Origin of the sequence: Burkholderia sp. 4M9327F10 (genome assembly GCF_005503145.1) — a bacterium.
Taxonomy (GTDB): domain Bacteria; phylum Pseudomonadota; class Gammaproteobacteria; order Burkholderiales; family Burkholderiaceae; genus Paraburkholderia.
This window is the reverse complement of sequence record NZ_SCNV01000004.1, coordinates 113,659-169,586: the sequence shown is the minus strand read 5'-3', so window position 1 is coordinate 169,586 and position 55,928 is coordinate 113,659. Positions and strand designations below refer to the sequence as shown.

The window sequence follows — 55,928 nt, the reverse complement described above, 5'->3', positions numbered from 1 at the left end:
CGGCGTCAAGCTCTCGGGCGGCGAGCGCCAGCGCGTGGCGATTGCGCGCGCCTTCCTCGCGGACGCGCCGATCCTGATTCTGGACGAGGCCACCTCGAGCCTCGACAGCGAAAGTGAGGTGCTGATCCAGCAGGCGATGGAACGGCTGATGGTGGGACGCACGACGCTCGTCGTCGCGCACCGGCTGTCGACCGTGCGGGCGCTGGACCGGCTGCTGGTGCTCGATAAGGGCAAGATCATCGAGGAAGGCAGTCACGATGCGCTGATCCAGATCGAGAAAGGCTTGTACCGCAGGCTGTTCGAGCGTCAGGCGCTGGAGTTGATCAAGGGTCTGTCCGACCCCGGCGTGCGGCGTGCCGCGCTTGGCGCCGGCGTAAAGCAGATCGACGACTCGGAACTGCTGGTGGACGAGTAAGCGCGTCCGAAAGACGCGGGGGTCGCATGCCCCTCGCGTCCGAAGCCAGCGGCAGCCGGGTAATGGCTGAGCAGCTCAACCGCAGCCACCTCTGCACTAGCAACAACTCAGGCCGGCGTATGCCAATACGCCGGCTTTTTTTATCCCGGCGAACCGCTCCGCAAATAAATTTTCATCTTCCGCTTGACAGTCTATCTATGAGTAGATAAAGTTCAGTCCATGGAAACGGTAACGACAGTTCGCGAACAGATTCTGGACCACGCAGTCACGCTGATCATGCTGCGCGGGTACAACGGTTTTAGCTACCGTGATCTGTCCGGCCTGGTCGGCGTAAAGACCTCGAGCATCCACTACTACTTTCCGTCGAAAGACGATCTGGTGCTGGAAGCAGTCAACGAGTACAGCAAAGAGGTATTGAACGCCCTCCATGGCATTGAGGCTTCGTTGCCGGCCGACGCAAAGCTCAGCAAGTACGCGAAGCTGTTCGGCAGAACCCTCGGGGACGGCAATCAGATCTGCCTGTGTGGCATGCTGGCTGCGGACATCGAGTCACTGCCCGAGAACATCCGGCAAGCGGTGCAGGCGTTTTTCAAGGCCAATGAAAACTGGCTGGCGAAGGTTCTGACGCAAGGCGCTCAGGAGAAAACGCTGGCGGTGAACGGCAAGCCGGAAAACGCGGCGCGCGCGCTCTACGCGGCCTTTCAGGGCAGCGTGTTGGCGAGCAGGTTGTTCCACACCAAGGCCCGGCTCGAAGATGTCGAAGCTTCGGTGAGAATTGCGCGGTAACGCAGTCGAACGAGAGGTGGTACGCCACCTTTTTATTTAGCCCGGTTATCTATCTTTGAGTAGATAGATAACCGGGAGATATGAAGCAGAAGTCCTTGTCGTTGTACCCGTAAATCTATCTGGTAGTAGATAGAAAACTTGAGCAACCCAACCTCTTTAAAGGAGTTTCACCATGTCCCTCGAAAAAGTTCTCTACCGCGCTCATGCCCACGCAACCGGCGGCCGTGATGGCCGCGCTGTGGTGCCCGCAGGCAACCTCGACTTCAAGCTGACCACGCCCAAAGAACTGGGCGGTGCCGGCGGCGAAGGCGCCAACCCGGAACAACTGTTCGCTGCCGGCTACAGCGCGTGTTTCCTCGGCGCGATGAAGTTCGTCGCCGCACGCGAAAAGATCGCCATCCCCGCGGACGTCGCGATTGACGGCAGCGTCGGCATCGGCGTGATCCCTAACGGCTTCGGCATTGAAGTCGAACTGAAGATTTCGCTGCCCGGCATGACGCGTGAAGCGGCGCAAACGCTGGTCGACAAGGCACACGTGGTCTGCCCGTACTCGAACGCGACGCGCGGCAACATCGACGTCACGCTGACGATCGTCTAACCCACCCCACCAATCGCATAGACCGGAAGCCAACATGAAAACCTTCAAGCCCCTGCTGCTCGTCACTGCACTCGCCACTGCGCTCGCCGTCAGCACCACCTTCGCAGCCGCTGCCACGCCGGCAGCGTCCGCTACGCCTGACCAGGTAACAAGCCAGTTTCTCCACGCGCTTAACAGCGGCACGGGACCGGCGATCAACACGTTGCCTCCTGCGCAGGCGCGTCAGGTGTTGGTGGGGGCACAGAACAGCGTCAAGGTGGATCTGTCGGGTATCGATGTGTCGAACAGGACCATCGAGCAGGACGGCATCAGCGTGCCGATCACCATCGTGCGCCCGCAGGGCGTGACGGGTACGCCACCGGTCTTCATGTTCTTCCACGGCGGCGGCTGGATTCTCGGCGATTTCCCGACCCACGAGCGTCTGGTGCGCGACCTCGTCGTGCAATCCGGTGCGGTGGCGGTGTTCGTCAACTACACGCCCTCGCCCGAAGCGCGCTATCCGGTGGCCATCAACCAGGCCTACGCGGCAACGAAGTGGGTCGCGGCGCATGGCAATGAAATTGGTGTAGACGGCAGCCGTCTGGCGGTGGTCGGCAATAGTGTGGGCGGCAACATGGCAGCGGTCGTGTCGTTGATGGCAAAAGACAAGCAAGGCCCGGCGATCCGCCTTCAAGGTCTGATGTGGCCGGTAACGGACAACGACTTCAACGATGGCTCGTACAACGCCTATCCGGAAGGCCACTTCCTGACCCGTCCGATGATGAAGTGGTTCTGGGACGCCTACACGAAGGATCCGAAGCAGCGTAACGAGATTTATGCATCGCCGTTGCGTGCTTCGCTGGATCAGTTGAAGGGCCTGCCGCCGGCGCTGATTCAGGTTGCCCAGTTCGATGTGCTGCGCGACGAAGGCGAGGCCTACGGCCGCAAGCTCGACGCAGCCGGCGATGAAGCGACCACGGTGCGCTACAACGGCACGATCCACGACTTCGGCTTGCTCAATGCGCTCGCAGAGGATGCGCCGACGAAGGCTGCGATCAGGCAACTCGCCAACGAACTGCAGTCTCGCCTGAAGTAAGAGGCTGGAAAGCAAGGGCCCGAAAAAGCCCTTGGCAACAGCCTGGCAAAACCCTGTTAGTCCGGCCGCGGCGCAGTCGTCGAACCACGCTGCGCCGCCGCCCTCGCCCGCTGAAGGTGCGCCGGACCCACAAGACTTTTAACGCACATTGGAGTGAATATCATGAACCGCAATCTCATCGCAGCCCTTTTGATCGCCGCTACCTCGGCAGTGGCAGCACCCGCGTTCGCCAGCAGCGGCTACGGCCCGGCGCCGTCATATAACCCGCTCGCGGGTGCCCCGGCGTCGCAACGTGGCCAGAGCGCACAGACCGTCGCTGCCGAGCAGGCCGTCTACAACGCCAACGCCTACGGTGGTGTCGTGAGTGTGGGTTCCGATTCAGGCAGCCGCACTCAGCGTGTGAGCGGGCAATCGCTGTTCGCTCATCGCTAAGCAGCCCGGATGATCGGGTCACCTACGATGTCCGGGAGTCAGGGCGTACGGGTGCGACGCGTCGTCCCCCTGACCTCGCCCCTTCACTGCGGCGCGTTTGCGCTCAGGACTTCGGCTCCATCGGACCTGCCAGCACGAACGGGCCGCCCTGGAAGCGCTGGGTCGGATCGTCGAGATCCGCATCGGGCGCTGTGAGCGGAAACAGATGCTCGAACTGCTCCGAGCTGTCCTGCGGCCGGAAGCCGAGAAAGGCCGCCTTGGTGTTGTCCACCCACTTGCGGCGGTTATCCGACACGCCATACACAATCGCGTGCCCCACCCGGTTGGTGAACAGCGAGCAGCGCACCAGTTCGATGAAGTCACGATAGCTCAGATACGTCACCAGCATGCGCGGGTTCTTCGGCTGCTCGAACGACGAGCCGATCCGCAGACACACCGTCTCCAGTCCGAAGCGGTCGAAGTAGTAGCGCGACAGCGATTCGCCGAAGCACTTGCTGACGCCGTACAGGCTGTCGGGACGCAACGGCGCGTCGATATCGACCACCGAATTGACCGGATGAAACCCCACCGCATGATTCGAGCTGGCGTAGACGATGCGCTTCACGCCCTGCTTCTGCGCGGCCGAATACAGGTTGTACAGGCCGCGGATATTCGCTTCGAGCAAATCCTCGAACGGCGCTTCGACCGAAATGCCGCCCAGGTGGATCACCGCGTCGACACCTTCGAGCAGGGCATGCACCGCCTGCTGGTCGGCGAGGTCTACCACCGCCGCCTCTTCGTGCCCGGCCAGTTCGCCAAGGGGCGCGATATCGCTCACGCGCACGATCTCGGCCCACGCAGCGAGCGCGCCGCGCAGCTGCTTGCCGAGATTGCCGGCGGCGCCCGTCAGCAACAGACGCCGGAATGGTTTGCGGGTTGCGTCCTGGCCGGATGCAATGTGCGTGTCGGAAGTCGTCTTATCGGTCATGAGGTTTCCAGAGATCAGGCCTGGCGCAACGAGGTATCGAGAGCTCGTGCAGCGACCCGGTCACCTTCCGTGGCGAGCGCCGCACGAAACACTGTCTGACGGTTATGTCCTGCAGCCGCGGGCGAGTCCCATAACAACTCGACCTTGGGGCGCCGATGCAGCCAGCCGGTCTGCGCAGCGGCGCGCGGCATGGCCGAAGCGGAGCTTGAAGTTGCCGCCACAGGTGCCGGCGCCCCGCCGCCCGCGTCGAGCACGTCGGCCGGCGCCGCTACCGGTGCGGCAGACCCGTCGCCCTGACCATCCGGCCAGCGCACCGAGAGTTCGCGCGCATCGTACTGACCGAGCTTGCGGCTTTCCACCCAGACGATCACCGTGCGCGTCGTCGCATCGACGGAAATCGCATAACGGCCAATCGCAAACCGGCGCGCCGCGACATTGGTACGCCACAGCGCGCGTGGACGGCAGATCCACAGCACCGCCGCGTACAAGGCGGGCGCCGCCACCAGCCAGCCGTTGGTGGCGGCCACCGCATGCAGCGCGCGCCTTCCGCCGGCGCTCCAGACGAAGGCGCCCACGGAGAAAACCGCGAACAGGAATCCGAGGAAAGCGAACAGACGCAGCGCCTGGCGCAACCATTGCGGCAGCGGGTGAAAAGGACGCTCGGCCTGGGCGCGCGCACCCGGCAGAAAGATCAGCAGAAACAGAAAGACGAGATTGATACAGGCCCACGGCGACGAAGCCATGGCGGCCAGCGACGAGACGATGTCCATTTGCGACATCGAAAACAGCCACCGAGCCAGAATCACGAGACCGATGGCCCGCAGCGCGAAAATCGTTCCGGCGCCGGGCGCCGCATTCGCACGCGTCTCTTTCGTTCTCGCCAAGGCATCCTCCTGTCGGTGACGACGCCGCAGCCAAATTTGCGGCAGGGCCATTATAGGGATATTACCGAGACGGCTCACGGTTCCCTCCCCCAAAACGCCACTTTCAGCGCATTCCCAGCCAAATGCGCGGCGCGCATGCAACAACGCCCCGCGTGCTTGACACACGCGAGGCGTTGCAGGTGCTCACAGGACCGTCCAGCGGACAGTCCAGGAGCAGTACGACTTTCTGACTATTAGCTTGCGTTGACTTCGCGCAGCACCGTGCGGCGCTTCTGGCGCAGCAGTTCTTCGTACGAAGCGACGTAGTTCTGCGCCATGACCTTCGACGAGAAACGTGCTTCAAAGGCCTTGCGCACCGTTTCACGCGGCAGCGTGTTCAGGCGCTTGACGGCGGCCACTGCGCTGATTTCGTCTTCGACGACGAAGCCCGACACGCCGTGCTCGATCACTTCAGGCACCGAGCCGCGCTTAAAGGCGATGACCGGCGTACCGCAGGCCATGGCTTCGATCATCACCAGACCGAAAGGCTCCGGCCAGTCGATCGGGAACAGCAGCGCGTGGGCGTTGCCGAGGAATTCGGTCTTCTCGGCTTCGCTGATTTCGCCGATATATTCGACGTGCGGCAGCGACATCAGCGGCTTGATGACTTCGTCGTAGTACGCGCGGTCAGCCTTGTCGAGCTTGGCGGCAACCTTGATCTTCATGCCCGACTGCTCGGCGATGCGGATTGCCGTGTCGAGGCGCTTTTCCGGCGAGATGCGGCCGAGGAACGCGAGATAGCTCGGCTTGACGTCGGGAATCGGCTTGAGCAGGTTTTCCGGCAGGCCGTGATAAACCGTGGACAGCCAGTTCGCCTGCTGCAGCGGCAGACGCTGGTTGTCCGAGATGGACACGACCGGCACGTCGCTGAACGCATTGAAAACCGGCTGCAGTTCCGGCAGATCCAGACGACCGTGCATGGTGGTCAGGAACGGCACCGGCTGACGGGCGAACAGCGAGAACGGGTAATAGTCGATGTGGAAGTGCAGCACATCGAATTCGTCCGCGCGGCGGCGCACTTCTTCGAGCAGCAGCATGTGCGGCGCCATCACGTCGCGAATCGTCGGGTCGAGGCGCAGCGCCTGCGGCCAGAACGCTTCGAGTTTCGCCGAGGTCTGCGAATCGCCGCTCGCGAAGAGCGTCACATCGTGTCCCTGTTCGACCAGTGCCTCGGTCAGGTAGGACACTACCCGTTCCGTTCCACCGTACAGCTTGGGGGGAACCGCCTCGTGCAACGGAGCGATTTGAGCGATTCGCATAGAGAGAACTCCTCGTAAAAAATCAGGCAAAAGTACTGCGGTTTGTTAAAAGCGACTCGCTTTGCTCGCCTGGCCAGTCAGGCCGGCTGATGCCGGCTCAGGCCTGTTTCGTTCGAGAAATCCTGCGATGGATCGCTTGGTAAGGATGCCCAGACTGTTCATCATCACCAGGCTGTACATGTGCCGTAAACGCACAAGCGTCAGACTCGTTGACAAACTGCCACGTATTTCATGGGCCGACCGAGCACGCATTATGGGTGCCGGACGTCCCGTGCGGCGCGGGACATTTCAAACACTTTACGTTGTTACAAAGCGGAAACATTTTGCAAACCCTTGTTTTATAAGCCAGTTCTACAGTAAGGGCTGGCTTTGGCGCATGGCCCCCAAGCTGGATTTTGCAAATTCTTCCGTCAATGTTTCCTGTGCGCCGCCCGTCGGCGCGCCGCCGCGCGTTGAATGGCTTTTGTAATTATATCTCGAAATTATTCCGCAATCTGCATGAACCACGGCCGCCACACGGGGTCGAGCAAACAGGTGTTGCGGATGCCTATCGCGAAATCAGTCGCGTCCCGTTGCCGTTCGAACACGGCGGAATGCCTTTTGCGTGTTTACAATGCGAGCATCTGCCTTTTGTGGCGATGCGTCCCGTGGCCCATGCCGTTGCATGACATAACCTGAAACACACCGACCACACGATCAATTGGAACATCTCACCATCGCCCAGCGTAATGCCCACAACGCAAAGCTTTCGAGCTATGCGCACAGGCCGCTTGCGTTTCTTTTTCGCTATATCCGCCGCCACCCGCTCGCCCATGCGATCGTCCTGTGCAGCGTGTTCGCGGCTGTGGGTTGTGCGCTCGCCTCTCAATACGCCATCAAGCATCTGATCGACGTGCTCGGCGAAGGCCGGCACCATCCGGGCCCGCTGTGGGGGGCGTTCGCCATCCTGGTCGGCCTGATCGCCGCTGATAACCTGCTGTGGCGGGTGGCCGGCTGGGTCGCCGCCCATACCTTCGTCGCCGTCACCGGCGATCTGCGCCGCGATCTGTTCCAGTACCTGAGCGGCCACTCTCCGACCTACTACTCCGAAAAGCAGCCCGGCATGCTGGCGAGCCGTATCACCGCCACCTCGAACGCGGTCTACACGGCGGAGAACACCACCTCGTGGAACGTGCTGCCGCCGTGCATCGCCGTGCTCGGTGCGATTGTCATGATCATTGCCGTGAACCCGCTGATGGCGGCCGGCCTGATGGTCTGCTCGGCGATCCTCTCGGTGGTGCTCTACAAGCTCGCCGGACGCGGTTCGGCGCGCCACCATCACTTCGCCACCAAGGCCGCGTCGGTCGACGGCGAACTGGTCGACGTGATCAGCAACATGGGCCTCGTGCGTGCCTTCGGTATGACCTTTCGCGAGCAGTCGCGCTTCGGCGCGACCGTCAAGGCCGAAATGGACGCGCGCCAGCAAAGCCTGCTTTACCTCGAAAAGCTGCGTCTGCTGCACGCCGTCATCACGGCCATGCTGTCGGCCGGGCTGCTCGGCTGGGCGCTGTGGCTGTGGGATCACGGCAAGGCAACCTCCGGCGACATCGTGCTGGTCAGCTCGCTCGGCTTCACGATCCTGCACGGCACCCGCGATCTCGCCGTCGCGCTGGTCGACGTCACGCAGCACGTCGCGCGGCTCGCCGAAGCAGTGCGCACCCTGCTTGAGCCGCACGGCATGCCGGACCGCTCGGACGCCGTGGAACTGGTGCCGCAAGGCGGGCGCATCGACTTCGAAAGCGTGACATTCGCCTACCCGCGCCGCCGGCCGATTCTCGACCACTTCGATCTGCACATTGCGGCCGGCCAGCGAGTCGGGCTGATCGGCAAGTCGGGCGCGGGCAAATCCACCGTGCTGTCGCTGCTGCAGCGTTTCTACGAGACACAGGGCGGCCAGATCAAGATCGACGGACAAGACGTTGCCTCGATCACGCAGGACAGCCTGCGCCACGCGATCGCCGTCGTGCCGCAGGACATCGCACTGTTTCACCGCAGCGTCTACGAGAACATCGCCTACGGACGCCCCGAGGCGAGCCGCGACGAAGTGCTGGCAGCGGCGCGCGAAGCGCGTTGCGCGGACTTTATCGAAGCGATGCCGGAAGGCTACGACACGATCGTCGGCGACCGCGGCGTGAAACTTTCGGGCGGCCAGCGCCAGCGCATCGCAATTGCACGCGCCATCCTGAAGAATGCGCCGATCCTGCTGCTCGACGAAGCCACTTCGGCGCTCGACAGCGCCTCCGAAGAAGCGATCCAGAAAGCGCTCGACCGCTTGATGGTGGGCCGCACGGTGGTGGCGATTGCCCACCGTCTGTCGACGCTGAACAGTTTCGACCGCATCATCGTGATGAGCGCGGGCAAGGTGGTCGACGACGGCTCGCCCGAGGAACTGCGCAACCGGCCGGGGCTGTACCGCGACCTGCTGTCGAAGCAGTACGGCAAAGGCACCACCCTGCACGCCGGGGGCAAGAAGGTCGACGAGCAGCACGTGGTTTGACGCTGAGGGTGGCCCCTCCCTTGAGGCCACCGTGAGCAGTGAGCCGTACAGTGCGCCGCGAGCGCCAGCTTCAATGAAGCGGCTTTTTCGCTTTTGCGGCTACATGCTTTTACGGTTACGTGCCGCGGGTGAACCCAGCCACCTCAGGCTGAAGCGCTTGCGCCCTCAGCCCGCCAGCGGCTCACTGGCCGCGAGCGTCGCGCCGCCACCCTGGGTAAGCGCACCCGCCGCCTGCAGATCGCGCATGAAGTTATCGCGCCACACCGACACATTGTTCTCGCGCAGCCGCGCCATCATGTCCCGGTAGCGTGACTGACGCTCGGCGAGCGGCATCGACAGGCCCTGCGCCAACGCCTCGGCCATGCCGTCGATATCCACCGGGTTGACGATCAGCGCACCGTCCAGCTCCTGTGCCGCGCCCGCGAAGCGCGACAGCACCAGCACGCCCGGATCTTCGGGGTCCTGCGCCGACACGTACTCCTTGGCAACCAGGTTCATGCCGTCGCGCAACGGCGTGACGAAGCCGACGTGCGCCGTGCGAAACAGCGCCGCCAGCACCGGCCGCTCGTATTGACGGTGGATGTAGAGAATCGGCGCCCAGTCGAGTTCGGCAAACCGGCCGTTGATGCGCCCCGACTCGCCTTCGAGCTGCAGACGGATGTCCTGATAGGCATTCAGGTCGGCGCGCGTTGGCGGCGCGATCTGCAGGAACGACACCTTGTTGCGCTGTGCGGGCGCGTGTTCGAGCAGCCGCTCGAAGGCCCGGAACCGTTCCACCAGCCCCTTCGAATAGTCGAGCCGGTCGACGCTCATGATCAGCTTGCGCGAATGCAGCGTGGCCTTCATCGTGCGCACCGGCTTGCCGCGCTCGCCCGCTTTGGCGAGTTCGGCGATCTCATCCGGATAGACGCCGATCGGATATGCCGCCGCCTTCAAGGTACGGCCAAACGCCCGCACCAGCGTCGGCCCTTCAGCGGGCGCCTCGACCGTGCCGTTCGCTTCGTTGACGATGTAGTCGCAAAACGCCCGCAGATCAGGCGCGGTCTGAAAGCCGAGCAGGTCGAACGAGCACAATGCTTCGACCAGTTCGCGATGCGGCGGCACCGCCAGCAGCACCTGCGAGGCCGGAAACGGAATATGCAGAAAGAAGCCGATACGGTTCTTCACCCCGGCCGCGCGCAAGGCTTGCGCGAACGGGATCAGGTGATAGTCGTGCACCCAGATCACGTCGTCATCGCGTAGCAAGGGCACGAGCTGCTGGGCCAGCCAGGTATTGACGCGGCAATAGCCGCCGAAGTCATGCCGGTCGTATTGCAGCAGGTCCGCGCGGTAGTGGAACGCGGGCCACAAGGTGGCGTTCGAAAAGCCGCGGTAGTACTGGTCGTAGTCGCGCCGCATCAGAGGGATGGTCGCGAACGTCACCGGGCCGCGCTCCTCCACGCTGATCTGCGGCTGCCCGGAAGCGAGCACCTCGCCGCTCCAGCCGAACCACATGCCACCGGTTTCCTTCAGCGCATCGTAGACGCCGACTGCCAGACCGCCTGCCGCCGGGCCCCCTTCCGAGATCGGCGCGACCCGGTTCGATACGATAATCAGTCGGCTCATGAAGCGCGGTTTCCGTCCAAAAGAACAATCGGAATAAAGCGGGATGCGGCGCGCATCATGCGCCGCGCGCCGCGCTGACGATGCCGTCGAGCCATGCAAGCAAGGCGCCGACCGATTCGAGCCGCGAGCGCGCAATGGTATCGCCGGGGCCGACCTTGATCGACACGCCACCGCGCTCGTTGACGACCGCGAAGCCCTTCTCGTCGGTCAGGTCGTCGCCGGCGAACACCGGCCGGCGTCCGGTGAACGGCGGTTCGTCCAGAAAGGCCCGCACGGCGCGCCCCTTGTCGACATCTTTCGGTTTGATCTCGTAGACCATCTTGCCGGGCTGCAGCACATACGCGCCGGGATAGTCGGCCACCAGCCGCTCCGTGACGGTCCGTGCCACCGGCTCGCGGTCCGGGGCGTTGCGGTAGTGCAGCGCCAGCGCCGCGCCCTTGATTTCGAGCAGCATGCCTGCGTTTGCGTTGACCACCTGGGCCAGCACCTGCTCCATGCGCAACAGGCGCTCGTCATGAAAGCCGATCCGTTGCGTATCGCCGTTCGCATCGCGCCGCTCCGCGCCGTGCAGTCCGGCGATGGGCAGATCGGGCATGCCGAGGAAGGCGTCGATACTGTCGATGCCGCGGCCCGAAACGATCGCCACCGCCCCATTGGTCAGGCGGCGCAGCTCGGTCAACAGCGTGATGACCTCGGGTTGCACCAGCACGCCGTCTGGTGTGGGAGCCAGCTCGACGAGCGTGCCGTCGAAATCGAAGAAAAATGCCGTCTCACTGGGAGACAGAACAGCCGGAAGTGCTTGCATCGGTTTATCTTGCCTTTCAGCCGCTCGCAGCCGCAAAAGTGTGCGCATCTTACCGCGCATCCCGCTATTTTTCGGGAAAGTAAGCCTGAGTGCAACGCCAGCATGGGAAGCCGCCCGCGCCGCACAAAAATTCCGTTCAAAATCCACACGATAGGGTTTAGGACCGCGCTTACAGCCATGCGTCAAATTGCCCTGTCATGCCGGCCTTCAGGGGTGGCATATGACGGTGCGCGGCAATTTGCGATACAGTCCCAGCCACACTGACGGGTTCGCGCGCGGGCCGGCAAGCGCCATTGCCAGCCAGCATGCGGTGCTCGCGCCGTCGCCCACACGCCCTCTTAAATCGAGTCATGGATGTCTGCTTTGTTCCCCAGAATTTCACGTCAAAGGGTGCAACCGGATAGCACGCCGCCCGGCGCGCGGAGCCCAAAACGCATGGCGCAGCGTCTGCAACAGGCCGCGCTGCCGCGATTATTCGCGCTCTCCACCGCGCTGGCGCTGGGCCTGCTCGCCGGGTGTACGCACAACGAAGAACCGTGGCACCTGACGAACGTGACCGGCCATCTGCCCGATCTCGACTTCTCGCTCACCGGCGATGACGGCAAGCCGCTCACCGGCGAGTCGTTCAAGGGCGACACCGCGCTCGTCTACTTTGGCTACACGCACTGCCCGGATGTCTGCCCCGAGACCATGGCGCGCCTGATGCAGGTGCTCGCCAAGCTCGGCCCGCAGGCGCAAAAGGTGCGCATCCTGTTCATTACGGTCGACCCGGCACGCGACACACCCAAGGCACTGCACGATTACGTAGGCGCGTTCGACGCCGAGCATGCGGTCGGGCTGACCGGCAGCGACCGGCAGATCGAGACGCTCGCGCGCCACTATCGCGTCGCCTATCAGATGGAGAAGCGCGACCCGAACGGCAACTACGAGGTGACACACAGCTCGGCCGTCTACGTATTCGATGCGCAAGGCCACGCGCGCCTGCTCGCCACCGACCACGATTCGCCCGACGTCATTGCCGCCGATCTGCGCCGTATCATGAACGACCAATCCTGACGTTTCGCGCCTTCGGGCTGCGCTTTTTGCCAGTTTTCTTGCCAGTTTCCCCTCTTCCCTGCCCTCCATGACCTTGCATTCATGAACCTCAAAACCAAAACGCTCGCTACGCTGGGCTGCGCGCTCACCCTCTCCTTCGGCCTCGCCGCCACCGCCCAGGCGGCCGGCACAGCGGCCATCAGCGCCCAGAACGCGTGGGTCCGCTGGCTGCCGAACAACCTGCCCGCCGCCGGCTACGTCACGCTCGTCAACGCGAGCGACAAGCCGATCGACCTCACCGACATTTCGAGCGACGACTACCAGGGCGCGATGCTGCACCAGACGGTGTCGAACGGCTCGACGCAGAAGATGGTGATGGTCGACAAGCTGACGGTGCCCGCGCACGGCCAGGTCGCGATCGCGCCGGGCGGCTATCACATCATGCTGGAGCACGCACAGCACAAGGTTGCGCCCGGCGACACCGTGCATCTGAAGCTGCAGTTCTCGGACGGCGAAACGCTGGACACGCCGTTCGCCGTCAAATCGCCCGCGCAGGCCAACTGACGCCGCCCGATGAACCTGCTTGACTGGCTCGACCCTTGGGAGCCCTCGCCGAGCGTCGTGATCGCCATGCTGGTCACGGCGATCCTCTTTGTGCGCGGTGCGCGCAAGGCAAAGGTATCGCTGCGGCGCAAGCTTTCCTTCTGGTTCGGGCTGGGCGCGCTGTATGTCGCATTGCACACGAGGCTCGACTACTTTTTCGAGCATGAGTTTTTCATGCACCGTGCGCAGCATCTGGTGCTGCATCACCTCGGGCCGTTCTTCATCGCGCTGTCGTATCCGGGCGCGGCGCTGCGCGCGGGCCTGCCGTTCGCGTGGCGGCAGCGCTTCGTGCGGCCGGCCTTACAGGCAGCGCCTGTGCGCAAGCTGCTGGACGTGCTGCTGCATCCGGTGGTGGCAGTTGGCCTGTTCGTCGGCCTGATCTATTTCTGGCTGCTCTCGCCGGTTCATTTTGTCGCCATGCTCGACTCGCGGCTGTATCGCGTGATGAACTGGAGCATGGTGCTCGACGGCCTGATGTTCTGGTGGCTCGTGCTCGATTCGCGCCCGGCACCGCCGGCAAGGCTCTCGCCAGGGCGCCGTGTGTTGATCGTGATCGCGGCAATCCCCCCGCAGATCGTACTCGGCGCCTATATCTTCTTTACGCCGCACGAGTTGTATCCGATCTATTCGATCTGCGGACGCGCGTTCACCTGGCTGAGCCCCATGCGCGACCAGCAGATTGGCGGCTTGCTGCTATGGATTCCGGGTTCGATGATGAGCGTGATCGGCGCGCTGATCGCCTTGCGCCACTGGATGCGGCTTTCCGCGCGCGGGCGGTTGCGTGACAAGCGGACTCAGGCCGCGCGCATCCAGACATGCGGAATGCCGTCTTCATCGTGGACGTCCGAAATCGGCAAGAAGCCAAACGCGCCATAGAAGCCTTGCAGATGCGCCTGGGCATGCAGGCGTATCGGTACGCCCGGCCACTGCCCGGCGATATGCGCCACCGCGCGTTCCAGCATCTTGTTGCCGAGTCCCATGCCGCGAAAAGGCGCGGTCGTCAGCACGCGGCCAATGCGGATGTCGGGATCGGCGCCGTCAGGCAGCAGCACGCGCAGGTAACCTGCCAGCTTTGGCTGGCCCTCGCCGGGGCCGAACGCGAACAGATGCCACGCCTCTGTATCGAGGCCGTCGATATCGCCGTACACGCAATTCTGCTCGACCACGAATACCTCGTTGCGTGCGGCGAGCATCGCATAGACCTCGGTGGTGGTCAGGTCATCGAAGAATTTCCAGCGCCAGTCAAAAGACGGCACTTGCGGGTTTGTGGACGGCTGCGGCTGGTTCATGAGAAAACACGTCAATAGAGAAGCGCCCAGGCGGGCGGCGGTTGCTGAATTATGCCGCGAATGCCGCGCGCGAGCATAGCGCGCCGGGCCAGCGATGCGGCTGTTCCGGCGCAGTCGCAGTCGCAGTCGCAGTCGCAATAGACAAGATATCGGCGCTTACGTTTAACCGCGCAGCGAACTCGACAGCCCTCACCACCCAGCTTAAAGAAGCGGCTCCACAGCGTGCTGCAGCCGCTCGATCAGATTGCCTGCGCCATGCAAATGCAGCGCGCCAACCACCACGAGGGTGCGCGTCGGCGTATCGAGCGCTTGCCGAACGCGCGGCGCCCATGCGGCATTGCGCGCATCGAGAATCGCGTTGCGCATCCCCGGCAGACTGAACATCGGCGATTCGGCCGCTACCGTATAGACCGCCTGAAGATCGCGCTGCAGCCAGGCCGACTGCATCCGGTCGAGCGTGCGTTGAGGCTCGCCTAGATCCGCGAGCAGCATTTCCAGCCCGCGGCAGATCGTCGGCAACGGAATCGATTCGAGCGAGGCGACTACCTCCTGTGCAGTCTCCAGAAACCGGTACGGTTTTGCTTGCGCAGCGCACTCTCTCAGCAAGCGTGGCTCGACGCCTTCCACGACCCGCTGGCACAGAGTCGGTGCGGCCATCATGACAGCCCAGGGCCGCAGCTCGGCGAGCGGGGCCAGCGCGCCGGCGGAAGGCCAGGACGCGTCGAGCCGGCGCCACACCTCTGGCGTCAAGGCATGCTCGATCGACTCGCCGCCGTCCCGCTTCAGGAACGGCAAGATGGCCTGGGCATCCGATTCAAACACGAGTGTCTGCGCCCACTCGAACGCTTGCGATATCCAGTCGGGCATGCGCGGACTGGTAGCAGAAAACAGGTGCATCGAACCCAGCACCCGAACCTGGGTGCCAGTGAGCTGAAAGTACATGGGAAGAGGATGGTTGACCTGGTAGATGACTGACAGTATTTCATAGGCGCACGGGAACGGGCGAGGCTTGCCCCGTTTGCCGCCATCCTCACCTGCGCGCCTTCCGAGTCCCGGCGCGCGACCTGTCTAGCCGCTCGCGCATAAGGTGCATTCCGGCAACAGCGGAAAGCATGCAAATTCCTACGGCGCGCGAAACGCGCGCACTATAGCGCCAGTAGCGTAAACGACGGCCGCTCGTCCCGGCTGCGAAAGCGGCTTGCAAGGAAACGGACGTCAAGATGCGTGCCGCATTGCCGATATCCCGTGTATGCGCAGGCGATTTCCGCACTTCTCCCTGCAAAACGCCGATGTTCGCGCAGCGCCGCGAAGCTGTCCCCGGAGACCCGTTTGAGTTCGAATCGACCGCCCATCATCTGGCGCGCGATAGCTTTCGTGACGATCGTCTGTCTGTCGCTACTCGTGCTCGACGGCTGGCGAAGCTGGAACGCCCGCGCGGTCAAGCTTGGCGAGATGGACGTTGCCACCGCGAATCTCTCGCGCGCAATGGCGCAGCAGGCCGACGATACCTTCAAGGAAGCCGATACGGCGCTGCTCGCTCTGGCCGAGCGCGTAGAGGTGGACGGAACGAGTCCCGCCGCCATGAAGCGCTTGCGCGGGATTCTGTTGATGAGTCGCCAGCAGTTGCCGCAGCTCGACGGGCTATTCGTCTACGACGCAAACGGCAACTGGCTCGCCAACACCACCTCCACCCCGCTAAACCGCTTCAACAATGCGGATCGCGAATACTTCATCTTTCATAAGCAGCACCGTGACGCGCGGGTGCATATTGGCGCACCGATCATCAGCCGGTCGAGCGGGAACTGGGTGATCCCGGTTTCGCGACGGATCGATAACGGCGACGGCAGTTTCGGCGGCGTGGTACTGGCTACCGTCAAGATCGACTTTTTCAGGCAGTTCTACGATACGCTGCAGATCGGCAATGCCGGAGCGGTCGCGCTCGTCCTCAATAACGGCACCATGCTGGTTCGGCGGCCGTTCGATACGAAACTGGTCGGCGCCAGCATGCAAGGAACCGAGCTATACCGGCACTATGTCGCACTCGGCCCGGTAGGCACGGCCTTTATCAAATCCGCGCAGGACGGCGTCACCCGCTTGAACAGCTATCGCAATCTGCAGGACTACCCTGTCTTCGTCGCCGCGGCATTGTCGAAGAACGAGATCCTGCACGAGTGGTGGCGCGACACCGTCTGGCATTCGGCGGGCGTGCTGTGCCTGGTCGTCGTCGTGGCGTTGTCCGGCTGGCATCTGGTTCGGCAAATCGAGCTGCGCACCCGGACCGAGGCGGAGTTGATCAAGACACACGATTCGCTCGAGAGGCTCAACCGGACCCTCGAAATGCTGGCAATGCAGGATGGCTTGACGGGCCTGGCAAACCGCCGGCAATTCGACGTCACCTTGCACGACGAATTCAGCCACGCTATGGGTCAGGGAAGCGGTCTGGCGCTGATCATGATCGACGTCGACTGCTTCAAGCAATACAACGATACTTACGGACATGCCGCCGGCGATGAGTGCCTGAGCACGATCAGCCGGCTGATCCGCGACCTGGCCGCACGCCGGCCGCGCGACCTCGTCGCCCGCTACGGCGGCGAAGAGATTGCCGTGCTGCTGCCGGAGACAGGCATCGAGGATGCGGTCGCGGTGGCGGAAACGGTTCGTCACGCCATTCGCGAGTTGGGAATCGAGCATCGGGGCAGCCCGGCTGGCGTCGTCACGATCAGCGCAGGAGTTGAGGCGCGGGTTCCGGCCCGAGGCATGGATGACCCGACCCGGCTGATCCACGCGGCCGACATCGCCTTGTATGAGGCGAAGCGCGAAGGACGGAATCGGGTGGTCGCGGCAAGAAAGGATGCGGTTCACTAGCTTCAGAAGGCGAAACCCCGTGACAGACTTCTCGCTCCAGGATTTCTATCTTTTTGTCCGACTCGCTGAATCGCTGTCTGTCGCCGCGGTAGCGAGAGAGCGCAATGAACACCCTAGCCAGGTATCGCGCGCGTTGTCGAGAATGGAGACGGCATGTGGTCTGCGCCTGTTTCATCGCAGCACCCATGGCCTGTCGCTCACTGACGATGGCTGCATTTTTCTTGAGCATGCCAAAACAATCTCACAGAATGCCGCCGCCCTCTCCGATGATCTGGCATCGCGCAGCAACCGGGTCTCTGGACAGGTGAGGATTAGCGTTGCATGCATCCTTGCCGAATACGTGCTGATCCCGAATTTGCGCGAGCTGGTGGATCGCCACCCTGATCTCGACGTGAGTTTGCATATCTCCGATAGACCGGTTGATATGTCGACAGAAGGCATCGATATTGCCGTTCGGGCAGGCATCCCACCGCGAGACACGCATGTGGCGCGTAAGCTTGGATCACACCGGCGGGCACTGTATGCCTCGCCCGTCTATCTGGCCGCTCGTGGATTTCCCCGCACGCCGGACGATCTGCTGCACCACGACCTGATCGCCAATGCGGCGGTTAACGCCCACAATCAATGGCCATTTGACGGCGGCGACGAACTGTCCACCTTCCCCGTTGCAGGGCGGGTTCTCGCAGACAATACGTCCGCGATCGTATCGCTCATGCAAGCGAATCTGGGGATTGGCCGCATCAATAAGGTTATCGGCGCGGAACTCGTGGCGCGAGGGGCGTTGAAGCAGGTTCTGGAAGACTACGAGGACACGACCGAATTCGACATTTCGGCCGTGACGCTCGCGCCGAGAAATCGTGTCCCCAAGATTCGTGTTTGCCTGGAGTTTCTGTCTGAATGCTTCCGGAAATTCAGAGAAAGCAGCTAAGTTAAATTGCAGACGGCACGGCCGGAACACGCTGCTTCAGTTCGGGCTAACGTCTGCGAGGCGAGTCTTGATCTTGTCGGCGCCGGCTTGCGCGCAAGCCTCATCGTCGAGACTCTTCGGGGCGCCGCTCACGCCGATGGCAGCAATAGCTTGCCCGTTTTGCTTCACCAGCACCGAACCGGGCAGGAAAAGAAGACTCGACGTGCCACTGCTCGCGGTTGCCGGAAGCCCAGGGGAAAAACCGGTAATCTTGTTGATGAGCGCGCTATTCGTGTCTGCACCGATCATTGGCCCCATGCTCATGATGGTGTAGGCCTTGCGAAACGAAAAACCTTGCGAATGAATCGGGCTGCCGTCACCGCGCGCCTGCACCTTGATCACGCCGTCCGGGTCCACGATCGCGACCGCAACTTTAAAGCCCCGCGCCTCGCACACCTGGATCGTTTCCGTGGCGGCATCCATTGCCAGCGAGAGTGGAAGTGCGCCGCCAGCCGACGGAATTTGCCCGCTCGCCGAGATCGACAAAGCCGCACATGTGCCTAGCAATGCCAGTTTCGTCGCTAATGTGACTACTGTGTTCAGGAGACTGCATCTCGTTGCGCTATCGTCGTCAATCTTCATCGGTCGCACTCTCACGTTAACGTCCGCCTGGAAATGCCCGGGTTCGCGTTGATCCTGAAGCGGGTGCCCGGGAGATGGCAGGACTATCGCAGGGTCTGCTTCCTGCAGAAACAGAGTGAGGTGCAATTCGGTATTGCAGAACCAGCACGGGCTGACGTACCGCTTCGCGCACGGAGCGTTTCTTTCCGACGCTATGCCGGTAAGAGGCCAGCCTCGCGATAGCTCTCAATCAACGAGTCATAGAGCGAAATATCCGCGCGGCTCCTCGCAATGAGCTGCGCACCGGCGATGGCGGCAAAGATGGCGCGAGCCCGCTGTTCGCTCTCCCCCGCACTGACCACGGCCGCGGCGGACAGCACCTTGCTCAGCCATGCGACATTCACGTCGGTAAAGATCTGGACTTCTTTCTTCACTTCATCCGGCAAATCGTCGTATTCGGCGGCCATGAAGCTGCAAAGGCACATGCGATTGCCACTCTCGAGCGCCAGCCGAAACGTATCGGGATACTGGCGCAGGCAGCCAGCCAGATCCGGAGATTCGGCCAGCAATGCATCCAGGCCCGCCGCCGTGTCCTCCCAATAGCGCCTTGCTACCGCTGCGCCGAGATCGGCCTTGCTGGTGAAGTGATGGTAAATGCTCGGGGCCCTGATACCGACGTCTTCCGCGAGATCACGAAAATTCAGTCCACCATAGCCATGCGCCTGCGCGATCCTTTTGGCGGCCTCCAGGATTTTCTCCCTGGAGTTTGAACTCACTTCACTCCTCATTGCCCCTGCCCCGGTAAGCGAAAAATGGATGTTGACAAGCCAGATTATAGTCCTTATGTTTACCCTACCAAACGTTAGGTAGGTTTCCGTTCAACGGGTCCCTACATCGCGTGTTCCGGCCGCATCGCCCCACACCAACCCGCATCAACCTGTAAAGAGGCAATCAATGAGTTCCGACCCCATCAGTTTCGACGCAACCAGACTGGCCATGATGAAGATTCACGACTGGCCCACCGGCCCTTATCCGGCGCGCGTCCGCATTGCTTTAGCCGAAAAGAACCTGCAGTCACGCGTCCAGTTTGTGACGGTCAATCTGTGGAAGGGCGAACACAAGAAACCCGAGTTTCTCGCCAAAAACTACTCAGGCACGCTGCCGGTGCTCGAACTCGACGACGGCACTTTTATTGCCGAGTGCACCGCCATTACCGAGTACCTTGATGCGCTCGACGGCACTCCCGTACTCACCGGCAAAACACCGCGCGAAAAGGGTTTGATCCACATGATGAGCAAGCGCGCCGAGCTGGAATTGCTCGATGCCGTCAGCGTTTATTTCCACCACGCCACGCCGGGGCTCGGGCCCGACGTCGAGATTTACCAAAACGCCGAGTGGGGACTGCGCCAGCGCGACAAAGCCGTAAAAGGTATGCGCTATTTCGATGCCGTTCTAAAAGGGCAGCCGTTCGTCGCGGGTGAGAGGTTCTCGATGGCCGACATCACGGTCATAGGCGGTTTGATCTTTGCCGGGCTCGTCAACCTCCCGGTGCCCGCGGAATGCGAAGCGCTTCAAGCCTGGTACGCAAGGATGCAGGAGCGGCCCAGCGTGAAGAATCAGTTGTCGGTGTCGGCACCGGTCGAGGCGTGCGTTTGAAATAGTCATCGACGGGCTGCTGCGCCACAGGCAGTAGCCCGGCGCACGTAAGCAGATCGCGCTAACCTGCACCAGGTGCACGAATGTACTGCATCCGGCCCGCATTGCTTCCGCCACAGAAAGATCTCACAATCGTCGTCGACACTCATTGAAAGTGATGCACATCGAAAGGAGTACGTATGGTTTCCGCAATCCGCCTCAGCCAGGTCGGCGGGCCCGATGTTCTTGAGATCGAGGAAGTTGCTGAATCTCCGCTAGGCCCAGGTGAGGTATGGCTGGAGCAGCACGCCATTGGAATCAACTATCTGGATGTGTCGCAGCGCAAGGGCGCCGTACAGATTCCTCTGCCATCGGGTCTCGGACTAGAGGCGGCTGGACGTGTTGCGGCCATAGGTCCGGGCGTGGGCAATGTACAGGTGGGCGACCGGGTGGCGTATGCGACCGGCCCTATCGGCGCGTACGCAAGCGCTCGCCGTTATCCTGCCGACCGGCTGGTTGCGATCCCGGACTCCTTGTCCTACGACGATGCGGCTGCAGTGATGTTCAAGGGGATCACCGCCCAGTATCTGCTCAAAGCGACCTATCCGGTCGGGCCGGGAACGGTCATGGTGCTTTATGGCGTCGGCGGTGCGGTCGGCCAGATCATGGCGCCGTGGGCGAAGCATCTTGGGGCTTTTGTTATCGGCGTAGTGTCCAAACCGGCCAGCGTGCAAAAAGCGAAAGAACTGGGATGCGACGAAGTGCTGGTATTCGACGCGCAAACTCTGGCAAACGAAGTCGCACGCATCACAGACGGCAGAAAAGCCGATGTGGTCTACGACCCGATCGGTCGTCTCTCATTCAACGCATCGTTAGACTGCCTGCGGCCACGCGGCCTGATGGTGTCGTTTGGCGCCTCGAGCGGCGCCCCTGCGGCCGTAGAAATCGCGACCCTGAACGCGAAAGGCTCGCTGTTTCTGACGCGCCCCTCGCTGGCGGCGCACACTGCAACACATGCGGAGTATCAGGAACGCGCCCGCGACGTACTGGCGAGCGTCGAAGCCGGCGCCATCAAACCACGTATCTGGGGAAGCTATTCGCTGGCCGATGCAGCCGCAGCCCATGCGGACCTAGAGTCCGGAAAGTCCTCTGGGGCCATTATTCTGAAACCATGATGGGCCACTCGATCCCCGCCACACGGATGAGATCGCGGCGCTCCTGGCTGTGGCCTCGGAGGGATCGTTCGTGGCCGCAGGGCGGCTGCTGCAGCGCCATCCCACGGTCATTTCAAAGCGTGTGCTGGCGATGGAAAAGCGGCTCGGGGTTCGCCTGCTGGAACGCTCGACGCGGCAGCTCAGAATGACCGTTGCAGGCATGCAGTTGGCCGAACGTCTGAGATCCGCCATGGGTTCGATCACCGAGGCGGAACAGGAAGCATCGTTAGGCGCAGCAGAAATCCGCGGTGTGTTGCGCGTGGCCTTTCCGGCCGCGATGGGACGGCTGTGGCTCGGTCCCATGCTGCCGGAATTTCTCGACAGCCATCCGCACGTGTCCATCGTCGCGGACTATAGCGAACGCTTTGTCGACATCATCGCGGAGGGATTCGATGCCGCCGTTCGGATCGGGGAGTTGAACGACAACCGGCTGATTGCAAAGAGGCTCTGCGACCACCGTCGCATCCTGTGCGCTGCGCCCGCCTACATTGAAAAACACGGGCTTCCAGAGACGCCGCGAGATCTCGCCAACCACAATTGCCTGCGCTTCAGCGGCTTTGCATCGTTCCCGGAATGGCGCCTGTCTAACGGCAACCGACACGAAACGATCGTGCCGACAGGGTCTCTGACAGCCAACGACAGCGAATCGCTTCTCGCCGCGGCCAATCATGGAGTGGGGATTCTGGGTGCGGGCGAATGGCTCATGAGCCGCGACATCGCCGCGGGCCGGCTGGTGCATGTTCTTCCGGACTGGCTGCTTGATGCTCAGGCCGGGGTCTTTCTGGTCCGACCTTCCGCCAGGTTTTCCCCAGCCGCAACGAACGCCTTCAAGGAATGGATCGAATCGAAGTTCGCCGATGGTCCACCCTGGCGAGTGCGCTTGCGATGAGTTTGTGCGTGTGACAAGCGCCGAAAAAAGAAAAGCCCCGACAAGTCGGGGCTTTTCTTTGACTTCTGGAGGCGCGAGCCGGAGTCGAACCGGCCTACACGGCTTTGCAGGCCGCTGCATAACCGCTTTGCTATCGCGCCATAAGCGGACTGCTGAAACCGTAGCAACAGGTTGTGCGTACAACGGGTTCGCAGATTTGTTCGATGGCCGGTCGGTCCACCAAACAAAAAGGGAAGCTTGGCTTCCCCGAATGTCTGGAGCGGGAGACGAGTCTCGAACTCGCGACCTCAACCTTGGCAAGGTTGCGCTCTACCAACTGAGCTACTCCCGCATGGTCCTGCTAACAACGTTTTGCTACTGCTCTACGACTTGCTTCCACACCACACAAAACGCTGCTTCAAAAATCTGGAGCGGGAGACGAGTCTCGAACTCGCGACCTCAACCTTGGCAAGGTTGCGCTCTACCAACTGAGCTACTCCCGCGTTTTGCTGCTTCTACTGCTAACTTGCTGCCTTTACTACTACATCTACTACGCTCCGGCATTCAGAACTGCTCGCATCGGAGAAACGAGATTATGTATAAAGCGCTGAAACGTGTCAACCCCTTTCATGCAGGTCTTTTTACGAGACAGTTTTCGCTCACACGATCCCGCCCCGTTCACGAATCTGCGGCCACGCGAGCTTCATGTAGTAGAGCATCGACCAGATCGTCAGGAACGCGGCCAGCAGGACCAGCCACATGCCCCACACGCGCGTGTCGATCGCCACACCCGGCGCGAGCGGCAACGGGCCATAGAACAGCAGCATCGGAATCGCGATCATCTGGCACGCCGTCTTGAACTTGCCCAGCGAATTCACGGCGACGCTCTTCGAGGCGCCAATCTGCGCCATCCATTCGCGCAGCGCCGAGATTGCGATCTCGCGGCCCACGATCACCAGCGCGATCGCCGAGTCGAGCCGCGTCAGTTGCACCAGCACCAGCAGGGCGGCAGTCACCATCAGCTTGTCGGCCACCGGATCGAGAAACGCACCGAAGGCCGAGGTCTGGTTCCAGCGGCGGGCCAGGTAGCCATCAAACCAGTCTGTCAGTGCAGCCAGGATGAAAATTGTCGCGGCCGCCAGATTGCGGTGCGCGGGGCTCATCATCATGTCGGGCAAATAGAACACACCGACGACGAGCGGAATCAGAACAATCCGCAGCCACGTCAGGAAAATCGGAAAATTAAACGGCATGGGCAGGCGCAGCGTCTGACAAGGGAGTTGCAATTGTGCCGTGTCACAAGGCCTGCCACAAGCAAACACGCGGCAAACGGGCGGCAAAGCGCCCGTAAACAGGCGTCAAACCGGCACTCCGGGGTTTAAGAGCATACGACGCGCCCGAGATGGGTCGCGCCGCATTTCACGCAATCAGTGCAATTGCCGATAGATCTGCTCCGCAAGCGACTGGGAAATCCCTTCGACGCTGGCCAGATCTTCGATGCTCGCCGCCACCACCCCACGCAACCCGCCAAAACGTGCGAGCAGGCGCTGACGGCGTTTCGCGCCGACACCTTCGAGCTCTTCGAGGCGCGAGGTCTGGCGCGTCTTGCCGCGTTTGGCGCGCATGCCCGTAATCGCGAAGCGGTGTGCCTCGTCGCGAATCTGCGCAACCAGCATCAGGGCCGCGCTTTCCTTGCCGAGTTCGAGCGGCGCGCGGCCATCGGCGAAGATCAGCGTTTCGAGGCCGACCTTGCGCCCCTCGCCCTTCGCGACACCAACCAGCATCCCGCAATCCAGACCCACTTCGGTGAATACCTGACGCGCAATCTCCACCTGGCCCTTGCCGCCGTCGATCAGCACGATGTTAGGCAGGATGCCGCCGGTCGCCGGCTCGGCCGGGTCAGCAGGATCGGCTGCGAGTGCGGGATCGGCCGCCGGATCGCTGGACTGCGCGAGCGCGTCATCGGCGGCACCTGCGGCAGCGCTTGCCGCGGCCTGCGCCACCATCTTCTCGTAGCGGCGTGTGAGCACCTGGCGCATGGCGGCGTAATCGTCGCCCGGCGTGATGCCGGTGATGTTGTAGCGCCGGTACTCCGAGGACTGCATCTTGTGATGGTGATACACCACGCACGACGCCTGGGTCGCTTCGCCCATCGTGTGGCTGATATCGAAGCATTCGATCCGCAGATGTGCGAGGTCCTCGCATTCGAGACTGAGCGTATCGGCGAGCGCGCGCGTGCGCGATTGCTGCGAGCCCTGTTCGGAGAGGAGGCGCGCCAGCGCGAGCCGCGCATTTTGCTCGGCCATTGCCAGCCAGGCGCGCTTCTGGCCTTGAGGTTGACGCAGCAGCGTGACCTTGTGGCCCGCCTGCTCGATCAGCAGATCGACCAGTTCGCGGTTCGACGGCGCATGGCTGACGACCAGCACCGGCGGGACGCGGTTGCCCAGGTAGTGCTGCGCGATGAAGGCTTCAAGCACTTCGGATTCGATGCCTGTCTGGCGTCGGCGCGAAGGCTTGCCGGAGGGGGCTGCAGCGGCATCGTCGGCGCTACCGGCAGCGTCGTCGGACGCGGCAGCGTCGGTAAGCTCAACGGCTTCATCACCGGCGTCATCGGACTCATCCTGCAGAACGTCTTCCTCGGCTTCATCGGTCGCGTCATCCATCTCAGGCGGCAGCGCCTGCGCGAACGCCAACGCGTCGGACGTCCCGTTGTCGGCATCTGCAACGCCTGTGGCGCCGCTCGCATCCACCGCCCGCTTCGCCTTCACGCTCGCGAGCGATGCCTCCTCCGCCGCCCGCAACCCTTGCGCGACCGCCGTCTTCAGGGCGCCCTGCGCATCGGCATCGCCATCATCCAGACCGCCCTCGTCGATCGTCAGTGCACTTTCCACATGCGCCGGGAAGTAAGCCTTGTCCCCTAGATGCCGTCCGCCGCGCACCATCGCCAGGTTCACGCACACGCGCCCGCCGAGGGCCACCACGGCGAGAATGTCGACGTCGCTGTCGCTACCCACTTCAATCGCCTGCTGGTGCAGCACTGTGGAAAGCGAACTCATCTGGTTGCGCACCGCGGCGGCCTGCTCGAACTTCAGCTCGCCGGCAAACGCATGCATTTTCTCCTCGAGCTCCTTCATCACTTCGCTCTGCCGCCCAAGCAGGAAGCGCGAGGCGTTGGAAACATCGCGCGCGTAGTCTTCCTCGCTGATCGCCCCCACGCACGGCGCCGTGCAGCGCCCGATCTGATGCAGCAGGCAAGGCCGCGTGCGGTTGTTGAACACCGAGTCTTCGCAGGTGCGCAACTGGAACACGCGCTGCAGGATCTGGATGCTCTCGCGCACCGCCCACGCGCTCGGGAACGGTCCGAAGTACTGGTTCTTGCGGTCCACCGAGCCACGGTAGTAAGCCATGCGCGGAAACTTGTGGCCGGTCAGCTTCAGGTAGGGGTACGACTTGTCGTCGCGAAACAGGATGTTGTAACGCGGCGCGAGCGCCTTGATCAGGTTGTTTTCGAGCAGCAGCGCCTCGGCCTCGGAACGCGTGACCGTGGTTTCGATGCGGGCAATCCGCGTCACCATCATCGCAATGCGCGGCGACAGCAGCGTCTTGGTGAAGTAGCTCGACACGCGCTTTTTCAGGTCACGCGCCTTGCCCACGTACAGCACCGCGCCATGCGCATCGTAATAGCGATAGACGCCGGGCAGATGCGGCAACTGGGCGAGCACCTTTTTGGGCTCGAATGCCTCGGGAGTTTCGGAAGCTTCTGGAGCGTCTGAATAGGTCATGCAGAATCGGGCTGAGCACCGCGCCGGGATTCACGCGGAGAGTGGGGTGAGTGCTTTAGAATCGCCAGTTTAGAACATTCCGCACGCGTCCGAGACCCGGATGCCGGCCACCATGTCCTCCGCGCGCCCGCCCGCCTCGTCCGCCCCTGCCTCGCAAGCCGCCCAGTCAGTCCCCACGCAGACGCCGCCAGACGGCGCCATTGCCTGCGACCTGTTCTGCGCGGTAATCGATAACTTCGGCGATATCGGCGTGTGCTGGCGCCTCGCGCGCCAGCTGACCAGCGAACACGGCTGGCAAGTGCGCGTTTTCGTCGACGACCTGCACGCGTTCAAGAAGCTCTGCCCCGCGCTGGAGGTCGAGCGCAGCCGCCAGGCGGTGAGCGGCATTGTCATCGAGCATTGGCACGAACCGGCGCATGCGGGCGACATACTGGAAGTGGCGGACGTGGTCATCGAGGCGTTCGGCTGCGAGCTGCCGCACGTCTACGTGGCCGGGATGGCGCGCCGCGAGCGCGCGCCGGTGTGGCTGAACCTCGAATACCTGAGCGCCGAAGACTGGGTGGCCGACTTCCATCTGCGTCAATCGCCGCACCCGCGCTATCCGCTGACCAAGACATTCTTTTTCCCGGGACTCGGCACCGGCACAGGCGGCGTGCTCAAGGAGCGCCATCTGGATGCCGCGCGGGCTGCCTTCGAAGCCTCGCCGCCGGCGCGCGAGGCATGGTGGCGCCAGGCCACTGGCCTCGCCGCTCCCCACCCCGGCGCCACGGTAATCTCACTCTTTGCCTACGAAAATCCCGCCGTCGAAAGCCTGCTCGAACAATGGCGCGATAGTCCGGCGCCCATCGAGCTGCTGGTACCCGAAGGGCGGATTTCGGGCGCGATCGCGCGCTTTTTCGGCCTGCCGGCATTCGCGGCCGGCTCGCACGCCGAGCGCGGCAGCCTGCGCGCCCATGCGCTCGCCTTCACGGATCAACCCGGCTACGACGCCTTGCTGTGGGCGAGCGACCTCAATTTCGTGCGCGGCGAAGACTCGTTCGTGCGCGCCCAGTGGGCGGCACGTCCATTCGTCTGGCATATCTACCCGCAAGCCGACGACGCCCATCTGCCCAAGCTCGACGCCGCCCTCGCGCACTACACAGCCCCCCCCCTGCCGAGCGCGGCGCGCGCCGCGCTGGCGCGCTTCTGGCACGCGTGGAACGGCGTCGGCGAGCCGGATTGGGCGGATTTCCAGCGTCACCGCGCCGCTTTCGAGCAGCGCGCGGCCGGATGGGCGCAGGAACTGGCGGCGCTCGGCGACCTCGCCGGAAATCTGGCCGAATTTGCAAAAAGTCAGTTAAAATAAGCGGTTATCCAACGGCCGACGACGCAAGCGCGGCACGATGGCGGCGGCGAATCTCGCGCAAACGGTGTGTCACTGTGCACCGTCAATCGAAGCAGATCGCCCTCGCGCATCGGCGCCACTCGTGTACGCGCCCGCTTTCGGGTAAACACAGTTATCGGAAGGTAACGGGCAGCGGGCACCCAGGCGCCGAGGTGTGCGAAGTTTGACAGGGCGCCGAGCCCGCTTGCGCCGTATGCCGTTGAGCACAGTTGAAGCTACTTATTTCGTACAGGACAGTTTTATGAAGACCGCACAGGAACTCCGCACCGGCAACGTCGTGATGATCGGCAGCGACGCGATGGTCGTGCAAAAGGCCGAATACAACAAATCGGGCCGCAACTCCGCCGTCGTCAAGATGAAGTTCAAGAACCTGCTGACCGGCGCGGGCATGGAAACCGTGTACAAGGCCGACGACAAGTTCGACGTCGTCCTGCTGGATCGCAAGGAAGTGACCTACTCGTACTTCGCTGACCCGATGTACGTGTTCATGGACGCCGACTACAACCAGTTCGAAGTCGAAGCGGAAATGATGGGCGACGCCCTGCACTACCTCGAAGACGGCATGGCTTGCGAAGTCGTGTTCTACAACGAGAAGGCCATTTCGGTCGAACTGCCCACCACGCTGGTCCGCGAAATCATTTACACGGAACCGGCAGTCAAGGGCGATACGTCGTCGGGCAAGGTGCTGAAGAACGCCAAGCTGAACACCGGCTTCGAACTGCAAGTGCCGCTCTTCTGCAATATCGGCGACAAGATCGAAATCGACACGCGTACCCACGAGTACCGCAGCCGCGCGTAAGCGTCGACGCTGCCCGGTCCCGGCCCCGCGGCAAGCCGCGGGAATGGCGGCCAGATTAAAAAAGCGCCCTGTTGGGCGCTTTTTCTTTTTTCCATGACCGTGTATGGTTGAGGAAAACTTTACCGGTACGGTTTTCGATTTTGCCAATCAGAACGCATCGCGAGAACCATTACGCGCGACAAACCATTGATAAGCTTAAGTAGTTGTCAATGGCACGCTCCCTGCTTCAAGAGGCACAAGCCCGTTGAGGCTTTACCTTTTTCTCACCAGGGAGATGCGTGATGAACAATGACATTGCTAAAGGCAAGTGGAAGCAGATCATTGGCAAGGCAAAAACCGCGTGGGGCGAACTGACAGACGACGAGTTGACGAAGGCCGAAGGGCACGCCGAGAAACTCGCCGGTCTGATTCAGGAGCGCTACGGCAAAACTCGCGAGGAAGCCGTCCGTGAAGTACATCGCTTCTTCGATGCGAACCGCGACTGACCGCGCGCCACGCTGTATTGCGCGAGGAATAGCGGCCAACCATCGCACCTCGGCCCGTTGCCGTCATCCGGCGGCGGGGCCGAGGCTCCTTCAACCTGGAAAATAGCGCTAGCCATGCCACACGCCCTGATTGTCGAAGATGATCCCAATAGCCTGTCTGGCTTGTCCGCGATCCTCGCCGCCGACGGCTTTTCCGTCGACACCGCGACGACGCTCGCCGAAGCGCGGGCTGCGCTGACGCGTTTCATCCCCGACGTCGTGCTGGTCGATCTGAACCTGCCCGACGGCAGCGGACTCGACCTGCTTCAGCATTTGCCGGCCCAACCGCCCGGCGGCGCACTGCCTGTCATCGTGATGACGGGCAATGCCACCGTCGAAAGCGCGATAGAAGGGCTGCGCCACGGCATCTGGGATTACCTGCTCAAGCCCGTCAACATTCCGCGCCTGCGCAGCCTGCTCGCGCGCATTCCGCGCCCCTACGAGCTGACCGAAGAGGTCCAGACGCTGCGCGCCGCGCTGCGCCAGCTCGGCCGGTTTGGCCCGATGCTCGGCCGGAGCGGCGCCATCCAGCATGTGTACGACATGATCGAACACAACGCGCCGACCGAAGCGGCCGTGCTGATCTCCGGCGAAGCCGGCGCCGGCAAGGAAGTCACCGCACGCACACTGCATGAGATGAGCCGCCGCCGCAAAGGCCCTTTCGTCACCTTCGACTGCCGCACGGCGGCGAGCCTCGCCGCGCAACGCTCGCTCGATAGCGTGCTGTTCGGCCACGAACGCGGCGCCTTCGCGGGCGCCGAGCAACGCGAGCAGGGGTTGTTCGAACAGGCGAGCGGCGGCACGCTGTTTATCGACGAAATCGCCGAACTGCCGCGCCCGCAGCAGGAAGCGCTGTTGCGCGCGCTCGATTCGCAGACCTTCATGCGCGTCGGCGGCACGCATCCGGTGGTCACCGATTTCCGGCTGATCGCGTCGACCCGCAAATCGCCACGCGCGGCGGTAGCGGACGGCAGCCTGGATCACGATCTCGCGCTGCGCCTCGAAGCGGCAGCGGTCTCCCTGCCGCCGCTGCGCGAGCGTGGCGACGACGCCGCGCTCCTCGCGCAAGCGATGGTCGACGAGCTGAATCGCGAAGCCAATGCACGCGGCGTCGCCGATGCGACCAAGCAGATCGGGCCGAATTTCCTGCGCGAGTGCCTGGCCTACGAGTGGCCCGGCAACGTGCGCGAACTGCAGGACCGTGTCAGGCGTGCCTATCAGGCATCCGGCGACGTGCTCGAAACGCTGCGCGCCGACGAAACCGGTTCGGCCGGGGTACGCGATCTGAACGGCAGCCGGGTGCAGGTGACCGTCGGCACACCGCTCGCGGATGTGGAGGAAATGCTGATCCGCGCCACGCTCGACGCGGTCGGCGGGACGCGGCATCGCGCCGCGTCACTGCTGGGGATCAGTCCGAAGACGCTCTACAACAAGCTGCAGCGGATGCGTCTGAACTGATCCGCAGCGTTCAGGCAAATGCGCTGCGCAACAGGGTTTGCGCCTGCAGGTATTCCGGCTCGGCGATCAGCTTGCTCCACTTGAGCGCCTTGCCGCGCGGGCGCATCCGCCTGATGCGCGCCTGCGATTCCTTCGACGGCGTGAAGCGCAGCGCATCGAGCACCTTCTCCGCTTCCTCCGGCTGATTGCAGATCAGCACCATGTCGCAGCCTGCCTGCAAGGCTGCGGTGGCTGCTTCGGTGAGCGTGCCGCCCTGGCGCGCGGCCTCCATCGAGAGGTCATCGCTGAAGATCGCGCCGGGGAAACGCAGCTTGCCGCGCAACACCTCTTGCAGCCACACGCGCGAAAAGCCCGCCGGTTTCGTATCGACCTGCGGATAAATCACGTGTGCCGGAATCACCGAGGCGAGCGTCAAGCCGAGCCAGTCGTACGGCGCCACATCGTCGCGCAGAATTGCCTCGAGCGGACGGTCGTCCACCGGGACAGCCACGTGCGAGTCCGCGTGCGCGTAGCCGTGCCCGGGGAAATGCTTGCCGCAGTTCGCCATGCCCGCCAGCGCGAGGCCGTGATTCAGGCTCTTCGCCAGCATGGCGACGACGCGCGGATCGCGATGGAACGCGCGGTCGCCGATCACCTGCGACTGGCCGTAATTCAGGTCGAGCACCGGCGTGAAGCTCATGTCGACGCCGCAGGCCCGCAACTCGGTGGCGAGGATATAGCCTACCGCGGTGGTAACCTTGGTCGCATGCAGCACGTCCGAATCCCAGAGCGCGCCCAGTTTGCCCATTGCCGGCAGCACCGTGAAGCCGTCGGTACGGAAGCGCTGGACGCGGCCGCCTTCGTGATCGACCGCGATCAGCAGATCGTCGCGCACGGCGCGGATCGCGTCGGTCAGCGCCACCAGTTGGGCGCGGCTCTCGTAGTGACGGGCGAACAGGATCACGCCACCGGTCATCGGATGGGCGAGGCGGCGCTTGTCGTCGTCGGTCAGCGTCTTGCCGACCACGTCGAGCATCACCGGTCCGGGATTGGTTTTCATCGAATTCCGCTAGAAAAAAGAGAAGGCGCGGCTTGCTGGCGCCGCGCCAGGAGAAGTCAGAGGGTTGCAGGGGATGTGGGAGCGGCGGGTTCCGCCGTCTCGGCGATCACGAACGAAACCGCGTAATCGCGCTCGTCGCTGATCGTCACGCGGGCCGTGATGCCGCGTGCTTCGAGCCATTCGGCCAGTTCGCCGGAGGCCACCACCATCGGCTTGCCGCTCGCCTCGTTGAGCGTCTGCAGCGCGCGCCAAGTCATCGGCCAGTGCATGCCCAGGCCGATCGCTTTGGAGAACGCTTCTTTCGCCGAAAAACGGGTGGCGAGAAACGCGAGACCGCGCGCCGCCGAGCGGGCGTGGCGCGCGTGATAGACGCGCAGCTCGTCGGGCCCGAGCACTTTCTCCGCGAAGCGCCCGTTGGTGCGCTCCATCACTGCCGCCACGCGGCTGACCTGAACGATGTCGGTGCCGATGCCGTAGATTGCCATGCGCGGGAAGCCGTTATGCGCGTGCGGCGAGACGCGCGGCGACCATGATCGCCTTCATCTCGCGGACCGCGTTATCCCAGCCGGCGAAAATCGCATGCGCGACGATCGCGTGGCCGATGTTCAGCTCGACGATGCCGTCGATCGCCGCGATCTGCTGCACGTTGGTGTAATGCAGGCCATGACCGGCATTTACCTTGATGCCGAGCGAGCGGCCGAATTCGACGCTGCGCACGACGCGCTCGTATTCGCGCTGCTGCTCCGCAGGATCATGCGCTTCAGCGTAACGCCCGGTATGCAGCTCGATCACCGGCGCACCCGCTTCGTGGGCGGCGCGGATCTGCGTTTCGTCCGGATCGATGAAGAGCGAGACGCGCGAGTTCGCTTCAGCCAGTTGCTGGCAGGCGGCGCGCACGGCTTCGAACTGGCCGGCCACGTCGAGCCCGCCTTCCGTGGTCAGCTCCGCGCGCTTTTCCGGCACGAGGCAAACATCATGCGGCTGCACTTCACAAGCGATGTCGAGCATCTCCTGGGTCACCGCGCATTCGAGATTCATGCGCGTCTTCAGCAACGGACGCAGCTTGCGCACGTCGGCGTCGACGATATGGCGGCGGTCCTCGCGCAGATGCAGCGTGATTGCATCGGCGCCGGCCGCTTCGGCATCGAGCGCCGCGCGGATCAGGTCTGGATAGGACGTGCCGCGCGCGTTGCGCAGCGTAGCGACGTGATCGATATTCACGCCCAGGTCGATGACAGTCGGCGACGTAAGAAAGAAGCTCATAAGTTCTGCAGGTCGATCAGGATCTGGCGTGTCGCGAGCGGCGTGCCGCCAAGATAGGTGTTGAGCAAAAAGCGCATCAGCGTCTTGCTTTGCGCCACAGTCTGCGCACGATGGTAATCGTCCGCTTCCATATCGAGCAAGGTCTGGCCGGAGATCACCGGCCATTGCGCGGGCAAGTCGTCGGAGGCTTCGCGCACGCCGCGCTCGGGATCGAACACGTAGCGGCCCTCCGCCACCACCGTCTTGCGCGCCACCGTGCGGTTGAGCGCCATCGCATAGCCGGTCTCGCGCAGCAGCACGCGCTCGAACGAGCGCAGCACCTGCACGGCGGGCTCGTCATGCGCGAGGCGCGCGAGCGTCACCACATAGTGCTGGAACAGTTGCGGATGCGGATCTTCGCGTCCGCAGAATTTGACCAGCAGCTCGTTGACGTAGAAGCCGCACAGCAACGCGTCGCCGGCGAGCGGCAGCATACCGCCCACCCATTCGGCGCCGGTCAGCGTACGCACTTCGGATTTGCCGGACCACGACAGCGCAAGCGGCTGGAAGGTCTGCAGCACGCCGCGCAGCGCGGAGTGCGGGCGCTTGGCGCCCTTGGCAACGAGGGCGAGCCGCCCGTGATCGCGCGTCAGCACGTCGATGATGAGGCTGGTCTCGCGATGCGGGTAGCTATGCAGCACGAAGGCCGGCTGCTCGGTGACCTTGTACTCGGAGCCGGAGCTGCGCGACGAGCGGCGAGCGGGAGCCTTGCGCGCTTCGCCGTCAGCCGACGTGGCCGATGCATCCGCGCCTTCGCCGGCGGAATGGCGCGCGGTGTTGCGGGTAGAAGACCCGGGGGAAGCGGAAGTCGATTTCCTCGGCGCACGAGCCTTGGACGGCTCGCGCACCGGCGCATCCGGCTCGAAGTCGTCCGGTTCAGCGTCGGATTGCAGCGTCATCCATGCGTCATTCGTACCCATACGCGCGGAGTCCGGCTTCGTTGTCGGCCCAGCCACTCTTTACCTTGATAAAGGTCTCCAGATACACCGGGCCGTCAAACAGCTTTTCCATGTCGAGACGCGCTTCGGTGCTGATCTGCTTCAGCTTGGCGCCCTTCTGGCCGATGATCATCGCCTTGTGCGTGTCGCGATCCACCATGATGGTCGCGAAAATGCGGCGCAGACGGCCTTCGGTTTCGAACTTGTCGATCAGCACGGTGCTGGTGTACGGCAGTTCGTCGCCGGTCCAGCGGAAGACTTTCTCGCGCAGGATTTCGGCGGCAAGGAAACGCTCGCTGCGATCGGTCAGGTCGTCTTCACCGTAGATCGGCGCGCCTTCCGGCAGGAACGGCTTGACCGTCGCCATCAGACGCTTGATATCGTCCGGATTCTTCGCGGACAGCGGCACGATCTCGTTGAACTGGCGCAGCGCGCTCACCTGCTGCATGAACGGAAACAGCGAGTCTTTATCCGACACGCGGTCGAGTTTGTTGGCGATCAGCAGCGTGGGGACCGACGGCGGGATCAGGTCGAGCACCTTCTGGTCGTCCGGACCGAAACGGCCCGCTTCGATGACGAACAGGATCGCGTCGACCGAGGTCAGCGTGGAGGTGACCGCGCGATTGAGCGAGCGGTTCAGTGCACCGCTATGCTTGGTCTGGAAACCCGGCGTGTCGACGAAGATGTACTGCGCGTCTTCCAGCGTGTGAATGCCGGTGATGCGGTGGCGCGTGGTCTGCGCCTTGCGCGACGTAATACTGACTTTCTGGCCGACCAGCGCATTCATCAGCGTGGACTTGCCGACGTTGGGGCGGCCGACGATCGCGACCATGCCGCAGCGAAAACCAGTGGGAGTGGAAGCGTTCATATTCGGGCTACAGCAAGTTCGTATGGACGCGCGATGAGGCGTGCATCCATTAAATCAATGGCCCGCATCGGCGACGCGCGTTTGTACCGCGTCGGCAACGCCGGGTTCGAGTTCGGCAGGCGCCGCTACGCCGGGCGCGAGTTCGCGGGTGCGGGTTGCGGCGGGTTTGTCCGCGCTGCGTGCGGGAGCGTCGGATTTGTCGTGCTTGTCGGCACGTTCGGCTTTCTCTGCCCTTTCCGCTTTTTCTTTGTCCGCGGTTTTGTCCGCGGCCTTCTCCGCTTTGTCCGGCACAGCCGGGTTGGTGTATTCCACGTGGGCGGCACGAATTACCGCGAGCGGTGCAAGGGCGGGAGCGGGGGCCGGCGCCTGCGCCACGGCGGGCGCCGCGCGCTCGGCGACGGCTTCGGCGCTCACGGCCGCCTTGGGCTCGCCACGCGTATGACGTTCGCCTTTACGGTCCGGCGCGCGCAGGTCCAGCGCGGTCTGCACGCCGGTCACGCCAGGAACGATCTCCGGCTCAGCGTTTTTCGCCGCCCGTGCGCCCTTCGAGCGCTTCGGCTTGGCTACCACGGCCGGCGCGGCCGCCATGACCTCGTCGAGCGCCTTCTTGGCTGCAGCCTGCTCGGCCGCGCGGCGGCTGGCGCCCGAACCCGACACCTTCACTTCCAGCTTCGGGACCGTGCATTCGACCTCAAACTGCTGATTGTGCGCCGCACCATGAGTCGCCACGACCGTGTAGGTCGGCAAGGCGATCTTGTGACCCTGCAGGTATTCCTGCAGCAGCGTCTTCGAATCCTTACCGAGCGTGCGGGGGTCGATATGGTCCAGAATCGGCACATAGAGCCGCTTGATGACCGTCTGGGCGGCTTCGAAACCGCCGTCCAGGAAGATAGCGCCCAGAATCGCTTCGAGCGTGTCAGCGAGGATCGACGGGCGGCGGAAGCCGCCGCTGCGCAGTTCGCCCTCGCCGAGGCGCAGGCCGTCCGAAATATTCAGGGCCTGAGCAATTTCGTACAGCGACTGCTGTTTGACCAGATTGGCGCGAACTCGGGACAGATCGCCTTCGTCCAGCTTGCCGAAACGTTGGAACAATAGCGCAGCCACCGCGCAATTCAGAACGGAGTCGCCGAGAAATTCCAGCCGTTCGTTATGCGTGGCACTGTGACTGCGATGAGTTAAAGCCTGGCGCAACAATTCCGCATTGCGAAATTCGTAGCGCAAACGGCTTTCCAACGGAGATAGGGGCATGTGCAGAGTATAACGCGGGCGCCTGCCCCGGCGAAAACGCCGGGTGGCCAGCGGAAAAAGCGTAGTGAAGCGACCTTACCGCACGTTCTTAAAGTAGCGTGATAACACGCCGCGGTCGATGAGCGGCATCTGCGCGGCGCGTTGTGCGTTCAGTATGCGGCGAGTGCGGTGACGATCAGTGGAACGTCCCAATGCGTTTCAGATTGCTGAAATTCATCCAGATAAAGAACGCGCGGCCGACGATATTCTGGTCCGGCGCAAAGCCCCAGTAACGGCTGTCCGCGCTGTTATCGCGGTTGTCACCCATCATGAAGTAATTGCCGGGCGGCACCTTGCAGATCACGCCGCGTGCGTTGTACGTGCAGTTATCGCGATACGGGTAGTCTTCCGCACCGACGATGAACGGCGGCACCGCCGGATTATTCAGAATCGCGTTCTTGCGGCCGTCGATGTCTTCTTCGAACTGCTTCGCGTAACCGATGCGCTCTTCGTCGAAGTAGTCAGGCAGCGGCGTTTCCGGCACAGGCTTGCCGTTGATCGTCAGTTGCTTGTCCTGATAAGCGACCACGTCGCCCGGCAGGCCGATCACGCGCTTGATGTAGTCGACCGACTCGTCTTTCGGATAACGGAACACCACCACGTCGCCACGCTGGAGCGGGCTGCCTTGCGTGATCTTGGTGTTGGTGATCGGCAGACGGATGCCGTATTCATACTTGTTGACGAGAATGAAGTCGCCCACCAGCAGCGTCGGCACCATCGACCCGGACGGAATCTTGAACGGCTCGACCACGAACGAGCGCACCACGAAGACCACCAGGATCACCGGGAAGAAGCTCGCCGAGTACTCGAGCCACCACGGTTGGCGCAGCTTCTCGTCGCGCAGGCGCGCCCGCGTCTGCGGGGCGTTTTCGTCGGCGAAGCGTTCGCCGACGCGTGCCTGCTGGCGGTCGAACTCGGCTACCGCCTCGTCCGCCGCGCGCCGCCGTTGCGGCATGAAAACCAGTTTATCTGCGACCCATGCGACGCCCGTAATGATCACGAGCACAAAAAGAATCAGCGCAAAATTCATAGGGTTCCGTTCTTCGTCTTATTTGTCTTCGACACGCAGAATCGCGAGGAAAGCCTCTTGCGGAATCTCGACGGACCCGACCTGCTTCATTCGCTTCTTGCCTGCCTTCTGCTTTTCCAACAGCTTCTTCTTACGCGAAATATCGCCGCCGTAGCATTTTGCCAGCACATTCTTACGCAAAGCCTTGATGTTCTCGCGGGCGATAATATTCGAGCCAATCGTCGCCTGGATCGCCACGTCGTACATCTGACGCGGGATCAGCTCGCGCATCTTCGCCGCCACTTCGCGGCCGCGGTACTGGCTCTGCGAACGGTGCACGATCACCGAGAGCGCGTCGACCTTGTCGCCGTTGATCAGCATGTCCACCTTGACGACGTCCGCCGCGCGGTATTCCTTGAACTCGTAGTCCATCGACGCATAGCCGCGCGACATGGACTTCAGACGGTCGAAGAAGTCGAGCACGACTTCGCCCATCGGAATTTCATAGGTGAGCTGAACCTGGCGGCCGTGGTACTGCATGTTGATCTGATTGCCGCGCTTTTGCGTACACAGCGTGATCACCGCGCCCACATAGTCTTGCGGCATATACAGGTTCACGGTGACGATCGGCTCGCGCACTTCTTCGATCCTCGACGGATCGGGCATCTTGGCCGGGTTCTCGACCATGATGGTCGTGCCGTCGCGTTGCAGGACTTCATACACCACGGTCGGCGCCGTGGTGATCAGGTCCATGTCGAACTCGCGCTCCAGACGCTCCTGGACGATCTCCATGTGCAGCAGGCCGAGGAAGCCGCAACGGAAACCGAAGCCGAGCGCCTGCGAGACTTCCGGCTCGTAGTGCAGCGAAGCGTCGTTGAGCTTGAGCTTTTCGAGCGAGTCGCGCAGTGCGTCGTACTGGTTCGCTTCAACCGGATAGAGGCCGGCAAACACCTGCGGCTTCACTTCCTTGAAGCCCGGCAGCGGCGCAGCGGCCGGACGGGTCACCAGCGTGACGGTGTCACCCACCTTCGCGGCGGCCAGTTCCTTGATGCCGGCGATGATGAAGCCCACTTGCCCTGCGGAAAGCGATTCGAGATTCTTCGATTTCGGCGTGAACACACCGATGTGCTCGACCGGGTACTGCGCGTCGGTCGCCATCATGCGGATACGGTCCTTCGGACGCAGCGTGCCGTTGACGATGCGCACCAGCATCACCACGCCGACGTAGTTGTCGAACCACGAATCGATGATCAGGGCCTGCAGCGGCGCTTCCGGATCGCCCTTGGGCGGCGGCACTTTCGCGATCAGCGCTTCCAGCACGTCTTCGACGCCAAGGCCCGTTTTCGCGCTGCAATGAGTCGCGTCGGTCGCGTCGATGCCGATCACATCCTCGATTTCGGAAATCGCGTTTTCCGGGTTCGCCGCCGGCAAGTCGATCTTGTTGAGCACCGGAATCACGTCGACGCCGAGCTCGATAGCCGTATAGCAGTTCGCCACCGTCTGGGCCTCGACGCCCTGGCTCGCGTCGACCACCAGCAGCGCGCCTTCGCACGCCGACAGCGAGCGGCTGACTTCGTACGAGAAATCGACGTGCCCCGGCGTGTCGATCATGTTGAGGTTGTAGACCTGCCCATCGCGCGCGCGATAGGTCAATGCAGCTGTCTGGGCCTTGATGGTGATGCCGCGCTCGCGCTCGAGATCCATCGAGTCGAGCACCTGGGCCTCCATTTCGCGGTCGGACAGGCCGCCGCAAATCTGGATGATGCGATCGGCGAGCGTCGACTTGCCATGGTCGATGTGCGCAATGATCGAGAAATTACGAATATGATCCATTCAGTACCGATCAAGCGAAAAAGGCGCGCTCGGACGATTGCGGAGCACGCCTTGTAAGTAGGTGAAAAACTTGTCTATTTTAGCCGAAAAAGGCTTCCGCCCGGCATATCTTGGAGGGGAGCGCGGAAAGTGGGCCAGGACCGGGACTCAAATCGGGGCTCAGATGTATGTCAGGCCCTAAGACTTTCGACACGCTAGCGGGTCCCGCTCAAAGCTGCACGAACCCGTTCTTCGTCGAGATGGTAGTGACACAACTCGACACCCTCGCACACCAGAACCGGCACTAACTCGTTATAACGCGCTTCGAGTGCGGGATCGGCGTCGATATCCACGACTTCGACCTGCGCGCCGAACTCGGCCAGCAACGGCGCGAGCGCGGCGTGCATATCTTCGCAGAGGTGGCACCACGCGCGCCCATAGAGCGTGAGCGGTGCCGTCATCGTCATTTCTGCGCTGAGCCGCCGCGCGGGCGCAGCGGCACGAACTGCGTGTTGTCGCCGCGCCGCACGAGCAGCGCGACCATTTTTTGCGGATCGAGATGCGCGGTCACTTCGTCGAACTGCTTCGCGTTGGCGATATCCGTGTCGCCGACGCGCAGGATGATGTCACCCTTTTGCAAACCGACGCGGGCAGCGGGTCCGTCCACCTGATCGACCTGCACGCCGCCCTTCACCTTGAGCGTCTTCTGCTGGTCGGCCGGGATATCGCTGACCGCAATGCCCAGCGAGTTGGTGGCGCGCTGCTTGGGCGGCGGCGCCTGCTTCTCGTCCGTCTTGGCGGTCTTGTCCGGCTGCATCTCCGCAATCGTGACCGGCAGGTCGCGCGTTTGCCCCTTGCGCCAGACGGTAATGGTCGCCTTGGTGCCCGGCTTCGTATCGCCCACCATGCGCGGCAGATCGGTTGCCGTGTCGACGGAATGACCGTTGAACTTCAGGATGATGTCACCCGGCTGCACGCCGGCCTTGTCGGCCGGACCGCCTGGCTCGACGCTGCTGACGAGCGCGCCCTCAGCCGTCGGCAGGCCGAGCGAATCGGCCACGTCCTTGGTCACTTCGCCAATCGCCACCGCAATCCGGCCGCGTGTGACCTTGCCCGTGCTCTTCAACTGATCGGCCACGCGCATCGCTTCGTCGATCGGGATCGCGAACGAAATGCCCATGAAACCGCCGGTACGGCTATAGATCTGCGAGTTGATGCCGATCACCTCGCCCTGCATATTGATCAGCGGGCCGCCGGAATTGCCGGGGTTGACCGGCACGTCGGTCTGGATAAACGGCAGGTAGTCGCCAGTATCGCGCCCCTTGGCGCTCACGATGCCTGCAGTGACCGTGTTTTCCAGCCCAAACGGCGAACCGATGGCAACCACCCATTCGCCCACCCGCACCTTGGTCGAATCACCAATGGTGACCGCCGGCAGGTTCGACGCGTTGATCTTCACGACCGCGACATCGGTGCGATCGTCGACGCCGATCAGCTTGGCCTTGAACTCGCGCTTGTCGGTAAGCGTGACGTAGATGTTGTCGGCGTCGTCGACCACGTGGGCATTGGTCATCACATAGCCATCCTGCGAGAGGATGAAGCCGGAGCCCACACCGCTGCTCTGCTCGGAATCGGAGTTGTCGGGCGCGTCCTGGCTGCCGCTGCTGCCGCCGCTACCACTGCCGTTATCGCCGTTGTCACTGCCGCCGCCCCCTCCGCCGCCGCGCGGCGAGCCGGGCTGCTGCGGCAGCGGAATGCCGAAAAAGCGCCGGAAAAACTCGGACATGTCGCCGTCGTCGAGCCCGGGCGGCATGCCATGGGCGCTACCGCCATTCGACACGCGCGTGGTAGTGCGGATGTTGACGACCGCCGGGCCGACTTTGTCGACGAGATCGGTGAAGTCGGGGAGATTGGCTGCGGGAGCCGCCGACGCCGCATGCGGCACGAGCGGCAGACAAACTGCCACCACCGCGGCTGCGAGGAATTTGCGCACCGTGAAAATCGTCATATCGTAGCCAGCCGAGGGATTCGAGGGATTACTTGGGAGCCTTATATTCTATGGCAGACGCAAATTGCTGCAATGTGGCTTGGGGCACTTCCCCTAGCAGAGTAATCCAGAAGTCACCTTGACGCTTAACCAGCACGTGCGTCGCCCCGCTACTGCCCGCGCCTTCCTTGCGCGTGTTGTTTTCCACCGGCTCGACAAACACCGAAATGGCGGCCAGACCGTCCGAAAAGACAGCCTGGTCGACCGGGATGGCGGGTTCACCCGGGTCGCGCGCCGCCATGGGACGACGCAGCTCGCGAATCTTGCGGAAGCCCGGCACGCTCGGCGCAATCTGCCAGCCCTGTGCTTCCATGTCCACGGGCTCCACCGGCGGCCGCACGACCGTCCAGCCAGCGGTGTTATGAATGCCGTTGACGATCGCGGCCTTATCTACCGGCACGCCGATGCTGATCTGCGAGAACGACAACTGCTCGAGCACCTGGCCACTCGGGTCGAGCGTCTGGGCGCGCAGCAACAGGCCGGTCTTCTTGTCGGCCCAGAGTTTGTAGGCAAAGCGATAGGCGTCTTTCGGATCGAGCTCGACCACCTGGCTGTCGATGCCCGCAACGCGGTCGTCGCCCAGCAGCTTCGGTTCATACACCGACAGCACCTGGTCGCTGCTGGCAGCCAGCAGCGCCGGGAACGAATCCTTGTTTTGGCGCTTTTCGACGACGCACAGATGCCGTTCGGGGATGAACGTGTACATTTCGTCGTTATGGCGCAACATCTTGCGCGGCTTGCCGTCCAGGCTTTCGAGCTGCTCGAACTCGCCGTCATTACGGGTTGCGTAATGCACGATCCGGGAGGTCTGGACGAAATTGCCCCGTTGATAGACAAACGCGCCCTCGTAATTCTGCTGCTGGGCGGCCTGGTGAATCCGGTTGAGCAGGTCCGCCGTCGTGCGGCGGACGACGAGCGGATCGTCGGATTGCGCAAAGACACGCGGCGTGGCGGACAACAATACGGCTGCACAGATCAGAAATGCCGGCAGCCGCCCCCAGATAGTCGTTTTATTCAACCGCAGTGTCTGCATCAGACTATTGGCCTTGCGTGGTCATGGCGGAGGTACGAATCAGCGGCATCGAACCGGGCATGACCGGTTGTTGCGCGAACTGCTGATGAGCTTCCAGATACTGGTCGAGGCTGGCGTCGCGAATGATGTTGCCGTCCTGCACCGGCTGAACCGTCACGGCCGGCACGGAAGCCATGGCCACGCGCTGCACGGAATCGCCATGCGGCTGGATCGACGCGACCTGGGCCACACCCGCTCCACCCGGCACGCCCTGCAGTTGCGGCACGACGATCCACGTCAGCGTGGCGGCCGCAGCGGCAACCGCAAACGCCGGCACGACACGGCGGCGCAACGACAGCAAACCGCGTGCAACCGGCATCGCAGCGGGCGCCAGCACGTGCGGCTCCTGCTCGAAACGCGCGGCAAAGCCGGCGAGGAACGCGCTGCTGGCCGCAGGGCTCACCGCCAGATCGTCCGAACGCAGCGCGTCGCCGATCAGGTGGTAGTGCGACCAGGATGCACGATCTTCGTGATCCAGCTCGGAAATGAACGTGTTCAGATGCTCTTCGCCGAACAGCTCACCGTCGACAAAAGCGGACAGACGCTCGCCCCGCGAGCTTGCTTGCGATTGCATCGAGACCGACCCCATGATGCTCCCCATCTTACAGACACCCCTAGTGACACCACCTAACCCAGATATTGCCCCATTGCCCCGTCGGGCTGGCCGGTCGACTACCAGCGTTTGCCTTCGGGTGTGTCAAGCAATGGACGCAATTTTGCCGCAATGGCTTCGCGAGCGCGAAAAATTCGCGATCTGACCGTGCCGATTGGGCACCCCATCATCTCAGCGATTTCTTCGTAGCTCAAACCTTCAATTTCACGAAGAGTAATGGCGGTGCGCAACTCTTCCGGTAAAACCGCCATCGCAGCATTGACCGTCTCAGCGATCTGCTTGCTCATCAACATCGACTCAGGCGTGTTGATATCCCTTAGTTGGTCGGCATCCGAGAAAGTTTCAGCTTCTTCAGCATCTGCTTCGGTCGAAGTGGGCGCGCGCCGACCCTGGGTGGCAAGGTAGTTCTTTGCCGTGTTGACCGCAATCCGGTACAACCACGTATAAAAAGCCGATTCGCCGCGGAATTGGGGCAACGCCCGGTATGCCTTGATAAAGGCATCCTGAGCCACGTCCTCAACCTCGGCGGGATCTCGCACGAGGCGCGAGATCAGCCGGAGGATCTTGCGGTGGTATTTGGAGACCAGAAGCTCGAACGCGGCCTTATCGCCCTTCTGGACGCGTTCGACCAGCACCTGATCAATTTCTTTTTCGCTCACCTGATAAATCCGTTAACAATAGGGTGCACCGCGGGGCACCATTGTAGCGTCCCCATCATCGTGTCACGTTGCCAAGGTAACAGCGGTTACAGTCGTTACAGTCAGACGCGTGAAGCACGCCGGCCGAGCACGGCCAGTTGCCGGAAAGCCTCGGCGGAAAGCATGTCCGCCGCGATCAGCAAAGTCCGCGAACGGCCGCCCGCTTCGGCAAGCGCCAGAATGAGAAGCCACCCGCTCCACTGCGAACAGCCGGCAATACGACCCTGCGCGAGCGTCTGCCCCGCACGGTTCCAGACAGTGAGGGCATCGGGCCCGATTTTGAGGGCACCCGGTTCGGCCCGCCAGTGCCGCCATGCGCCCAGCAGCAGCGCGGCCAGTACGGCGAGCATTGCCGGCGCTGCCTGCACGGCGCCGAGCCTTGCTGCCAGACTCGTCTGCACCGCAGCCACGGCAATCAGGATAAACACGATTGTTGCCCCGCGAAGCGCAACGGAGCGCCGCAGGATAATCTGCGGCGCTCCGTTGGGCGACGCCGGTCCGGGCTGAAGCGCCGGACCGGCTTGCGTGGGCTGTGGAATCAAACGGCCAAGCCCGGATCAGGCGCGCTTGAAGACCAGCGTGCCGTTCGTGCCGCCGAACCCGAACGAGTTCTTCAGCGCGACGTCGATCTTCATCTCCCGCGCCGTGTTGGCGCAATAATCCAGATCGCATTCCGGATCCTGGTTGAAGATGTTGATCGTCGGCGGCGAGATCTGATGATGCACGGCCAGCACCGTGAACACGGACTCGAGACCGCCGGCGCCGCCCAACAGGTGGCCCGTCATCGACTTGGTCGAATTCACGACGATGTTCTTCGCGTGATCGCCGAAAGCGCGCTTGATGCCGGTGGTTTCCGCCAGGTCGCCGAGCGGCGTGGAGGTGCCGTGCGCGTTCAGGTAGTTCACCTCGCCCACGTTCACGCCGGCGTTCTTTAGGGCCGCCAGCATGCAGCGGCGAGCGCCGTCGCCGTTTTCCACCGGGGCAGTCATATGATAGGCGTCGCCGCTCATCCCATAGCCGCTCACTTCGGCGTAGATCTTCGCGCCGCGCGCCTTGGCGTGTTCGTACTCTTCGAGCACCATCACGCCGGCGCCCTCGCCCAGCACGAAGCCGTCGCGGTCCTTGTCCCACGGACGGCTTGCCGTAGCCGGATCGTCATTGCGTTGCGACAGCGCACGCGCCGCCGCGAAGCCGCCGATACCGAGCGGCGACACGGTGGATTCCGCGCCGCCTGCGATCATCACATCGGCATCGCCGTATTCGATCAGGCGCGAAGCTTCGCCGATGCAATGCAGGCCGGTGGTACACGCCGTGACGATGGCGAGGTTCGGGCCCTTGATGCCGAACTTGATCGACAGATGGCCGGAGATCATGTTGATGATCGACGCCGGCACAAAGAACGGCGAAATCCGGCGCGGGCCGCGATTGAGCAGCTCCGTCTGCGTCACTTCGATCATCGGCAGACCGCCGATGCCCGAGCCGACCACCACACCGACGCGCTCGGCATTTTCTTCGGTGATTTCGAGACCGCTATCCTGCATCGCCTGGATGCCGGCAGCCACGCCGTAATGGATAAACGTATCCATATGGCGCGCTTCCTTACCGGGGACGTAGTCCTCGATGTTGAAGCCCTTCACCTCGCCGGCGAAGCGAGTCGAGAAGTTCGACGCGTCGAACTTCGTGATGTTGGCAATCCCTGACTTGCCGGCGACCAGATTGGCCCAGCCGTCGGCAACATTATTGCCGACAGGCGAAATCAGCCCCAGGCCTGTAACAACAACACGACGACGGCTCACGGTAACCTCTTTTTCATGGGTGACAAAAGCAAAAGCCACAGTGGACACAGGAATCGGACCTGTGAGCCCTGTGGCTGTTAACCTGGGAGATGCGCTGAAAACTGCGCTGCAACCCGCACTGGCAATAGCGCCCGCCCCGCGGATGCCGGAAACCGGCCCGACAGGGCATCACACGCCACCAGCCCAGCAACGCGGGCGCGAATGACCTTAGGCCTTGACGTTTGCGCGAGCGTAGTCGATCGCTTGCTGAACGGTCGTGATCTTTTCAGCTTCTTCATCCGGAATTTCCATGCCGAATTCGTCTTCGAGGGCCATCACGAGTTCGACGGTGTCGAGCGAGTCAGCGCCGAGGTCGTTCACGAACGATGCTTCGTTCTTGATCTCCGCTTCGGCAACGCCCAGTTGTTCTGCGACGATCTTCTTGACGCGCTGTTCGATATTGTCCATTAACCCCTCCAAGGGAAAAGAAGTTCAAAAATACAGGTGCGCGCATTTTATCAGGTTTGCCCCTCAAAAAAGCGGCGCGCACGGTTCCTGTCAAGGCATCCGCCCCGCGCGTCGAGAAACGCGTCACGGCGCGGATGGTAACCGAATTCCGTTACGACATGTACATGCCGCCGTTCACATGCAACGTCGTGCCGGTGATATACCCGGCCTGCGGCGAAGCAAGAAACGCGACGGCATGCGCGATGTCTTCCGGGCTGCCCAGACGGCCCAGCGGAATCTGGGTCTTCAGCGCGGCTTGCTGCTCTTCCGGCAAGGTCTTCGTCATGTCGGTGTCGATGAAGCCCGGCGCGACGCAGTTCACGGTAATGCCGCGGCTGCCGATCTCACGCGCCAGCGCCCGCGTCATGCCCGCCACGCCGGCTTTCGCTGCTGCATAGTTGGCTTGCCCCGGGTTGCCGGCCGAGCCGACCACCGACGTGATGTTGATAATGCGGCCGCCACGCGCCTTCATCATCGGGCGCAGCACGGCACGCGACAAACGGAACACGGATTTGAGATTGGTGTCGATCACCGCATCCCAGTCGTCGTCCTTCATGCGCATGGCCAGTTGGTCCTGGGTGATGCCCGCGTTGTTCACGAGCACATGCAGCGCGCCGAATTCCTTCACGGCGCCGTCGATCAGGGCTTCCGCTGCTGCCGCATCGTTCACGTTCAACACAGCGCCTCGGCCGTTCACACCTTCGGCCTTGAAGGCTTCGGTGATCGCGCTTGCGCCGCTTTCGCTGGTTGCCGTGCCGATCACGGTTGCGCCCTGGCGCGCCAGTTCGAGCGCAATGGCGCGGCCAATGCCGCGCGAGGCGCCCGTTACGATCGCGATCTGCTTATCGAGAGTCTTTTCCATCTGTCAGTCCGGAGTGCCCTTGCGGGCGAATTGCAATCTTTAGGCTGGCTGGCCGCTGCTGGCCGCTGCTGGCCGATGCAGGCGCAGCGCTCAGGCCGTCACGAGCTTGAGCGTCTCTTCGAGCGAAGCCGGGTCGAAAACCGAAGCGCCGACCAGATTGCCGTCGATGCGCTTGGTCAAGCCTGCCAGCACCTTGCCCGGGCCGCATTCGATCACGTGCGTTACGCCCTTGCCTGCCATGGCCTGCACGCATTCCACCCAGCGCACGGCGCCTGCCGCCTGGCGCACGAGCGCATCCTTGATCGCAGCCGGCTCGTTGACGATGGCCACGTCGACGTTGTTGACGACGGGAATCTTCGGCACTTGCACCTCGACACTCGCCAGATACTCGCGCAACTGGTCCGAAGCGGGCTTGAGCAGCGAAGAGTGGAACGGCGCGGACACCGGCAGCGGCAGCGCGCGCTTCGCGCCCGCAGCCTTGGCAAGTTCGCAGGCCTTTTCGACCGCAGCCTTATGGCCGGCAATCACGACCTGCGCCGGCGCATTGAAATTCACTGCTTCCACGACACCCGCCGACGCCGCTTCCGCGCATACCGCACGCACGGCGTCGTCGTCGAGACCGAGGATCGCCGCCATGCCGCCCACGCCTACCGGCACCGCCGTCTGCATGGCTTGCGCGCGAAAGCGCACGAGCGGCACCGCGTCGCGGAACGCCAGCGCACCGGCGGCGACCAGCGCCGTGTATTCGCCGAGGCTGTGACCGGCGACGATCACCGGCGCCGGACCGCCCGCCGCCTGCCATGCGCGGAAGATCGCGTACGCGGCAGTCAGCATGACGGGTTGGGTATTGGTGGTGAGGTTCAGATCGTCGGCCGGACCTTCGGCGATCAGCTTGCCCAGATCCTGGCCGAGCGCGTCGGAGGCTTCCTGAACCGTCTCGCGCACAATGGCGTGATCGGCAAATGCGTTAAGCATGCCGACCGACTGCGAGCCCTGACCAGGAAAAACGAACGCAAATTTCATGGAATCCTCAAAATTCGATGTTTCAGATACGTGCCGCACGCGGTCTTATCGACGCGATTGATCGCTGCGGGCGGCGCAGACGCGCCGCCTCATGCAGCCGATCAATAACGGATAACCGACGCACCCCACGTGAAGCCGCCACCCACGCCTTCGATCAGCACGTTCTGGCCGCGCTTGATGCGCCCGTCGCGCACAGCGGCGTCAAATGCGAGCGGGATGGACGCAGCCGACGTATTGCCGTGCTCGCCCACCGTGACGACCATCCGTTCCTGCGGCAGGCCAAGCTTGCGGCAGGTGCTTTGCATGATACGGATATTGGCCTGATGCGGAATCAGCCAATCGACCTGTTCCGGTGCGAGCCCAGCTTTGCTAAGCGCCTCGACCGCGACCTTCTCCAGCACGTTGACGGCCAGCTTGAACACCGCCTGGCCGTCCATGTGCAGGAACGCGCTGCCGGCGATCACGCCGCCGTTCACGTTGCCCGGCGTGCAGAGAATGCCGGAGTGGCTGCCGTCGGCATGCAGGGCGCTCGATAGCACGCCCGGCTCCTCGGAGGCCGACAGGATGATTGCGCCGGCGCCGTCGCCGAACAGCACGCAGGTGGTGCGGTCGTTGAAGTCGAGCAGGCGCGAGAAGGTCTCAGCGCCGATCACCAGCGCGGTGTGATGCTGACCGCTGCGGATGAAACTGTCGGCCGTTGCCACCGCATAAGCGAAGCCGGAACAGACGGCCTGCACGTCGAACGCCGCGCCGTTGTTCCTGATGCCGAGCTTGTTTTGCAGCAGACACGCCGTGCTAGGAAACACATAGTCCGGCGTGGAGGTGGCGACAATGATCAGATCGATCGATTGCGGGTCAACATCGGCCGCTTCGATCGCACGCTGGGCGGCGATGAGCGCGAGATCGCTGGTGGTGACATCGGGTTCTGCGAAGTGGCGCGCATGGATGCCCGTGCGGGCAACGATCCACTCGTCGCTCGTCTCGACGCCCTGCTTGGCGAGACGTTCAGCCAGATCCTGATTGGTGACGCGCCCGGGCGGCAGATAGCTGCCGGTGCCCAGCACGCGAGAATAAATTGTCGATTCAGCCATTATGCCTTCGAGGATAGCGCAGCGTAGGGCTCGGCTGGCTGGCCCGCGGCCGGGCTTGCGTAACCCGCACCGCTTGCATCGCGCGTGGCCCGTTCCAGAGAACCGGCGTTCTCTTCCATCGCCCGCGCAAGGCGTTCCAGCACGCCGTTTTTGACGGCATCATACCCGCGTTTGATTGCCCACTCAAACGCGAAGGCGTCCGCCGAGCCGTGGCTCTTGATGACCAGACTGCGCAGGCCGAGCAGCGCCGCGCCGTTGTACTGACCGGGGTCCACGCGCTTCTTGAAGCGCAGCAGCACCGGCAGCGCAAGCACCGCCATCACCTTGGTCAGCCATGAACGGCCGAACTCTTCCTTGATGATATCGGTCAACATCCGCGCAAGCCCTTCCGACGTCTTCAGCGCGACATTGCCGACGAAACCGTCGCAGACGATCACATCGGTCGTGCCCTTATAGATGTCGTCGCCTTCAACGTTACCGTGAAAGTTCAGTGTACTCGCACGCAGGAGTTCGCCGGCGCGCTTGATCGTTTCGTTGCCCTTGATGACTTCCTCGCCGATATTCAGCAGGCCGATCGTAGGACGCTCTTTGCCCTCGAGCGCGGACACGAGCGCATGCCCCATCTCCGCGAACTGCAGCAGATGCTGCGGCTCGCAATCGACGTTGGCGCCCAGGTCGAGCATCATCGTATAGCCGGTGGGATTGGGCAGGGCGAACGCGATCGCCGGGCGTTCGATGCCCGGGAGCGTTTTTAGAACATAGCGGGACACCGCCATCAGCGCGCCGGTGTTGCCGGCGGAGATGCAGGCCTGTGCTTCGCCTTCCTTGACGCGGTTCAGCGCCACGCGCATCGACGAGTCTTTTTTCTTGCGCAGCGCGACTTCAACCGGATCGTCCATGGCGACGATCTCGGAGGCCGGCACCACGGTCAGCGCGGACTCGCCCTGAGCCTTTAACTTCTTCAGCTGGGCGCGAATGGCGCTTTCGATGCCGACGAGCATCAGTTGCGCATCAGGATGCGAACGAACGAAATTGACAGCCGCGGGAACGGTCACGGACGGGCCGTGGTCGCCCCCCATGCAATCTATTGTGAGCTTTACTGTCATGGAGTGCGACGAATTTCAGGCGCTTTGCACGGGATCGCGGCGAGCGCCAGGGCGCCAACTGCGATCGACACAAAAAAGCGGCAGTAAAATGCCGCCTTTTTTGCTGAGCCGGGAAAATGTCAAGCGAGCCGATCGCCACGCGAAGCGCCAAAGGGCGCAACGCAGTGGAACGATTAGTCGTTCTTCGTCTTGACGACTTTCTTGCCGCGATAGTAGCCATTCGGGCTAATGTGGTGACGCAGATGCACTTCACCCGTGCTCGGCTCCACAGCCACCGGCGCTGCGGTGAGGAAATCGTGCGAGCGGTGCATGCCGCGCTTCGACGGCGACTTCTTGTTTTGTTGGACTGCCATGATAACTCCTAAAAATTTTCCGAATTCTAACACAGCCCGATACTGCAATCGCCACTGGCCGGATGGCCAACGCGCCGCATCGCGCTCCTATGCAACTGTTCAGTGCTTCTCGCCGCTGGAACCACCTTTTTTGAGGGCTTCGAGCGCCGCGAAAGGATTGGGCCGGGCAGGCTCATCGCCCTCTTCAGCTTCGTCCTGCGCGGCTTCGTCACCCTCGCCCTCTTCACCTGCCACCCCCGACACGAGAGACTCGTGCACTTCAGGGCAAACATCGTGTTTGGGCACCAACGGCAAGCTCAGCAGCAACTCTTCTTCGATCAAGTCGATAAGATCGAACTGGGCTGAACCCACGATCACATCGACTTCATCCTCGTCGAGCGGAAACTCTTCGGCTTCCGCCTCAGTGTTGACGATCCGGTAAGTCGCATCGACGTTGAACCGCTGTTCATACGGTGCGAGACACCGCTGACATTCGAGCCATGCAGCCCCGTGAATCGCGAGCCTCAGATAAGGCTGCGGACCCTCGGTGCCGTCGTCCTGCAATTCCGGCTGCGTCGCCCCTTCGGCCTGCCAGGTGAATGCGCTTTCGCGCTCTGGCGCTTCCGCCGGAACTTCGTTTAACATGCGCGGCAGTTGCGAGACGCGCACGACACCCGCGGCCTGGCGCCCACTGCGCGCGAATTCGAACAGATCGAGCTCATGCGGGTCGACGAGACCTGCAGGTTTGCCAGGATGTTGAGTCATGTGCGCTCCTGCGTCGGCACGGATTTAGCCGGGGGAAACCGGTATGGTGCCTTGTATGTTGCCCGTTAAGGCGCCGCTTCCACTACGAGACAAACCCTAGTTGCAGGAGGGCCGCGGTGGGCGCGGTGGGTATTGGACCCGCATCGCGACACGCCTGCGACGCTGTTGCCAACACCGTTGCCAACACGTTGCAACATACACATACCGATGAAAAGCCCAAAATCATATCCGTTTTGTCTTTTCGAGTCAAACACTTAAGCCCGCACGCGCCAAGGCCTGTGCGGCCAGCCCTCTCTAGCCGTTGGTTCACCATGCCGGATACCCTTTCCCGCCCGCCGCGCCTGATTCTGGCGTCGAGTTCCCGCTATCGACGTGAGCTTCTGGAACGTCTGCGCGTGCCGTTCGATGTCGCCGTGCCCGCCGTCGATGAAACGCCCCAGCCGGGCGAAACACCCGAAGCGACCGCGCTGCGGCTCTCCGAGGCCAAAGCGCGGGCCGTCGCCGCCAAACTGCCGGCCGGCGAACACGCCCTCGTGATCGGCTCGGATCAGGTCGCCACCTACGACGGGCTGCAGATCGGCAAGCCGGGTTCGCACGACAAGGCGCTCGCCCAGTTGCAGGCCATGCGCGGCCGCGAAGTGCTGTTCCACAGCGCGCTGTGCCTGTTCGATAGCCGCGACGGCAGCGCCCAGACGCTGGATGTGATCACGACGGTGCGCTTCAGGAGCCTTTCCGACGCCGAGCTGGACGCGTATCTGCGCGCAGAAACGCCTTACGATGTGGCCGGCAGCGCCAAATCCGAAGGGCTCGGCATTGCCCTGCTGGATGCGATCGAATCGGACGATCCGACGGCGCTGGTCGGACTACCGCTGATCGCGCTGTCGCGGATGCTGCTGGCGGCCGGCTTTCCTTTGTTGGGGGCGCAATGAGCGGCACGCTGTATCTGATCCCGAACACCCTCGGCGAAGGCGACGCAGAAGCGCTCGACGCCGTATTGCCCGCACCGGTGCGGGCTCGCGCGGCGGCGCTGCACTACTACATCGGCGAGAACGCGAAAACCACGCGCGCTTTCCTGAAGAAGGTCGGCACCGAGCGCCCGATCCAGGAAATCGAGATTCGCGAACTGAATGTGAATACGCCGGCCGGTGAAATCGACAAGCTGCTGGCGCCGCTTCTGGCCGGCGCCGACGCCGGCCTCGTCTCCGAAGCCGGTTGCCCGGCGGTGGCCGATCCCGGCGCGTTGCTGGTGCGGCGGGCGCACGAGCGCGGCGTCAAGGTCGTGCCGTTTGTCGGGCCGAGCTCGATCCTGCTGGCGTTGATGGCTTCCGGCCTGAACGGCCAGAGCTTTGCGTTTCACGGCTATTTGCCGGTGGATGCCACTGAACGGGCCAAGCGGCTGCGCGACCTGGAGCAGCAATCGCGCAAGGCAAAGCAGACCCAGATCTTTATTGAGACGCCGTATCGCAACAAGGCACTGCTCGATACGCTGCTGGCAAGCTGCGCCCCGTCGACGCTGGTATGCGTTGCTGTCGATCTGACACTGGAAACGGAGACCATCGCCAGCCGCACGGTGGCTGACTGGAAGAAAGCGCCGGCGCTCGATTTGCACAAGTGCCCGGCGATTTTCCTGCTGCTCGCTGTCTGACAGAGGAGCTCGCAGCCTCTGCAAGTGCCGCGGGCGGGGGTGCCGCGACCGAGGGTGCCGGCAAGCCCCCCGCGCAACCCGGACCAGCCACCCAACCGGGCGCAGCCACCTGGCTTGGCCCAGCGCGGTCACCCCAGTGAGCGACCCGAGTGCGCTGCGACTGGCGCCGCCGCAAGCCGCGCTCAGCGCCACCTGTTACCGCAAGCTCATCTTCCCACCCATCACCATCGCGTGAACCGCGGCGCTGCCAACCGCCGCGCCGAACTTGCGCGCCACGCGATCGGTAATGCTTTCCTTGACGGTGTAGTCGACGATATCCGGCGCCTTGATGATCTCGCGCGCCACATAGTCGGCGTCGCCAAAGCCGTCGGCCAGCCCCAGGTCGACACTCTGCTGACCGGTCCAGAACAGGCCCGAGAAGATATCCGGCGTCTCGTGCAGGCGCTTGCCGCGGCCTTCGCGCACCGCGTCGATAAACTGCTGGTGGATCTGGTCGAGCATTTCCTGGGCATGTGCGTCCATCTTCGGCGTTTCCGGCGAGAACGGGTCGAAAAAGCCCTTGTTTTCACCCGAAGTATGCAGACGCCGCTCGACGCCGAGCTTGTCCATCAGGCCAGTAAAGCCGAAGCCGTCCATCAGCACGCCGATCGAACCGACGATGCTCGCCTTGTCCACATAGATCTTGTCCGCCGCTGCCGCCGCGTAATAGCCGCCCGACGCGCACATATCGCCCACCACCACGTAGAGCGGAATTGACGGATATTTAGCGCGCAAACGGCGAATATCGCGATTGATGATGCCCGCCTGCACCGGACTGCCGCCCGGGCTGTTGCAACTGAGGATCACGCCCGCGGTACCGGCGTCGTCGAAGGCGCTTTCCAGCGCGGAGTCGACATCGTCGGCGTTCGCATTGGTGTCCGCGGCGATTTCGCCGTCGAGCGCGATCAGCGCCGTGTGACGCCCGGTCGTGGCGACTTTCTCGCCGGAAAAATCGAATACGCCCCAGACGACCAGCAACAGCAGGGCGATGAACACAAAGCGGAAGAAGATTTTCCAGCGGCGCGCCGCACGCTGCTCGCTGATCGCAGCCAGCGCAATGCGTTCGAGCGCGGCGCGCTCCCAGCCCGGTTCATCGGTGGGGGTCGGCTTGCGGCCCGCTGAGGACGGTTGGTTCGGATCGGGAGTGAGATTGTCGGCCATGCGTCGCAGATCGAAAAGTCAGGGGGTGACCGGACCCAGGTCGTCGTCCGGCAGCCAGAATACCGCGCGGCCATCCGGCGTATCTCGTTCGTCGACCTGAACGGGACGCAACCTGCCGCCACGGCACGGACCGCCGACACACTTGCCTGTATCCGGCGCGTAAATTGCGCCGTGCGTGGCGCACATCAAGTATAAACCCGAAGACTCGAAGAACTGGCCCTCAACCCAGTCAAGCTCCATCGGCACGTGCGCGCAGCGGTTCAGATAACCGTAAGCGTGGCCACCATAGCGGACAAAAAAGACAACTGCATCGCCGCCGGCATATTTCGCCGCGCGGCGCAGCCCTGCCCCGCCGTCGATCAGCTCTTCCGAGGCGCAAATCCGGACCGGCTCCATGGCGGCCTCGCTCATGCGTTCTCGCGCAGCCAGGCGGACAGCGCACTGACGCTCGAAGCCACGAACTTCGGCTCGAGCGCCGTCAGGGAGGCGGCCGGGTGCGCGCCGTAAGTGACGCCGATCCCCGCCACGCCGGCGTTGATCGCCATTTGCAGGTCATGGGTCGTATCGCCGACCATCACCGTGCGCGCCAGATCCTGCCCCAGCTCGCGGGTCAGCTCATGCAGCATGGCCGGATGGGGCTTCGAGAAGGTTTCGTCGGCACAGCGGGTGCCGTCGAACAGGCTGGTGAGGCGCGACTGGTCGAGCGCGCGGTTCAGGCCCACGCGGCTCTTGCCGGTTGCGACGCCCAGCAGATAGCCCTGATCGCGCAGTTCCTGCAGCATCTCGCGCACCCCGCCAAAGAGCTCAGTGGTCTGATCCTTGACCAGATAATGGAAGCGGTAACGCTCGGCAAGACGCGGATAGTCCGATGGATCGAGCGTAGGAGCGGCAATCTGCAACGCGTCGCGCAGGCCGAGACCGATCACATAGCTGGCCGCCTCGTCCGCCGGTACCGGCAGGCCGAGGTCGCGGCACGCCGACTGGATGCTGCGCGTGATGTGCGCGGTCGAATCCATCAAGGTACCGTCCCAATCGAAGACGATCAGATCAAATTGCTCTCTAGCCATGCGTATCCGTCTCCGGGTTTGACCCTTGGTTAATCTCATTGAGCTGGTCGATGAAGCGGCGGCATTCGGCCGGCAGCGGCGCCTCGAACTGCAGCACGGCGCCTGTGGCCGGGTGCGTCAGCTTGAGCCGGTACGCATGCAGAAACATCCGCTTCAACCCCGGGCGCGCGTTGCTGCGCGCCAGCTCCTTGTTCAGTGCGAAATCGCCGTATTTGGCGTCGCCGACAATCGGCAAACCCAGATGCTCGAGGTGAACCCGGATCTGATGCGTGCGGCCCGTCTTCAGTTCCGCTTCCAGCAGCGCGTAGTCCGGCCAGCGGTTCACCAGATTGAAAACCGTGTGCGACGCAAGGCCGTCTGCCTGAACCCGCACACGGCGCTCGCCGTCCGCGGTCAGATACTTGTGCAGCGGCTCCTTGACCGCGCGGCGGCGGCCCCAGTCGCTCGCCCACTCGCCGTGCACACAGGCGTAGTAGCGCTTGTCCATCTTGTTCTCGCGGATCTGCTCGTGCAGGTCGACCAGCGCGGCGCGCTTCTTGGCCAGCATCAGCACGCCGGAGGTCTCGCGATCCAGCCGGTGCACCAGTTCGAGGAATTTTGCCTGCGGACGCGCCTCGCGCATCTGCTCGATTACCCCGAACGCGACCCCGCTGCCGCCGTGCACGGCGACACCCGCCGGTTTGTCGATGACCAGCAGGTGCTCATCTTCAAAAAGAATTTCGAAATGGGCGGCCGGCACCGGGTTGTGAGTGCTCGCTTCGGTTCCCTGGGCGATTCGGATAGGCGGCACGCGCACCAGATCGCCGTGCTCGAGACGGTACTGCGCATCAACCCGGCCCTTATTTACACGCACTTCCCCGCTGCGCAGGATGCGGTAAATATGGCTTTTGGGCACGCCTTTACAGACGCGTAACAGGAAGTTGTCGATGCGCTGCCCGGCCGCGCCGTCGTCGATCTCGATCATCGAGACCTGGTCACTTGCGACCGATTTCTGGGATATTTTGCCTAACTCTTTCATTCTGAATATAATTTGCCCAGCAGTCTGCGGCAGCCGGCGCATTGTCCGGTATTCCGGCAGTCTGCGCAGGCGCAAGCGATAAACAGTCATTTTACTTGCGCCCGGGTCTGGTTGCTCACCCGCATAACGAGATGCAACAAGTTGTACGCACGGAGTCAGCACCCGGCAGGGACGGCGCCCACAGGCGCGTTCGGTCATGGTCGGCTCCGCGGAATCGGAATTTTGGTAAAAAAGAATTTAACTGCGAGCCTTGGTATCGGGCGGTTTGACGCCCTGCAGGACGAGGCTTCCAGTTGCGAAAATACGGCGTGCGCCCGAGGCGTCTTGTAGAAAGTACAAGACATGGCGACGTCAAAATGAGGCGAGACACCCCCGGCGAGAAAAGACGCGCCTATTGCGCGAACTTCCCGCTGCGGCTCGACCGCAGCCTTCGACCCTCCGGTCACGCGCCCAGTTGGCGCACCGGC

At 62.9% G+C, this 55,928-nt stretch carries 57 protein-coding genes and 3 tRNA genes (1 of these 60 running past the window's edge); 20 read left to right on the top strand and 40 right to left on the bottom strand.

The window, feature by feature from the left end:
* The 5 genes from FFS45_RS06615 to FFS45_RS06595 form a co-directional block, all read left to right on the top strand.
* Positions 1 to 415, top strand: the 3' end of a protein-coding gene (locus FFS45_RS06615; protein WP_137953909.1) for an ABC transporter ATP-binding protein. Its footprint begins 1,463 nt before the window's first position; the window shows 415 of its 1,878 coding nt (coding positions 1,464-1,878); its start codon lies off the left edge, out of view; it ends in the stop codon at positions 413 to 415.
* A 219-nt stretch (positions 416 to 634) separates the two neighbouring features.
* Positions 635 to 1,201, top strand: coding sequence for a TetR/AcrR family transcriptional regulator (locus FFS45_RS06610; RefSeq protein WP_137953908.1), 567 nt, complete (start codon positions 635 to 637; stop codon positions 1,199 to 1,201).
* A 172-nt stretch (positions 1,202 to 1,373) separates the two neighbouring features.
* Positions 1,374 to 1,799, top strand: coding sequence for an organic hydroperoxide resistance protein (locus FFS45_RS06605; RefSeq protein ID WP_137953907.1), 426 nt, complete (start codon positions 1,374 to 1,376; stop codon positions 1,797 to 1,799).
* Between the two features lie 34 nt (positions 1,800 to 1,833).
* On the top strand, positions 1,834 to 2,874 hold the full coding sequence (locus FFS45_RS06600) for an alpha/beta hydrolase (RefSeq protein WP_137953906.1): 1,041 nt from the start codon (positions 1,834 to 1,836) through the stop codon (positions 2,872 to 2,874).
* Positions 2,875 to 3,036: 162 nt separating this feature from the next.
* Entirely contained in the window at positions 3,037 to 3,306 is a 270-nt protein-coding gene (locus FFS45_RS06595; RefSeq protein WP_137953905.1) for a hypothetical protein, read from the top strand.
* A 103-nt stretch (positions 3,307 to 3,409) separates the two neighbouring features.
* On the opposite strand, the gene FFS45_RS06590 is transcribed toward FFS45_RS06595, so the two are convergent.
* The 3 genes from FFS45_RS06590 to FFS45_RS06580 all read right to left on the bottom strand — a co-directional run bounded on the left by FFS45_RS06590 (position 3,410) and on the right by FFS45_RS06580 (position 6,455).
* Positions 3,410 to 4,273 carry an NAD(P)-dependent oxidoreductase gene (locus FFS45_RS06590; protein ID WP_137953904.1) on the bottom strand — a complete coding sequence of 288 codons (864 nt, stop codon included), beginning with the start codon at positions 4,271 to 4,273 and terminating at the stop codon, positions 3,410 to 3,412.
* A 14-nt stretch (positions 4,274 to 4,287) separates the two neighbouring features.
* Positions 4,288 to 5,157, bottom strand: a complete 870-nt coding sequence (locus FFS45_RS06585) for a hypothetical protein (protein ID WP_137953903.1) — start codon at positions 5,155 to 5,157, stop codon at positions 4,288 to 4,290.
* A gap of 233 nt (positions 5,158 to 5,390) precedes the next feature.
* Entirely contained in the window at positions 5,391 to 6,455 is a 1,065-nt protein-coding gene (locus FFS45_RS06580; protein ID WP_137953902.1) for a glycosyltransferase family 4 protein, read from the bottom strand.
* 700 nt (positions 6,456 to 7,155) lie between these two features.
* Between FFS45_RS06580 and FFS45_RS06575 the strand changes: the two genes are divergently transcribed.
* Positions 7,156 to 8,991, top strand: a complete 1,836-nt coding sequence (locus tag FFS45_RS06575) for an ABC transporter ATP-binding protein (protein ID WP_137953901.1) — start codon at positions 7,156 to 7,158, stop codon at positions 8,989 to 8,991.
* 165 nt (positions 8,992 to 9,156) lie between these two features.
* Here the strand turns inward: FFS45_RS06575 and otsA are convergent, their stop codons facing one another.
* Together otsA and otsB are read right to left on the bottom strand one after the other, a co-directional pair.
* On the bottom strand, positions 9,157 to 10,596 hold the full coding sequence (gene otsA / locus FFS45_RS06570; protein WP_137953900.1) for an alpha,alpha-trehalose-phosphate synthase (UDP-forming): 1,440 nt from the start codon (positions 10,594 to 10,596) through the stop codon (positions 9,157 to 9,159).
* Between the two features lie 55 nt (positions 10,597 to 10,651).
* Positions 10,652 to 11,401: a trehalose-phosphatase gene (gene otsB / locus FFS45_RS06565; protein WP_137953899.1), complete on the bottom strand. Its 750-nt coding sequence runs from the start codon at positions 11,399 to 11,401 to the stop codon at positions 10,652 to 10,654.
* Positions 11,402 to 11,836: 435 nt separating this feature from the next.
* Here otsB and FFS45_RS06560 point away from each other — a divergent pair, with 435 nt between their 5' ends.
* The 3 genes from FFS45_RS06560 (at position 11,837) to FFS45_RS06550 (ending at position 13,915) form a co-directional block, all read left to right on the top strand.
* Complete coding sequence (locus tag FFS45_RS06560) at positions 11,837 to 12,457, top strand: SCO family protein (RefSeq protein WP_137953898.1); 621 nt, start codon at positions 11,837 to 11,839, stop codon at positions 12,455 to 12,457.
* Between the two features lie 81 nt (positions 12,458 to 12,538).
* On the top strand, positions 12,539 to 13,000 hold the full coding sequence (locus FFS45_RS06555) for a copper chaperone PCu(A)C (protein ID WP_137953897.1): 462 nt from the start codon (positions 12,539 to 12,541) through the stop codon (positions 12,998 to 13,000).
* A 9-nt stretch (positions 13,001 to 13,009) separates the two neighbouring features.
* Positions 13,010 to 13,915 (top strand): cytochrome c oxidase assembly protein, encoded by a 906-nt coding sequence (locus FFS45_RS06550; RefSeq protein WP_137953896.1) that lies wholly within the window; start codon positions 13,010 to 13,012, stop codon positions 13,913 to 13,915.
* Here FFS45_RS06550 and FFS45_RS06545 read toward each other — a convergent pair.
* Both FFS45_RS06545 and FFS45_RS06540 read right to left on the bottom strand, forming a co-directional pair.
* A complete protein-coding gene (locus FFS45_RS06545) occupies positions 13,834 to 14,328 on the bottom strand; it encodes a GNAT family N-acetyltransferase (protein ID WP_137953895.1) in 495 nt (164 codons plus the stop codon). The genes FFS45_RS06550 and FFS45_RS06545 overlap by 82 nt on opposite strands.
* A 201-nt stretch (positions 14,329 to 14,529) precedes the next feature.
* Positions 14,530 to 15,270, bottom strand: coding sequence for a TraB/GumN family protein (locus FFS45_RS06540; RefSeq protein WP_137953894.1), 741 nt, complete (start codon positions 15,268 to 15,270; stop codon positions 14,530 to 14,532).
* 387 nt (positions 15,271 to 15,657) lie between these two features.
* Here FFS45_RS06540 and FFS45_RS06535 point away from each other — a divergent pair, with 387 nt between their 5' ends.
* Both FFS45_RS06535 and FFS45_RS06530 read left to right on the top strand, forming a co-directional pair.
* Complete coding sequence (locus tag FFS45_RS06535; protein ID WP_249362685.1) at positions 15,658 to 17,193, top strand: sensor domain-containing diguanylate cyclase; 1,536 nt, start codon at positions 15,658 to 15,660, stop codon at positions 17,191 to 17,193.
* A gap of 19 nt (positions 17,194 to 17,212) precedes the next feature.
* A complete protein-coding gene (locus FFS45_RS06530; RefSeq protein ID WP_171029586.1) occupies positions 17,213 to 18,121 on the top strand; it encodes a LysR family transcriptional regulator in 909 nt (302 codons plus the stop codon).
* 36 nt (positions 18,122 to 18,157) lie between these two features.
* On the opposite strand, the gene FFS45_RS06525 is transcribed toward FFS45_RS06530, so the two are convergent.
* Together FFS45_RS06525 and FFS45_RS06520 are read right to left on the bottom strand one after the other, a co-directional pair.
* A complete protein-coding gene (locus FFS45_RS06525) occupies positions 18,158 to 18,667 on the bottom strand; it encodes a heme-binding protein (protein WP_171029585.1) in 510 nt (169 codons plus the stop codon).
* A gap of 266 nt (positions 18,668 to 18,933) precedes the next feature.
* Positions 18,934 to 19,509, bottom strand: coding sequence for a TetR/AcrR family transcriptional regulator (locus FFS45_RS06520; RefSeq protein ID WP_171029584.1), 576 nt, complete (start codon positions 19,507 to 19,509; stop codon positions 18,934 to 18,936).
* Between the two features lie 166 nt (positions 19,510 to 19,675).
* On the opposite strand from FFS45_RS06520, the gene FFS45_RS06515 reads away from it, so the two are divergent.
* The 3 genes from FFS45_RS06515 to FFS45_RS06505 all read left to right on the top strand — a co-directional run bounded on the left by FFS45_RS06515 (position 19,676) and on the right by FFS45_RS06505 (position 22,459).
* Complete coding sequence (locus FFS45_RS06515) at positions 19,676 to 20,377, top strand: glutathione S-transferase (RefSeq protein WP_137953890.1); 702 nt, start codon at positions 19,676 to 19,678, stop codon at positions 20,375 to 20,377.
* A 179-nt stretch (positions 20,378 to 20,556) separates the two neighbouring features.
* A complete protein-coding gene (locus tag FFS45_RS06510; protein ID WP_137953889.1) occupies positions 20,557 to 21,531 on the top strand; it encodes a quinone oxidoreductase in 975 nt (324 codons plus the stop codon).
* 31 nt (positions 21,532 to 21,562) lie between these two features.
* A complete protein-coding gene (locus FFS45_RS06505) occupies positions 21,563 to 22,459 on the top strand; it encodes a LysR family transcriptional regulator (protein WP_137953888.1) in 897 nt (298 codons plus the stop codon).
* 66 nt (positions 22,460 to 22,525) lie between these two features.
* On the opposite strand, the gene FFS45_RS06500 is transcribed toward FFS45_RS06505, so the two are convergent.
* The 5 genes from FFS45_RS06500 to uvrC form a co-directional block, all read right to left on the bottom strand.
* A tRNA-Cys gene (locus FFS45_RS06500) sits at positions 22,526 to 22,599 on the bottom strand.
* Positions 22,600 to 22,714: 115 nt separating this feature from the next.
* Positions 22,715 to 22,790 (bottom strand) — tRNA-Gly (locus FFS45_RS06495).
* A gap of 75 nt (positions 22,791 to 22,865) precedes the next feature.
* Positions 22,866 to 22,941 (bottom strand) — tRNA-Gly (locus tag FFS45_RS06490).
* Positions 22,942 to 23,097: 156 nt separating this feature from the next.
* The gene (pgsA, locus tag FFS45_RS06485) at positions 23,098 to 23,691 is read right to left on the bottom strand and encodes a CDP-diacylglycerol--glycerol-3-phosphate 3-phosphatidyltransferase (RefSeq protein WP_137953887.1); all 594 of its coding nucleotides are present in this window, start codon (positions 23,689 to 23,691) and stop codon (positions 23,098 to 23,100) included.
* A gap of 174 nt (positions 23,692 to 23,865) precedes the next feature.
* Positions 23,866 to 26,220 (bottom strand): excinuclease ABC subunit UvrC, encoded by a 2,355-nt coding sequence (uvrC, locus tag FFS45_RS06480; RefSeq protein ID WP_137953886.1) that lies wholly within the window; start codon positions 26,218 to 26,220, stop codon positions 23,866 to 23,868.
* Positions 26,221 to 26,332: 112 nt separating this feature from the next.
* On the opposite strand from uvrC, the gene earP reads away from it, so the two are divergent.
* The 4 genes from earP (at position 26,333) to FFS45_RS06460 (ending at position 30,385) form a co-directional block, all read left to right on the top strand.
* Positions 26,333 to 27,565, top strand: a complete 1,233-nt coding sequence (gene earP, locus FFS45_RS06475; RefSeq protein WP_137953885.1) for an elongation factor P maturation arginine rhamnosyltransferase EarP — start codon at positions 26,333 to 26,335, stop codon at positions 27,563 to 27,565.
* Between the two features lie 280 nt (positions 27,566 to 27,845).
* A complete protein-coding gene (gene efp / locus FFS45_RS06470; protein WP_090684360.1) occupies positions 27,846 to 28,403 on the top strand; it encodes an elongation factor P in 558 nt (185 codons plus the stop codon).
* A gap of 281 nt (positions 28,404 to 28,684) precedes the next feature.
* Positions 28,685 to 28,888, top strand: coding sequence for a CsbD family protein (locus tag FFS45_RS06465; protein WP_137953884.1), 204 nt, complete (start codon positions 28,685 to 28,687; stop codon positions 28,886 to 28,888).
* A 114-nt stretch (positions 28,889 to 29,002) separates the two neighbouring features.
* Positions 29,003 to 30,385 (top strand): sigma-54 dependent transcriptional regulator, encoded by a 1,383-nt coding sequence (locus FFS45_RS06460; protein WP_137953883.1) that lies wholly within the window; start codon positions 29,003 to 29,005, stop codon positions 30,383 to 30,385.
* A 10-nt stretch (positions 30,386 to 30,395) separates the two neighbouring features.
* Here FFS45_RS06460 and nagZ read toward each other — a convergent pair whose 3' ends face one another.
* The 22 genes from nagZ to FFS45_RS06350 all read right to left on the bottom strand — a co-directional run bounded on the left by nagZ (position 30,396) and on the right by FFS45_RS06350 (position 50,531).
* Positions 30,396 to 31,424, bottom strand: a complete 1,029-nt coding sequence (gene nagZ / locus FFS45_RS06455; protein ID WP_137953882.1) for a beta-N-acetylhexosaminidase — start codon at positions 31,422 to 31,424, stop codon at positions 30,396 to 30,398.
* A 56-nt stretch (positions 31,425 to 31,480) separates the two neighbouring features.
* Positions 31,481 to 31,909: a holo-ACP synthase gene (acpS, locus tag FFS45_RS06450; protein WP_137953881.1), complete on the bottom strand. Its 429-nt coding sequence runs from the start codon at positions 31,907 to 31,909 to the stop codon at positions 31,481 to 31,483.
* A gap of 13 nt (positions 31,910 to 31,922) precedes the next feature.
* Entirely contained in the window at positions 31,923 to 32,687 is a 765-nt protein-coding gene (gene pdxJ / locus FFS45_RS06445) for a pyridoxine 5'-phosphate synthase (RefSeq protein WP_137953880.1), read from the bottom strand.
* Complete coding sequence (gene recO, locus FFS45_RS06440; protein WP_137953879.1) at positions 32,684 to 33,646, bottom strand: DNA repair protein RecO; 963 nt, start codon at positions 33,644 to 33,646, stop codon at positions 32,684 to 32,686. The genes pdxJ and recO overlap by 4 nt, the downstream gene beginning before the upstream one ends.
* Positions 33,633 to 34,532 carry a GTPase Era gene (gene era, locus FFS45_RS06435; RefSeq protein WP_137953878.1) on the bottom strand — a complete coding sequence of 300 codons (900 nt, stop codon included), beginning with the start codon at positions 34,530 to 34,532 and terminating at the stop codon, positions 33,633 to 33,635. Before era ends, recO begins: the two co-directional genes overlap by 14 nt.
* A 54-nt stretch (positions 34,533 to 34,586) precedes the next feature.
* On the bottom strand, positions 34,587 to 35,780 hold the full coding sequence (gene rnc, locus FFS45_RS06430; protein WP_137953877.1) for a ribonuclease III: 1,194 nt from the start codon (positions 35,778 to 35,780) through the stop codon (positions 34,587 to 34,589).
* A gap of 175 nt (positions 35,781 to 35,955) precedes the next feature.
* Positions 35,956 to 36,849 (bottom strand): signal peptidase I, encoded by an 894-nt coding sequence (gene lepB / locus FFS45_RS06425; RefSeq protein WP_137953876.1) that lies wholly within the window; start codon positions 36,847 to 36,849, stop codon positions 35,956 to 35,958.
* A gap of 18 nt (positions 36,850 to 36,867) precedes the next feature.
* Positions 36,868 to 38,661: a translation elongation factor 4 gene (gene lepA / locus FFS45_RS06420; protein ID WP_137953875.1), complete on the bottom strand. Its 1,794-nt coding sequence runs from the start codon at positions 38,659 to 38,661 to the stop codon at positions 36,868 to 36,870.
* Between the two features lie 194 nt (positions 38,662 to 38,855).
* Positions 38,856 to 39,107, bottom strand: coding sequence for a glutaredoxin family protein (locus FFS45_RS06415; protein ID WP_137953874.1), 252 nt, complete (start codon positions 39,105 to 39,107; stop codon positions 38,856 to 38,858).
* Positions 39,104 to 40,648: a DegQ family serine endoprotease gene (locus FFS45_RS06410; RefSeq protein WP_137953873.1), complete on the bottom strand. Its 1,545-nt coding sequence runs from the start codon at positions 40,646 to 40,648 to the stop codon at positions 39,104 to 39,106. Before FFS45_RS06410 ends, FFS45_RS06415 begins: the two co-directional genes overlap by 4 nt.
* A 28-nt stretch (positions 40,649 to 40,676) precedes the next feature.
* Positions 40,677 to 41,720: a MucB/RseB C-terminal domain-containing protein gene (locus tag FFS45_RS06405; RefSeq protein WP_137953872.1), complete on the bottom strand. Its 1,044-nt coding sequence runs from the start codon at positions 41,718 to 41,720 to the stop codon at positions 40,677 to 40,679.
* 4 nt (positions 41,721 to 41,724) lie between these two features.
* Positions 41,725 to 42,348 carry an RseA family anti-sigma factor gene (locus FFS45_RS06400; protein ID WP_137953871.1) on the bottom strand — a complete coding sequence of 208 codons (624 nt, stop codon included), beginning with the start codon at positions 42,346 to 42,348 and terminating at the stop codon, positions 41,725 to 41,727.
* An 83-nt stretch (positions 42,349 to 42,431) separates the two neighbouring features.
* Positions 42,432 to 43,031, bottom strand: coding sequence for an RNA polymerase sigma factor RpoE (gene rpoE / locus FFS45_RS06395; protein WP_006051939.1), 600 nt, complete (start codon positions 43,029 to 43,031; stop codon positions 42,432 to 42,434).
* Positions 43,032 to 43,132: 101 nt separating this feature from the next.
* Positions 43,133 to 43,498 (bottom strand): protein YgfX, encoded by a 366-nt coding sequence (locus FFS45_RS06390; RefSeq protein ID WP_349292310.1) that lies wholly within the window; start codon positions 43,496 to 43,498, stop codon positions 43,133 to 43,135.
* A gap of 129 nt (positions 43,499 to 43,627) precedes the next feature.
* Positions 43,628 to 44,866, bottom strand: coding sequence for a beta-ketoacyl-ACP synthase II (gene fabF / locus FFS45_RS06385; RefSeq protein WP_137953870.1), 1,239 nt, complete (start codon positions 44,864 to 44,866; stop codon positions 43,628 to 43,630).
* 207 nt (positions 44,867 to 45,073) lie between these two features.
* Positions 45,074 to 45,313 (bottom strand): acyl carrier protein, encoded by a 240-nt coding sequence (gene acpP, locus FFS45_RS06380; RefSeq protein WP_004197638.1) that lies wholly within the window; start codon positions 45,311 to 45,313, stop codon positions 45,074 to 45,076.
* Between the two features lie 151 nt (positions 45,314 to 45,464).
* Positions 45,465 to 46,214, bottom strand: coding sequence for a 3-oxoacyl-ACP reductase FabG (fabG, locus tag FFS45_RS06375; RefSeq protein WP_137953869.1), 750 nt, complete (start codon positions 46,212 to 46,214; stop codon positions 45,465 to 45,467).
* Between the two features lie 90 nt (positions 46,215 to 46,304).
* Complete coding sequence (fabD, locus tag FFS45_RS06370) at positions 46,305 to 47,237, bottom strand: ACP S-malonyltransferase (RefSeq protein ID WP_137953868.1); 933 nt, start codon at positions 47,235 to 47,237, stop codon at positions 46,305 to 46,307.
* Between the two features lie 101 nt (positions 47,238 to 47,338).
* A complete protein-coding gene (locus tag FFS45_RS06365) occupies positions 47,339 to 48,328 on the bottom strand; it encodes a beta-ketoacyl-ACP synthase III (protein WP_137953867.1) in 990 nt (329 codons plus the stop codon).
* The gene (gene plsX, locus FFS45_RS06360) at positions 48,328 to 49,434 is read right to left on the bottom strand and encodes a phosphate acyltransferase PlsX (protein WP_137953866.1); all 1,107 of its coding nucleotides are present in this window, start codon (positions 49,432 to 49,434) and stop codon (positions 48,328 to 48,330) included. Before plsX ends, FFS45_RS06365 begins: the two co-directional genes overlap by 1 nt.
* Positions 49,435 to 49,607: 173 nt before the next feature.
* Entirely contained in the window at positions 49,608 to 49,787 is a 180-nt protein-coding gene (rpmF, locus tag FFS45_RS06355) for a 50S ribosomal protein L32 (RefSeq protein WP_137953865.1), read from the bottom strand.
* Positions 49,788 to 49,886: 99 nt separating this feature from the next.
* Positions 49,887 to 50,531 (bottom strand): DUF177 domain-containing protein, encoded by a 645-nt coding sequence (locus FFS45_RS06350; protein ID WP_137953864.1) that lies wholly within the window; start codon positions 50,529 to 50,531, stop codon positions 49,887 to 49,889.
* A gap of 311 nt (positions 50,532 to 50,842) precedes the next feature.
* Here FFS45_RS06350 and FFS45_RS06345 point away from each other — a divergent pair, with 311 nt between their 5' ends.
* Both FFS45_RS06345 and FFS45_RS06340 read left to right on the top strand, forming a co-directional pair.
* A complete protein-coding gene (locus tag FFS45_RS06345; protein ID WP_137953863.1) occupies positions 50,843 to 51,460 on the top strand; it encodes a Maf-like protein in 618 nt (205 codons plus the stop codon).
* Positions 51,457 to 52,176, top strand: a complete 720-nt coding sequence (locus FFS45_RS06340; protein WP_137953862.1) for an SAM-dependent methyltransferase — start codon at positions 51,457 to 51,459, stop codon at positions 52,174 to 52,176. The genes FFS45_RS06345 and FFS45_RS06340 overlap by 4 nt, the downstream gene beginning before the upstream one ends.
* Positions 52,177 to 52,371: 195 nt before the next feature.
* On the opposite strand, the gene FFS45_RS06335 is transcribed toward FFS45_RS06340, so the two are convergent.
* From FFS45_RS06335 to FFS45_RS06320, 4 genes are read right to left on the bottom strand one after another with little or no spacing between them, the layout of a single operon-like run.
* Positions 52,372 to 53,376 carry a S49 family peptidase gene (locus tag FFS45_RS06335; RefSeq protein WP_137953861.1) on the bottom strand — a complete coding sequence of 335 codons (1,005 nt, stop codon included), beginning with the start codon at positions 53,374 to 53,376 and terminating at the stop codon, positions 52,372 to 52,374.
* 18 nt (positions 53,377 to 53,394) lie between these two features.
* Entirely contained in the window at positions 53,395 to 53,787 is a 393-nt protein-coding gene (locus tag FFS45_RS06330; RefSeq protein ID WP_137953860.1) for a Rieske 2Fe-2S domain-containing protein, read from the bottom strand.
* Positions 53,784 to 54,443, bottom strand: a complete 660-nt coding sequence (locus FFS45_RS06325) for an HAD-IA family hydrolase (protein ID WP_137953859.1) — start codon at positions 54,441 to 54,443, stop codon at positions 53,784 to 53,786. Before FFS45_RS06325 ends, FFS45_RS06330 begins: the two co-directional genes overlap by 4 nt.
* Positions 54,436 to 55,461 carry an RluA family pseudouridine synthase gene (locus FFS45_RS06320; RefSeq protein ID WP_137954000.1) on the bottom strand — a complete coding sequence of 342 codons (1,026 nt, stop codon included), beginning with the start codon at positions 55,459 to 55,461 and terminating at the stop codon, positions 54,436 to 54,438. Before FFS45_RS06320 ends, FFS45_RS06325 begins: the two co-directional genes overlap by 8 nt.
* Positions 55,462 to 55,928: the final 467 nt, after the last annotated feature.

Coding starts and splice junctions, on each gene's coding strand:
- nagZ (WP_137953882.1), bottom strand. CDS start 31,424: ATGAAAACCAATCCCGGACCGGTGATGCTCGACGTGGTCGGCAAGACG.
- FFS45_RS06340 (WP_137953862.1), top strand. CDS start 51,457: ATGAGCGGCACGCTGTATCTGATCCCGAACACCCTCGGCGAAGGCGAC.
- FFS45_RS06320 (WP_137954000.1), bottom strand. CDS start 55,461: ATGAAAGAGTTAGGCAAAATATCCCAGAAATCGGTCGCAAGTGACCAG.
- fabG (WP_137953869.1), bottom strand. CDS start 46,214: ATGGAAAAGACTCTCGATAAGCAGATCGCGATCGTAACGGGCGCCTCG.
- FFS45_RS06590 (WP_137953904.1), bottom strand. CDS start 4,273: ATGACCGATAAGACGACTTCCGACACGCACATTGCATCCGGCCAGGAC.
- FFS45_RS06540 (WP_137953894.1), bottom strand. CDS start 15,270: ATGTACTTTCAGCTCACTGGCACCCAGGTTCGGGTGCTGGGTTCGATG.
- FFS45_RS06330 (WP_137953860.1), bottom strand. CDS start 53,787: ATGAGCGAGGCCGCCATGGAGCCGGTCCGGATTTGCGCCTCGGAAGAG.
- FFS45_RS06365 (WP_137953867.1), bottom strand. CDS start 48,328: ATGGCTGAATCGACAATTTATTCTCGCGTGCTGGGCACCGGCAGCTAT.
- FFS45_RS06600 (WP_137953906.1), top strand. CDS start 1,834: ATGAAAACCTTCAAGCCCCTGCTGCTCGTCACTGCACTCGCCACTGCG.
- FFS45_RS06400 (WP_137953871.1), bottom strand. CDS start 42,348: ATGGGGTCGGTCTCGATGCAATCGCAAGCAAGCTCGCGGGGCGAGCGT.
- FFS45_RS06605 (WP_137953907.1), top strand. CDS start 1,374: ATGTCCCTCGAAAAAGTTCTCTACCGCGCTCATGCCCACGCAACCGGC.
- rnc (WP_137953877.1), bottom strand. CDS start 35,780: ATGCCCCTATCTCCGTTGGAAAGCCGTTTGCGCTACGAATTTCGCAAT.
- FFS45_RS06580 (WP_137953902.1), bottom strand. CDS start 6,455: ATGCGAATCGCTCAAATCGCTCCGTTGCACGAGGCGGTTCCCCCCAAG.
- FFS45_RS06465 (WP_137953884.1), top strand. CDS start 28,685: ATGAACAATGACATTGCTAAAGGCAAGTGGAAGCAGATCATTGGCAAG.
- FFS45_RS06595 (WP_137953905.1), top strand. CDS start 3,037: ATGAACCGCAATCTCATCGCAGCCCTTTTGATCGCCGCTACCTCGGCA.
- FFS45_RS06555 (WP_137953897.1), top strand. CDS start 12,539: ATGAACCTCAAAACCAAAACGCTCGCTACGCTGGGCTGCGCGCTCACC.
- FFS45_RS06335 (WP_137953861.1), bottom strand. CDS start 53,376: ATGGCCGACAATCTCACTCCCGATCCGAACCAACCGTCCTCAGCGGGC.
- acpS (WP_137953881.1), bottom strand. CDS start 31,909: ATGGCAATCTACGGCATCGGCACCGACATCGTTCAGGTCAGCCGCGTG.
- otsA (WP_137953900.1), bottom strand. CDS start 10,596: ATGAGCCGACTGATTATCGTATCGAACCGGGTCGCGCCGATCTCGGAA.
- FFS45_RS06610 (WP_137953908.1), top strand. CDS start 635: ATGGAAACGGTAACGACAGTTCGCGAACAGATTCTGGACCACGCAGTC.
- FFS45_RS06460 (WP_137953883.1), top strand. CDS start 29,003: ATGCCACACGCCCTGATTGTCGAAGATGATCCCAATAGCCTGTCTGGC.
- lepB (WP_137953876.1), bottom strand. CDS start 36,849: ATGAATTTTGCGCTGATTCTTTTTGTGCTCGTGATCATTACGGGCGTC.
- FFS45_RS06410 (WP_137953873.1), bottom strand. CDS start 40,648: ATGACGATTTTCACGGTGCGCAAATTCCTCGCAGCCGCGGTGGTGGCA.
- FFS45_RS06405 (WP_137953872.1), bottom strand. CDS start 41,720: ATGCAGACACTGCGGTTGAATAAAACGACTATCTGGGGGCGGCTGCCG.
- FFS45_RS06560 (WP_137953898.1), top strand. CDS start 11,837: ATGGCGCAGCGTCTGCAACAGGCCGCGCTGCCGCGATTATTCGCGCTC.
- recO (WP_137953879.1), bottom strand. CDS start 33,646: ATGGGTACGAATGACGCATGGATGACGCTGCAATCCGACGCTGAACCG.
- uvrC (WP_137953886.1), bottom strand. CDS start 26,220: ATGACCTATTCAGACGCTCCAGAAGCTTCCGAAACTCCCGAGGCATTC.
- plsX (WP_137953866.1), bottom strand. CDS start 49,434: ATGACAGTAAAGCTCACAATAGATTGCATGGGGGGCGACCACGGCCCG.
- FFS45_RS06520 (WP_171029584.1), bottom strand. CDS start 19,509: ATGAGGAGTGAAGTGAGTTCAAACTCCAGGGAGAAAATCCTGGAGGCC.
- FFS45_RS06510 (WP_137953889.1), top strand. CDS start 20,557: ATGGTTTCCGCAATCCGCCTCAGCCAGGTCGGCGGGCCCGATGTTCTT.
- FFS45_RS06550 (WP_137953896.1), top strand. CDS start 13,010: ATGAACCTGCTTGACTGGCTCGACCCTTGGGAGCCCTCGCCGAGCGTC.
- earP (WP_137953885.1), top strand. CDS start 26,333: ATGTCCTCCGCGCGCCCGCCCGCCTCGTCCGCCCCTGCCTCGCAAGCC.
- FFS45_RS06325 (WP_137953859.1), bottom strand. CDS start 54,443: ATGGCTAGAGAGCAATTTGATCTGATCGTCTTCGATTGGGACGGTACC.
- efp (WP_090684360.1), top strand. CDS start 27,846: ATGAAGACCGCACAGGAACTCCGCACCGGCAACGTCGTGATGATCGGC.
- lepA (WP_137953875.1), bottom strand. CDS start 38,661: ATGGATCATATTCGTAATTTCTCGATCATTGCGCACATCGACCATGGC.
- FFS45_RS06515 (WP_137953890.1), top strand. CDS start 19,676: ATGAGTTCCGACCCCATCAGTTTCGACGCAACCAGACTGGCCATGATG.
- pdxJ (WP_137953880.1), bottom strand. CDS start 32,687: ATGAGCTTCTTTCTTACGTCGCCGACTGTCATCGACCTGGGCGTGAAT.
- era (WP_137953878.1), bottom strand. CDS start 34,532: ATGAACGCTTCCACTCCCACTGGTTTTCGCTGCGGCATGGTCGCGATC.
- otsB (WP_137953899.1), bottom strand. CDS start 11,401: ATGCAAGCACTTCCGGCTGTTCTGTCTCCCAGTGAGACGGCATTTTTC.
- acpP (WP_004197638.1), bottom strand. CDS start 45,313: ATGGACAATATCGAACAGCGCGTCAAGAAGATCGTCGCAGAACAACTG.
- FFS45_RS06350 (WP_137953864.1), bottom strand. CDS start 50,531: ATGACTCAACATCCTGGCAAACCTGCAGGTCTCGTCGACCCGCATGAG.
- FFS45_RS06545 (WP_137953895.1), bottom strand. CDS start 14,328: ATGAACCAGCCGCAGCCGTCCACAAACCCGCAAGTGCCGTCTTTTGAC.
- FFS45_RS06415 (WP_137953874.1), bottom strand. CDS start 39,107: ATGACGATGACGGCACCGCTCACGCTCTATGGGCGCGCGTGGTGCCAC.
- rpmF (WP_137953865.1), bottom strand. CDS start 49,787: ATGGCAGTCCAACAAAACAAGAAGTCGCCGTCGAAGCGCGGCATGCAC.
- FFS45_RS06345 (WP_137953863.1), top strand. CDS start 50,843: ATGCCGGATACCCTTTCCCGCCCGCCGCGCCTGATTCTGGCGTCGAGT.
- pgsA (WP_137953887.1), bottom strand. CDS start 23,691: ATGCCGTTTAATTTTCCGATTTTCCTGACGTGGCTGCGGATTGTTCTG.
- fabD (WP_137953868.1), bottom strand. CDS start 47,237: ATGAAATTTGCGTTCGTTTTTCCTGGTCAGGGCTCGCAGTCGGTCGGC.